The organism is Pseudomonas aylmerensis, assembly GCF_001702265.1.
GTDB lineage: Bacteria > Pseudomonadota > Gammaproteobacteria > Pseudomonadales > Pseudomonadaceae > Aquipseudomonas > Aquipseudomonas aylmerensis.
Window position 1 is genome coordinate 114,609 of the sequence record NZ_MAUE01000013.1, and the last position, 56,743, is coordinate 171,351.

52 protein-coding genes (2 of these 52 only partly in view) are annotated in these 56,743 nt (G+C 61.7%); 20 read left to right on the plus strand and 32 right to left on the minus strand.

Features of this window, described 5'->3' with window-relative positions; translation table 11 throughout:
• From pyrH to rpsB, 3 genes are all read right to left on the minus strand, one after another.
• Positions 1-83 carry the 5' portion of a UMP kinase gene (pyrH, locus tag BBG20_RS11260; RefSeq protein WP_003189161.1) on the minus strand. Its footprint begins 661 nt before the window's first position, so the window shows 83 of its 744 coding nt (coding positions 1-83); the start codon lies at positions 81-83; its stop codon lies beyond the left edge, outside the window.
• A 212-nt stretch (positions 84-295) separates the two neighbouring features.
• Positions 296-1,159, minus strand: coding sequence for a translation elongation factor Ts (tsf, locus tag BBG20_RS11265; RefSeq protein WP_025855127.1), 864 nt, complete (start codon positions 1,157-1,159; stop codon positions 296-298).
• Between the two features lie 201 nt (positions 1,160-1,360).
• On the minus strand, positions 1,361-2,098 hold the full coding sequence (rpsB, locus tag BBG20_RS11270) for a 30S ribosomal protein S2 (RefSeq protein ID WP_003189158.1): 738 nt from the start codon (positions 2,096-2,098) through the stop codon (positions 1,361-1,363).
• A gap of 387 nt (positions 2,099-2,485) precedes the next feature.
• Here rpsB and map point away from each other — a divergent pair, with 387 nt between their 5' ends.
• From map to BBG20_RS11290, 4 genes are all read left to right on the plus strand, one after another.
• Positions 2,486-3,268, plus strand: a complete 783-nt coding sequence (gene map, locus BBG20_RS11275) for a type I methionyl aminopeptidase (protein WP_065903086.1) — start codon at positions 2,486-2,488, stop codon at positions 3,266-3,268.
• 66 nt (positions 3,269-3,334) lie between these two features.
• On the plus strand, positions 3,335-6,037 hold the full coding sequence (locus BBG20_RS11280; protein ID WP_065903088.1) for a [protein-PII] uridylyltransferase: 2,703 nt from the start codon (positions 3,335-3,337) through the stop codon (positions 6,035-6,037).
• 143 nt (positions 6,038-6,180) lie between these two features.
• Complete coding sequence (gene dapC, locus BBG20_RS11285; protein WP_065903090.1) at positions 6,181-7,380, plus strand: succinyldiaminopimelate transaminase; 1,200 nt, start codon at positions 6,181-6,183, stop codon at positions 7,378-7,380.
• Positions 7,381-7,506: 126 nt separating this feature from the next.
• Positions 7,507-8,271, plus strand: a complete 765-nt coding sequence (locus tag BBG20_RS11290; RefSeq protein ID WP_141697271.1) for a M12 family metallopeptidase — start codon at positions 7,507-7,509, stop codon at positions 8,269-8,271.
• A 44-nt stretch (positions 8,272-8,315) separates the two neighbouring features.
• Here BBG20_RS11290 and BBG20_RS11295 read toward each other — a convergent pair whose 3' ends face one another.
• Entirely contained in the window at positions 8,316-9,959 is a 1,644-nt protein-coding gene (locus BBG20_RS11295; protein ID WP_065903095.1) for a Na+/H+ antiporter, read from the minus strand.
• 267 nt (positions 9,960-10,226) lie between these two features.
• On the opposite strand from BBG20_RS11295, the gene BBG20_RS11300 reads away from it, so the two are divergent.
• The 4 genes from BBG20_RS11300 to BBG20_RS11315 all read left to right on the plus strand — a co-directional run bounded on the left by BBG20_RS11300 (position 10,227) and on the right by BBG20_RS11315 (position 13,287).
• Entirely contained in the window at positions 10,227-10,535 is a 309-nt protein-coding gene (locus tag BBG20_RS11300; RefSeq protein WP_229999207.1) for an arsenate reductase, read from the plus strand.
• 32 nt (positions 10,536-10,567) lie between these two features.
• Entirely contained in the window at positions 10,568-11,602 is a 1,035-nt protein-coding gene (gene dapD, locus BBG20_RS11305) for a 2,3,4,5-tetrahydropyridine-2,6-dicarboxylate N-succinyltransferase (protein WP_065903100.1), read from the plus strand.
• 69 nt (positions 11,603-11,671) lie between these two features.
• Positions 11,672-12,877, plus strand: a complete 1,206-nt coding sequence (locus tag BBG20_RS11310) for an aminotransferase class V-fold PLP-dependent enzyme (protein WP_065903102.1) — start codon at positions 11,672-11,674, stop codon at positions 12,875-12,877.
• On the plus strand, positions 12,874-13,287 hold the full coding sequence (locus BBG20_RS11315; RefSeq protein WP_065903105.1) for a SufE family protein: 414 nt from the start codon (positions 12,874-12,876) through the stop codon (positions 13,285-13,287). Before BBG20_RS11310 ends, BBG20_RS11315 begins: the two co-directional genes overlap by 4 nt.
• Before the next feature lie 247 nt (positions 13,288-13,534).
• Here the strand turns inward: BBG20_RS11315 and tcdA are convergent, their stop codons facing one another.
• Positions 13,535-14,350 carry a tRNA cyclic N6-threonylcarbamoyladenosine(37) synthase TcdA gene (gene tcdA / locus BBG20_RS11320; RefSeq protein ID WP_083221362.1) on the minus strand — a complete coding sequence of 272 codons (816 nt, stop codon included), beginning with the start codon at positions 14,348-14,350 and terminating at the stop codon, positions 13,535-13,537.
• Positions 14,351-14,561: 211 nt separating this feature from the next.
• On the opposite strand from tcdA, the gene BBG20_RS11325 reads away from it, so the two are divergent.
• From BBG20_RS11325 to BBG20_RS11340, 4 genes are all read left to right on the plus strand, one after another.
• Entirely contained in the window at positions 14,562-17,153 is a 2,592-nt protein-coding gene (locus tag BBG20_RS11325; RefSeq protein ID WP_065903110.1) for a glycosyltransferase, read from the plus strand.
• 252 nt (positions 17,154-17,405) lie between these two features.
• Entirely contained in the window at positions 17,406-18,557 is a 1,152-nt protein-coding gene (gene dapE / locus BBG20_RS11330) for a succinyl-diaminopimelate desuccinylase (protein ID WP_065903112.1), read from the plus strand.
• Positions 18,557-19,366 carry a putative RNA methyltransferase gene (locus BBG20_RS11335; RefSeq protein ID WP_065903114.1) on the plus strand — a complete coding sequence of 270 codons (810 nt, stop codon included), beginning with the start codon at positions 18,557-18,559 and terminating at the stop codon, positions 19,364-19,366. Before dapE ends, BBG20_RS11335 begins: the two co-directional genes overlap by 1 nt.
• 48 nt (positions 19,367-19,414) lie before the next feature.
• Positions 19,415-19,792, plus strand: coding sequence for a hypothetical protein (locus tag BBG20_RS11340; RefSeq protein WP_065903116.1), 378 nt, complete (start codon positions 19,415-19,417; stop codon positions 19,790-19,792).
• 172 nt (positions 19,793-19,964) lie between these two features.
• On the opposite strand, the gene BBG20_RS11345 is transcribed toward BBG20_RS11340, so the two are convergent.
• A complete protein-coding gene (locus tag BBG20_RS11345) occupies positions 19,965-20,174 on the minus strand; it encodes a cold-shock protein (protein WP_065903118.1) in 210 nt (69 codons plus the stop codon).
• 181 nt (positions 20,175-20,355) lie between these two features.
• Here BBG20_RS11345 and plsB point away from each other — a divergent pair, with 181 nt between their 5' ends.
• The 3 genes from plsB to BBG20_RS11360 are packed head-to-tail and all read left to right on the plus strand — an operon-like array spanning position 20,356 to position 24,043.
• On the plus strand, positions 20,356-22,860 hold the full coding sequence (gene plsB, locus BBG20_RS11350; protein WP_065903120.1) for a glycerol-3-phosphate 1-O-acyltransferase PlsB: 2,505 nt from the start codon (positions 20,356-20,358) through the stop codon (positions 22,858-22,860).
• Between the two features lie 51 nt (positions 22,861-22,911).
• Entirely contained in the window at positions 22,912-23,313 is a 402-nt protein-coding gene (locus tag BBG20_RS11355) for a YbaY family lipoprotein (protein WP_065903124.1), read from the plus strand.
• Between the two features lie 40 nt (positions 23,314-23,353).
• Positions 23,354-24,043 carry a DUF4197 domain-containing protein gene (locus tag BBG20_RS11360; protein WP_065903339.1) on the plus strand — a complete coding sequence of 230 codons (690 nt, stop codon included), beginning with the start codon at positions 23,354-23,356 and terminating at the stop codon, positions 24,041-24,043.
• Positions 24,044-24,121: 78 nt separating this feature from the next.
• Here BBG20_RS11360 and BBG20_RS11365 read toward each other — a convergent pair whose 3' ends face one another.
• The 3 genes from BBG20_RS11365 to BBG20_RS11375 all read right to left on the minus strand — a co-directional run bounded on the left by BBG20_RS11365 (position 24,122) and on the right by BBG20_RS11375 (position 29,434).
• Complete coding sequence (locus BBG20_RS11365; RefSeq protein WP_065903126.1) at positions 24,122-24,715, minus strand: LysE family translocator; 594 nt, start codon at positions 24,713-24,715, stop codon at positions 24,122-24,124.
• Between the two features lie 546 nt (positions 24,716-25,261).
• Entirely contained in the window at positions 25,262-28,327 is a 3,066-nt protein-coding gene (locus tag BBG20_RS11370) for an efflux RND transporter permease subunit (protein WP_065903128.1), read from the minus strand.
• A gap of 6 nt (positions 28,328-28,333) precedes the next feature.
• Positions 28,334-29,434 carry an efflux RND transporter periplasmic adaptor subunit gene (locus BBG20_RS11375; protein WP_065903129.1) on the minus strand — a complete coding sequence of 367 codons (1,101 nt, stop codon included), beginning with the start codon at positions 29,432-29,434 and terminating at the stop codon, positions 28,334-28,336.
• Between the two features lie 93 nt (positions 29,435-29,527).
• Between BBG20_RS11375 and BBG20_RS11380 the strand changes: the two genes are divergently transcribed.
• The gene (locus BBG20_RS11380; protein WP_065903131.1) at positions 29,528-30,163 is read left to right on the plus strand and encodes a TetR/AcrR family transcriptional regulator; all 636 of its coding nucleotides are present in this window, start codon (positions 29,528-29,530) and stop codon (positions 30,161-30,163) included.
• 70 nt (positions 30,164-30,233) lie between these two features.
• Here the strand turns inward: BBG20_RS11380 and BBG20_RS11385 are convergent, their stop codons facing one another.
• Entirely contained in the window at positions 30,234-31,016 is a 783-nt protein-coding gene (locus tag BBG20_RS11385) for a class I SAM-dependent methyltransferase (protein ID WP_065903133.1), read from the minus strand.
• Between the two features lie 96 nt (positions 31,017-31,112).
• Here BBG20_RS11385 and BBG20_RS11390 point away from each other — a divergent pair, with 96 nt between their 5' ends.
• The gene (locus BBG20_RS11390; RefSeq protein ID WP_065903140.1) at positions 31,113-31,733 is read left to right on the plus strand and encodes an energy transducer TonB; all 621 of its coding nucleotides are present in this window, start codon (positions 31,113-31,115) and stop codon (positions 31,731-31,733) included.
• Between the two features lie 2 nt (positions 31,734-31,735).
• On the opposite strand, the gene BBG20_RS11395 is transcribed toward BBG20_RS11390, so the two are convergent.
• The 7 genes from BBG20_RS11395 to ppc form a co-directional block, all read right to left on the minus strand.
• Positions 31,736-32,410: an extensin-like domain-containing protein gene (locus BBG20_RS11395; RefSeq protein ID WP_404940337.1), complete on the minus strand. Its 675-nt coding sequence runs from the start codon at positions 32,408-32,410 to the stop codon at positions 31,736-31,738.
• A 27-nt stretch (positions 32,411-32,437) separates the two neighbouring features.
• Positions 32,438-33,265, minus strand: coding sequence for an isocitrate lyase/PEP mutase family protein (locus tag BBG20_RS11400; protein ID WP_065903145.1), 828 nt, complete (start codon positions 33,263-33,265; stop codon positions 32,438-32,440).
• 27 nt (positions 33,266-33,292) lie between these two features.
• The gene (locus tag BBG20_RS11405; protein WP_065903147.1) at positions 33,293-34,153 is read right to left on the minus strand and encodes a DUF72 domain-containing protein; all 861 of its coding nucleotides are present in this window, start codon (positions 34,151-34,153) and stop codon (positions 33,293-33,295) included.
• Positions 34,153-34,455, minus strand: a complete 303-nt coding sequence (locus tag BBG20_RS11410) for a hypothetical protein (RefSeq protein WP_065903149.1) — start codon at positions 34,453-34,455, stop codon at positions 34,153-34,155. Before BBG20_RS11410 ends, BBG20_RS11405 begins: the two co-directional genes overlap by 1 nt.
• A gap of 160 nt (positions 34,456-34,615) precedes the next feature.
• Positions 34,616-35,302, minus strand: a complete 687-nt coding sequence (gene tsaB / locus BBG20_RS11415) for a tRNA (adenosine(37)-N6)-threonylcarbamoyltransferase complex dimerization subunit type 1 TsaB (protein WP_065903151.1) — start codon at positions 35,300-35,302, stop codon at positions 34,616-34,618.
• 89 nt (positions 35,303-35,391) lie between these two features.
• A complete protein-coding gene (adk, locus tag BBG20_RS11420) occupies positions 35,392-36,039 on the minus strand; it encodes an adenylate kinase (protein ID WP_065903153.1) in 648 nt (215 codons plus the stop codon).
• Positions 36,040-36,318: 279 nt separating this feature from the next.
• Positions 36,319-38,964 (minus strand): phosphoenolpyruvate carboxylase, encoded by a 2,646-nt coding sequence (ppc, locus tag BBG20_RS11425; RefSeq protein WP_065903156.1) that lies wholly within the window; start codon positions 38,962-38,964, stop codon positions 36,319-36,321.
• A 185-nt stretch (positions 38,965-39,149) separates the two neighbouring features.
• Between ppc and BBG20_RS11430 the strand changes: the two genes are divergently transcribed.
• From BBG20_RS11430 to BBG20_RS11440, 3 genes are all read left to right on the plus strand, one after another.
• Positions 39,150-39,494, plus strand: coding sequence for a pilin assembly protein (locus BBG20_RS11430; protein ID WP_065903159.1), 345 nt, complete (start codon positions 39,150-39,152; stop codon positions 39,492-39,494).
• 289 nt (positions 39,495-39,783) lie between these two features.
• Positions 39,784-40,194, plus strand: coding sequence for a DUF4398 domain-containing protein (locus BBG20_RS11435; protein ID WP_177343934.1), 411 nt, complete (start codon positions 39,784-39,786; stop codon positions 40,192-40,194).
• A gap of 55 nt (positions 40,195-40,249) precedes the next feature.
• Positions 40,250-41,035 carry an OmpA family protein gene (locus BBG20_RS11440; RefSeq protein WP_065903166.1) on the plus strand — a complete coding sequence of 262 codons (786 nt, stop codon included), beginning with the start codon at positions 40,250-40,252 and terminating at the stop codon, positions 41,033-41,035.
• A 381-nt stretch (positions 41,036-41,416) separates the two neighbouring features.
• Here the strand turns inward: BBG20_RS11440 and BBG20_RS11445 are convergent, their stop codons facing one another.
• From BBG20_RS11445 to BBG20_RS11520, 15 genes are all read right to left on the minus strand, one after another.
• On the minus strand, positions 41,417-41,764 hold the full coding sequence (locus BBG20_RS11445; protein ID WP_065903169.1) for a hypothetical protein: 348 nt from the start codon (positions 41,762-41,764) through the stop codon (positions 41,417-41,419).
• A gap of 170 nt (positions 41,765-41,934) precedes the next feature.
• On the minus strand, positions 41,935-42,261 hold the full coding sequence (locus BBG20_RS11450; RefSeq protein WP_064054946.1) for a hypothetical protein: 327 nt from the start codon (positions 42,259-42,261) through the stop codon (positions 41,935-41,937).
• Positions 42,258-43,163: an alpha/beta hydrolase gene (locus BBG20_RS11455; RefSeq protein ID WP_065903172.1), complete on the minus strand. Its 906-nt coding sequence runs from the start codon at positions 43,161-43,163 to the stop codon at positions 42,258-42,260. Before BBG20_RS11455 ends, BBG20_RS11450 begins: the two co-directional genes overlap by 4 nt.
• 138 nt (positions 43,164-43,301) lie before the next feature.
• Complete coding sequence (locus tag BBG20_RS11460) at positions 43,302-44,579, minus strand: flavohemoglobin expression-modulating QEGLA motif protein (protein WP_065903174.1); 1,278 nt, start codon at positions 44,577-44,579, stop codon at positions 43,302-43,304.
• 20 nt (positions 44,580-44,599) lie between these two features.
• Complete coding sequence (locus tag BBG20_RS11465) at positions 44,600-45,148, minus strand: hypothetical protein (protein ID WP_065903176.1); 549 nt, start codon at positions 45,146-45,148, stop codon at positions 44,600-44,602.
• A 122-nt stretch (positions 45,149-45,270) separates the two neighbouring features.
• On the minus strand, positions 45,271-45,987 hold the full coding sequence (locus tag BBG20_RS11470; RefSeq protein ID WP_065903180.1) for a TetR/AcrR family transcriptional regulator: 717 nt from the start codon (positions 45,985-45,987) through the stop codon (positions 45,271-45,273).
• Positions 45,988-46,139: 152 nt separating this feature from the next.
• Entirely contained in the window at positions 46,140-47,639 is a 1,500-nt protein-coding gene (gene lysS / locus BBG20_RS11475) for a lysine--tRNA ligase (RefSeq protein WP_065903183.1), read from the minus strand.
• Positions 47,640-47,732: 93 nt separating this feature from the next.
• Positions 47,733-48,828, minus strand: a protein-coding gene (gene prfB / locus BBG20_RS11480; protein ID WP_098465888.1) for a peptide chain release factor 2 whose coding sequence is annotated in 2 segments (ribosomal slippage) — positions 47,733-48,755 and positions 48,757-48,828 — 1,095 coding nt in all. Because the reading frame shifts where the segments join, the coding sequence is not laid out codon by codon here.
• Positions 48,829-49,092: 264 nt separating this feature from the next.
• Positions 49,093-50,094: a response regulator gene (locus BBG20_RS11490; RefSeq protein ID WP_065903189.1), complete on the minus strand. Its 1,002-nt coding sequence runs from the start codon at positions 50,092-50,094 to the stop codon at positions 49,093-49,095.
• A gap of 51 nt (positions 50,095-50,145) precedes the next feature.
• On the minus strand, positions 50,146-51,156 hold the full coding sequence (gene cheB / locus BBG20_RS11495; RefSeq protein ID WP_065903191.1) for a chemotaxis response regulator protein-glutamate methylesterase: 1,011 nt from the start codon (positions 51,154-51,156) through the stop codon (positions 50,146-50,148).
• Positions 51,153-53,438, minus strand: coding sequence for a hybrid sensor histidine kinase/response regulator (locus BBG20_RS11500; RefSeq protein ID WP_065903197.1), 2,286 nt, complete (start codon positions 53,436-53,438; stop codon positions 51,153-51,155). Before BBG20_RS11500 ends, cheB begins: the two co-directional genes overlap by 4 nt.
• Entirely contained in the window at positions 53,435-54,136 is a 702-nt protein-coding gene (locus BBG20_RS11505; RefSeq protein WP_065903199.1) for a chemotaxis protein CheW, read from the minus strand. Before BBG20_RS11505 ends, BBG20_RS11500 begins: the two co-directional genes overlap by 4 nt.
• Positions 54,133-55,395: a CheR family methyltransferase gene (locus BBG20_RS11510; RefSeq protein ID WP_065903205.1), complete on the minus strand. Its 1,263-nt coding sequence runs from the start codon at positions 55,393-55,395 to the stop codon at positions 54,133-54,135. The genes BBG20_RS11505 and BBG20_RS11510 overlap by 4 nt, the downstream gene beginning before the upstream one ends.
• Positions 55,392-55,904 (minus strand): chemotaxis protein CheW, encoded by a 513-nt coding sequence (locus BBG20_RS11515; protein ID WP_065903208.1) that lies wholly within the window; start codon positions 55,902-55,904, stop codon positions 55,392-55,394. The genes BBG20_RS11510 and BBG20_RS11515 overlap by 4 nt, the downstream gene beginning before the upstream one ends.
• Positions 55,904-56,743, minus strand: partial view of a methyl-accepting chemotaxis protein gene (locus BBG20_RS11520; RefSeq protein WP_065903210.1) — the 3' portion only. Its footprint extends 783 nt past the window's final position; only the last 840 of its 1,623 coding nucleotides appear in the window; the start codon falls outside the window, past its right edge — the gene reads right to left on this strand; the stop codon is at positions 55,904-55,906. Before BBG20_RS11520 ends, BBG20_RS11515 begins: the two co-directional genes overlap by 1 nt.

A 56,743-nucleotide genomic window follows, 5' to 3' on the forward strand; every position in this document is an offset into this window, starting at 1 on the left:
TCCGAGCCCATCAGGGCCTCGCCGCTAAGCTTGAGTAGAATGCGTTTATAGCGAGCCTGATAACCACTGCCCTGCTGAGCCATTGCGAATCTCTCCTGCGGCGTATTTTTTAAAAAATTCTTGGCGAGCCGTTTACGGCTTGCGTTCACTCTAGCTGGACGCTGTCACAGCGCCATCGGAACACGGCTTTGTAAGCCAGTTCCGAGGGTAAGCCAAATAAAATCGGCCTGCCCATTTGAAAAGAGGCTGCGCGCGTGAGCGGGCAGCCTCTTTTGGGCGACAGTTGAAAACTGTCTTATTGCTTGGCGGCAGCCAGCTGGGCAGCAACTTCTTCAGCGAAGTTGTCGACCGGCTTCTCGATGCCTTCGCCTACTTTGAAGTAAGTGAAGGAAACGATTTCAGCACCGGCTTTCTTGGCCAGTTCGCCAACCTTGATTTCAGGGTTCTTGACGAACGCCTGCTCAACCAGGCTTGCTTCAGCCAGGAACTTGCTGATACGGCCCTTGACCATGTTCTCAACAATGTTTTCTGGCTTGCCTTTGATTTTTTCTTCGTTCAGCTGCAGGAACACAGCTTTTTCACGCTCGATCGCTTCGGCAGAAACTTCCGAAGGCAGCAGGAACTCAGGGTTGCTGGCAGCAACGTGCATAGCGATGTCTTTGGCCAGCTCAACGTCGCCGCCTTTCAGAACAACTGCTACACCGATTTTGTTGCCGTGCAGGTAACCACCGACAACATCACCTTCAACGCGAGCCAGGCGACGGATGTTGACGTTTTCGCCAACCTTGCCGACCAGTACCAGGCGAGCAGCTTCTTGAGCTTCGATCAGAGGCTCAACGGTCGTCAGCTTGTCAGCGAATGCTTTTTCAACGCTGGCAGCAACGAATGCCTTGAAGTCATCCTGCAGAGCCAGGAAGTCGGTCTGCGAGTTCACTTCCAGCAGGACTGCGGATTTACCGTCTTCCTTCAGGGCGATGGCGCCTTCAGCAGCAACGTTACCGGCCTTCTTGGCGGCCTTGATGGCGCCCGAAGCACGCATGTCGTCGATGGCTTTTTCGATGTCGCCGCCGGCCTTGGTCAAGGCCTTTTTGCAATCCATCATGCCTTCGCCGGTACGCTCACGCAGTTCTTTAACCAACGCTGCAGTAATCTCTGCCATTTCAAAATCCTCTTGGATAGGTTTTCAACCATTCCACCCGATCAAACGGGCGATCAATTCTTCCCGAATCTCCGTTGTAGGCCGCTGCACGTTACAGTCGCTAGGTTGCGCTGCCACAAGGGCGCCCACAAATGGTTTTCGAGGTGGCAAAAAGGGGGCCAAGCCCCCTTTTTGCTTACTGAGTCAACGCCAGGGCGTCAATTACTCAGCGGCTGCTACCGGAGCTTCTTCAACGAACTGCTCGGTACCGCCAGCAACGTGGTTGCGACCACGGATTACAGCATCAGCCATCGAACCCATGTACAGCTGGATAGCGCGGATTGCGTCATCGTTGCCTGGGATGATGTAGTCAACGCCTTCCGGGCTGCTGTTGGTATCGACTACGCCGATAACCGGGATGCCCAGCTTGTTGGCTTCGGTGATCGCGATGCGCTCGTGATCAACGTCGATAACGAACAGTGCGTCAGGCAGACCGCCCATGTCCTTGATACCACCCAGGGAACGATCGAGCTTTTCCAGATCACGGGAGCGCATCAGCGCTTCTTTCTTGGTCAGCTTGGCGAAAGTACCGTCTTCGGCTTGCACTTCAAGGTCACGCAGACGCTTGATGGAAGCACGGATGGTTTTGAAGTTGGTCAGCATGCCGCCCAACCAGCGGTGATCGACGTACGGCGAACCGCAACGTGCTGCTTCTTCAGCAACGATCTTGCCAGCGGAACGCTTGGTGCCGACGAACAGAATCTTGTTTTTGCCCTGGGCCAGGCGCTCTACGAAAGTCAGAGCTTCGTTGAACATTGGCAGGGTTTTTTCAAGGTTGATAATGTGGATCTTGTTACGCGCGCCGAAAATGTACTTACCCATTTTCGGGTTCCAGTAACGGGTCTGGTGACCGAAGTGCACACCGGCCTTCAGCATATCGCGCATGTTGACTTGGGACATGATAGTTCCTTAATAAGTCGGGTTTGGCCTCCACGTATCCCAATGACCAACCAGCGGCAGCAAGGCCTCCGGCACCCAGGTCATCGTGTCGACACGTGTGTGGATTTAAGCTTTGCGGGGTATCCCCGGAAAGCGGCGCATTTTATACCACACGAAGGGCGAAAACGAAACCCGCAATCACATTTGCCGTGCGCGGCATTGGCGTAACCCTTTGAATAGAGCGAATTTAGCCCCATCTGATAGAGAGAAGCGATCATCAGAGGGTCATGATTTGACGCCATCGTCTGTTAGAATCGCGTTTTTTGGGGCTTGTGCGAGTTCTGCAACCTTTTGTCGCACACCCGTAAACCGTATTGATTTCAGCGCGTCGCGCTAGAGAGAGCCTGTATGACCGTTAGTTTGAAATCCGCCGAAGACATCGCCGGCATGCGCATCGCCGGCAAACTGGCTGCCGACGTGCTGGAAATGATTGCCGAGCACGTCAAGCCAGGCGTCACCACCGAAACGCTCAACCAGATCTGCCACGACTATATAGTCGACGTGCAAAAGGCCATCCCTGCGCCGCTGAACTACAAGGGCTTCCCCAAGTCGATCTGCACCTCGGTCAACCACGTGGTCTGCCACGGGATCCCGGGTGACAAGCCACTGAAGGAAGGCGACACCCTGAACATCGACGTCACCGTGATCAAGGATGGCTACTTCGGCGACACCAGCCGCATGTTCCACGTCGGCACCGTGCCGGTCTGGGCCGAGCGCCTGTCCCAAGTCACCCAGGAATGCATGTACAAGGCCATCGAAATCGTCAAGCCTGGCTGCCGCCTGGGCGACATCGGTGAAGTGATCCAGAAGCATGCTGAAAAGAACGGCTTCTCGGTGGTGCGCGAATTCTGCGGGCACGGCATCGGCACAGTGTTCCACGAGGAGCCGCAGATCCTGCACTACGGCCGTGCCGGCACCGGCATGGAACTCAAGGCCGGCATGACCTTCACCATCGAGCCGATGATCAACCAGGGCAAGGCCGACACCAAGGTGCTGGGCGACGGCTGGACCGCCATCACCAAGGACCGCAAGCTCTCGGCCCAGTGGGAACACACCCTGCTAGTCACCGAGACCGGCTACGAGATCTTCACCCTGCGCGCCGACGACACGATCCCTCGCGTTTCGGCGTAAGGCAGCAGCCTTGGTTTTCCCCCATTGTGTTGTGACTGACTGTTAGATAGAAAGGAAAGCCGATCGATGCCCCAGGTGGATCCCGAACTCTTCGACCGTGGCCAGTTCCAGGCCGAACTGGCCCTGAAGGCGAGCCCTATCGCCGCTTTCAAGAAAGCTATCCGCCAGGCCCGCGAGGTGCTCGACGAGCGCTTTCGCAGCGGCCGGGACATCCGTCGGCTGATCGAGGACCGCGCCTGGTTCGTCGATAACATCCTGCAAAAGGCCTGGGAACAGTTCAGCTGGAGCGAAGACGCCGACATCGCCCTGGTGGCGGTCGGCGGCTACGGTCGCGGCGAGTTGCACCCCTACTCCGACATCGACCTGCTGATCCTGCTGGACAGCGCCGATCATGAGATCTTTCGCGATTCCATCGAGCGATTTCTGACGCTGCTGTGGGACATCGGCCTGGAAGTCGGCCAGAGCGTGCGTTCGGTGGACGAGTGCGCCGAAGAGGCCCGCGCCGACCTGACGGTGATCACCAACCTGATGGAAAGCCGCACCATCGCCGGCCCCGAGCGCCTGCGCCAGCGCATGCTCGAAGTCACCAGTACCGCAAACATGTGGCCGAGCAAGGACTTCTTCCTGGCCAAGCGTGCCGAGCAGAAGGCCCGCCACCACAAGTACAACGACACCGAATACAACCTGGAACCCAACGTCAAAGGCTCGCCGGGCGGGCTGCGGGATATCCAGACGATTTTGTGGGTTGCCCGTCGCCAGTACGGCACCCTGAACCTGCGCGCCCTCGCGGGCGAAGGGTTCCTGGTCGAGAGCGAAAACGCCCTGTTGGCTTCGTCCCAGGAGTTTCTCTGGAAAGTGCGCTACGCCCTGCACATGCTCGCCGGGCGCGCCGAAGACCGCCTGCTGTTCGACCACCAGCGCTCCATCGCGACCCTGCTGGGGTTCGAAGGCGAGGACGCCAAGACCAGCATCGAAAGCTTCATGCAGCAGTATTACCGGGTGGTCATGAGCATTGCCCAGCTCAGCGACCTGATCATCCAGCACTTCGAAGAAGTGATCCTGGCCCCTGAAGACGAAGCGCCGCCGCAGCCGATCAACTCGCGCTTCCAATTGCATGACGGCTATATCGAGGCGCGCAACGACAACGTGTTCCGCCGCACCCCGTTCGCCATGCTGGAAATCTTTGTGCTGATGGCCCAACAGCCGGAAATCAAAGGTGTGCGCGCCGACACCATTCGCCTGCTGCGAGAAAACCGTCACCTGATCGACGACGATTTTCGCCACGACATTCGCAACACCAGCCTGTTCATCGAGCTGTTCAAGTGCAAGATCGGCATCCACCGCAACCTGCGTCGGATGAACCGCTACGGCATTCTCGGGCGCTATCTGCCGGAATTCGGCTTTATCGTCGGGCAGATGCAGCACGACCTGTTCCACATCTATACGGTGGACGCCCACACCCTCAACCTGATCAAGCACCTGCGTAAATTGCAGTACACCCAGGTGTCAGAGAAATTCCCGCTGGCCAGTAAGCTAATGGCCAAGCTGCCCAAGCCGGAGCTGATCTACCTGGCCGGCCTGTACCACGACATCGGCAAAGGCCGGCACGGCGACCACTCGGAAATCGGTGCAGTGGATGCCGAGGCCTTCTGCCAGCGCCACCAGTTGCCGCTGTGGGACAGCCGCCTGATCGTCTGGCTGGTGCAGAACCACCTGGTGATGTCGACCACCGCCCAGCGCAAGGACTTGTCCGACCCGCAGGTGATCCATGATTTCGCGCAGATCGTCGGCGATGAAACCCGCCTCGATTACCTGTACGTGCTGACCGTCTCCGACATCAACGCCACCAACCCGACGCTGTGGAACTCCTGGCGCGCCAGCCTGTTGCGCCAGCTGTACACCGAGACCAAGCGCGCCCTGCGTCGCGGCCTGGAAAACCCGGTGGACCGCGAGGAGCAGATCCGCCGTACGCAAAGCGCAGCCCTGGATATCCTGGTGCGCGGCGGCAATGACCCGGACGACGTCGAACAGCTGTGGTCGCAGCTGGGAGACGATTATTTCCTGCGCCACACCGCCGGCGATGTTGCCTGGCACACTGACGCGATCCTGCAGCAGCCTGCCGATGGCGGCCCGCTGGTGCTGATCAAGGAAACCACCCAGCGCGAATTCGAAGGCGGCACGCAGATTTTCATCTACGCCCCCGACCAGCACGATTTCTTCGCCGTGACCGTGGCGGCGATGGACCAGCTCAACCTGAACATCCATGACGCCCGGGTCATCACCTCCAGCAGCCAGTTCACCCTCGACACCTATATCGTGCTCGACACCGACGGCGACTCGATCGGCGACAACCCGGTGCGCGTGAAAAAGATCCGCGAAGGCCTGACCGAAGCGCTGCGCAACCCGGATGACTACCCGACCATCATCCAGCGCCGCGTACCGCGCCAGCTCAAGCACTTTGCGTTCGCGCCCCAGGTCACCATTTCCAACGACGCCCAGCGCCCGGTGACGGTGCTGGAACTCAGCGCCCCGGACCGGCCAGGCCTGCTGGCGCGTATCGGCGGGATTTTCCTGGAGTTCGACCTGTCATTGCAGAACGCCAAGATTGCGACCCTCGGCGAGCGCGTGGAAGACGTGTTCTTTATTACCGATGCCGATAACCAGCCGCTGTCCGACCCTGAGCTGTGCCGCCGCTTGCAGGAGGCCATCGTCCAGCAGTTGAGCGTGACCCAGGAGCCCGGCGTCGAGCTGTCGCGCCTGACCATTTGATTATTTAACGTTGTAAACACGATCCCTGTGGGAGCTGGCTTGCCTGCGATACGGGCCGCTCGGTGTATCAGCTACACCGACGCGATGCCATCGCAGGCACGCCAGCTCCCACAGGGTCCGTGCCCACCGTGATTGAGGCCCTTATGAACAACGCCCTGAACCAGCTGCAGCCCTACCCGTTCGAGAAATTGCGCGCCCTGCTCGGCAGTGTCACGCCGAACCCGGACAAACGCCCGATCGCGCTGTCCATCGGCGAACCCAAACACACGTCGCCGGCATTCGTCGCCGAAGCGCTGAGCAACAACCTCGACCAAATGGCGGTCTACCCCACTACCCTGGGCATCCCGGCCCTGCGCGAGGCCATCGGCGCCTGGTGCGAACGCCGCTTCAATGTGCCCAAGGGCTGGCTCGATCCGGCGCGTAACATCCTGCCGGTCAATGGCACCCGTGAGGCCTTGTTCGCTTTCACCCAGACCGTGGTCAACCGCGGCGACGACGCGCTGGTCGTCAGCCCGAACCCGTTCTACCAGATCTACGAAGGCGCCGCGTTCCTGGCCGGGGCCAAGCCGCACTACCTGCCGTGCCTGGACGAGAATGGCTTCAACCCGGATTTCGATGCGGTCTCGCCCGATATCTGGAAACGCTGCCAGATCCTCTTCCTGTGCTCCCCAGGCAACCCGACCGGCGCCCTGATCCCGGTCGACACACTGAAAAAACTGATCGCCCTGGCCGACGAATACGACTTCGTGATCGCCGCCGACGAGTGCTACAGCGAGCTGTACTTCGACGAACAGACCCCGCCGCCAGGCCTGCTCAGTGCCTGCGTGGCGCTGGGTCGCAAGGACTTCAAGCGTTGCGTGGTGTTCCACAGCCTGTCCAAGCGCTCCAACCTGCCAGGCCTGCGCTCGGGCTTCGTGGCCGGCGATGCCGACATCCTCAAGGGTTTCCTGCTGTACCGCACTTACCACGGCTGCGCGATGCCCGTGCAAACCCAACTGGCGAGCATCGCCGCCTGGCAGGACGAAGCCCACGTGCAGGCCAACCGCGACCTGTATCGCGAGAAGTTCGACGCCGTGCTGGCAATCCTCAAGCCGGTGCTGGACGTACAGGCCCCGGACGGCGGGTTCTACCTGTGGCCGAATGTGAATGGCGACGATGCCGCCTTCTGCCGCGACCTGTTCGTGGAAGAACACGTGACCGTGGTGCCGGGTTCGTACCTGTCGCGGGAAGTCGACGGTTTCAACCCCGGCGCCGGGCGTGTGCGCCTGGCACTGGTCGCGCCATTGGCAGAGTGTGTGGAGGCGGCTGAGCGGATTCGCGACTTTATCCAGCGTCGCCGCTAACTCCTGGAGCCGCCCCTACACACTGGGGCGGCCTCTGCAGATGCAATCTGCAACCGATCACATGGGAACTGCGCTCCATAAAGAATCCACCAAGGCCTACCTGACATCAGCTAAGCGGTGGACCTCATGACACTCAACATACTCCCCTCGCCTGCTTACACACACTCCGCGCACGCGCCTCTCGCCGCCCCAGTCGAAAGTCCACCCCTCCCATTGACCCGGAACAAACGTGGTGTAGCAAGCCCGAATAAAACATGGCCTCAGCATTCAGTCCTGAACATCTCATTATTGAACATGACGCAAGAACAAAAGAACTTAACAAAACAGAACATTAATAAATGGGCGCCTCACACCAATCTTTATTTCAAGTTCATTGATACGCCCAACGGGGACATACGAATTACTGCCAACAATGACACCAGCGCAGCGTGGTCAAATGTTGGCACCGACGCAAGAAATACACCCCCCGTCGAACCCACCATGAGCATTGGCTTTGCGAATTCGCCAGTTGCTGTTGGAGTCAAGATTCAGCATGAGTTCGGCCACGCCCTGGGGTTGAGGCACGAACATAAGCATCCCGACCGAACGTTGGAGTTGAACAAAGAGAATATTTACAAAGACTACGAGTCGAGAAACAAGACCAGACGCCAAGCCAACCATGACATCGTTCATACATTCCAGCGTGAAGAAGTCAAAACCTCTGGCTATGACAGAAATTCCATCATGCACTACAGGTTTTCCGCCTCGACACTAAAAGATGGAAACCCCCTCGTCGGCAACACACAGCTGTCTGAAGGAGATAAGCATTTTATGCAGTCGCTTTATCCATTGAACAATTCACTGCTGGGCAAACTTCTTAACACGGCCATGAGGGTGATAATCAGGGCTTGAGTATCCTTGCGCTTCTTTATTCAAGCCCAGGTCCATCACAACGTTCATTTAACCTGACCCAGGTTCGCCTCGCTCATATCCAGATCCGCCAACACCTCGCGCAATACGTCATCACCAATCTGGTGATGACGGCTCAGGCTGTACAGCTCCAACCGCTGCGCACGCAGGGCCTTGAGGCGCAGTTTGCGTTCAAGCTGATCCATCTGCTGCGCCAGCGCCTGGGCTTCTGCCGAGTCGTTGAACACTTCGAGTTGATGACGATATTCCGACATCAGCCGCGCCTTCAGCTCGGTCGCCAGTGCGGCCTGGGCGGCGTCCGGGGTGCCGCTTTCGGCGGGTTCCTCTGTCTCCAGGGCATGAATTGCGGCCACCGCAGTCTTTTTCCAGGCCTCGCGTACCTCGTTGTGGCGCTTTTCATCCGGGCTTTTTTCGATGCCGCGCAACAGCAGCGGCAAGGCGATACAGGCGGCAATCAGCGACAGCAGGATCACGCCGGCCGCGATGAAGATCAGCAGGTCGCGCTCGGGAAAATCCTGGCCCGGCGCCAGCAACAATGGCACCGACATGACGCCGGCCAGGGTCACCGCACCGCGCACACCGCCGACGGTCAACAGCCAGCAGGAGCGTGCAGTGGGCACCAGGGTCAACTCACTTTTCCCACGCAGACGGCGGAGCAAGCCTGACAGGCGCCAGATGCTTTGCACCCAGATAAAGCGCAACACCACCAGCACCAGGAAAATCGCGATCACGTCCAGGCAGCGATACAACAAGGTCGGCCACAGCGTCGGCTCATGGCTGACCACAGCCTTGATGATGTCCGGCAATTGCAGGCCCAACAGCAGGAAGATCAAGCCATTGAAGGCAAACTCCAGCAGCGACCAGACGCTGCGGTTGAGCAGGCGCGTGCTGGTCTGGCGCGGCAGCAGGTCGAGCCAGCTTTGCATCATGCCCGCGGCGACCGCCGACAGGATGCCCGAGGCGCCAAGGCGTTCAGCCAACACATAGGCGGCAAACGGCAGCAGCAACATGAACACTACGTGGGTCGCCGGGTCGTCCCAGCCCCGCGCGATCATCCAGGCGCGCAGGCGGCCGACCAGCCAGCTCAGCGCCACCCCGACTGCCAGCCCCCCCACCGCGACCAACACAAAGGTCAGGCTGGCATCGGCCAACGAGAACACGCCGGTCAACGCCGCTGCCAGGGCAAACTTAAAGGTCACCAGGCCCGAGGCATCATTCATCAACGCCTCGCCCTGGAGCATATGCATCAGGGGGGTCGGCAAACGGTTCTGGGCAATCGCCGACACCGCCACGGCATCCGTCGGCGACAGCACGGCGGCCAGGGCGAAGGCCACCGGCAAAGGAATCGTCGGCAATAGCCAATGGATGAAGTAGCCGGCACCGACCACAGTGAACAGCACCAGCCCCACGGCCAGCGTCAGGATCGGCCCGCGCAGGCGCCACAACTCGCGCTTGGGCATGCGCCAGCCATCGGAGAACAGCAGCGGCGGCAGGAACAGAAACAGGAACAGCTCCGGGTCCAGCGCCACATGCAACCCCAGCGTAGGCCATGCCAGCAAGGCGCCGGCGGCAATCTGTACGAGGGGCAACGGCAAGGGAATGATGCGCCCGACCAGGCGCGAAACGCTGACCAGCATCAGCAGGATAAGAACGGTGTAGGCGGTTTGCATAACGCGGGTTTCCCGGACAATCGACTTGCAACGACACCTATCAGGCAACAACTGGCCGTTGAAGTGCCATATTACCGGGCTATGTTACTCGCCTATGCTGCGCGCTGGCCTTTGCACAAAAGTCGCACGGTGCTGACGAGAGGCACCCAAACCCGCTGGCCGTGGCATAATCCGTGACCTTTCAGTTTCATTTGTCCAAAGGGGGGCAATTCCTTGACCGTTTCAAGCAAAACGTTGCACCTTTTCGGCATCAAAGCCTGCGACACCATGAAAAAGGCGCGCACGTGGCTCGATGAGCACGGCGTCAGTTATGAGTTCCACGACTACAAAACGGCCGGTATCGACCGCGAACACTTGACCCAATGGTGCAACGAGCACGGTTGGCAGGTGGTTTTGAACCGTGCGGGCACCACCTTTCGCAAACTCGAAGACGAACGCAAAGCCGATCTCGATCAGTCGAAAGCTATTGAACTGATGCTCGCACAACCCTCGATGATCAAGCGCCCGGTGCTTGATCTCGGTGACAGAACCCTGATTGGCTTCAAGCCAGATAGTTATTCGGCGGCCCTCAAGTAGGCCAGCCCTTCCATTTTTGTAGAGGTAACAGCATGTCCAATTCCCTGTTCAGCCTGGGCTTCGGCGTCGGCACTCAGAACCGCCAAGGTGCTTGGCTGGAAGTGTTTTACGCACAACCCTTGCTCAACCCATCGGCTGAAATCGTTGCCGCCATCGCGCCAATCCTCGGCTACAGCGAAGGCAACCAGGCGATCACCTTCACCGTGACCCAAGCCCTGCAACTGGCTGACGCGCTGAAAAGCGTCGACACTGCCCAGGCCGCACTGCTGAGCCGCCTGGCAGAAAGCCACAACCCGCTGGTTGCCACCCTGCTGGCCGAAGACGCCGCACTGACCTCCACGCCTGAGGCCTACCTCAAGCTGCACCTGCTCTCGCATCGCCTGGTCAAGCCGCATGGCCTGAGCCTGGCCGGTGTGTTCCCGCAGCTGCCAAACGTAGCGTGGACCAGCCAGGGCGCCATCGACATCAACGAACTGGCCGAACGCCAACTGGAAGCGCGCCTGCGTGGCGAGCTGCTGGAAGTGTTCTCGGTGGACAAGTTCCCGAAAATGACCGACTACGTGGTACCAGCCGGCGTGCGTATCGCTGACGCCGCGCGTATCCGCCTGGGCGCCTACGTGGGCGAAGGCACCACGGTGATGCACGAAGGTTTCGTCAACTTCAACGCCGGCACCGAAGGCCCGGGCATGATCGAAGGCCGTGTTTCGGCGGGCGTGTTCGTCGGCAAGGGCTCGGACCTGGGCGGCGGTTGCTCCACCATGGGCACCCTGTCGGGCGGCGGCAACATTGTGATCAAGGTCGGCGAAGGCTGCCTGATCGGCGCCAACGCCGGTATCGGCATCCCGTTGGGTAACCGCAACACCGTGGAATCGGGCCTGTACGTCACCGCCGGGACCAAGGTCGCGCTGCTTGATGAGCAGAACCAACTGGTCAAGGTGGTCAAGGCTCGCGAGCTGGCCGGCCAGCCGGACCTGCTGTTCCGCCGCAACTCCGAGACCGGTGCCGTGGAGTGCAAAACCCACAAATCGGCCATCGAACTGAACGAAGCGCTGCACGCTCACAACTAAGCAGCCACTCGATGCCACTAGCGGGCCGCGCCTTCGGGTTGCGGCTCGCTTATACGAGTCTTGATCACCATGCTTGTGCCCTCCCCCTGGCGCGCCGATTTTCCGGCCATCGCCACCCTGCAACGGCAAGACCAGACCTACCTGGACAACGCCGCCACCACACAAAAGCCCCAAGCCCTGTTGGATGCCATCAGCCATTACTACGCCAATGGCGCAGCCAATGTGCACCGTGCCCAGCATTTGCCGGGTGCCCATGCGACCCAGGCCTTCGAGGACAGTCGCAGCAAGGTTGCGCAGTGGTTGAACGCAGGTGACAGCGGGCAAATCGTGTTTACCCATGGCGCTACCTCAGCGCTGAACCTCTTGGCGTATGGCCTCGAGCACTTATTCAATGCGGGCGATGAGCTGGTCATCAGCGCCCTGGAACATCACGCCAACCTGCTGCCCTGGCAGCAACTGGCCAAACGTCGCGCGCTCACGCTGGTGGTGTTGCCGCTGGGCGCTGACGGCGTGATCGACCTGCATGCCGCTGCCGAGTTGATCGGCCCACGTACACGCCTGCTGGCGGTGAGCCAGCTGTCCAACGTGCTCGGTACCTGGCAGCCGCTGGAGCCCTTGCTGGCCCTGGCCAAGGCCCATGGCGCGCTGACGGTGGTCGATGGCGCGCAAGGCATCGTCCACGGTCGCCACGATGTGCAGACCCTGGGCTGCGACTTTTATGTATTTTCCAGCCACAAACTCTACGGCCCGGACGGCGTCGGTGTGCTGTTTGGCCGCAATGAAGCCCTGCATCACCTGCGCCACTGGCAGTTCGGCGGCGAGATGGTGCAGCAGGCCGATTATCACAGCGCCAGCTTTCGTCCCGCGCCGCTGGGCTTCGAGGCCGGAACGCCGCCGATTGCCAGTGTGATCGGCATGGGTGCCAGCCTGGATTACCTGAGCTCACTGGACGAGCAGGCAGTGACCGCCCATGAAGCGGCACTGCATGACTACCTGCTGCGCGGGCTGCAGGCACGCAATGGCGTGCGTGTGCTGGGTGCGCCGCAGGTGGCGCTGGTGAGTTTCGTGGTCGAGGGCGTGCACAACGCCGACCTTGCGCACCTGCTGACTGAGCAAGGCATTGCCGTTCGCGCCGGCCATCATTGCGCGATGCCGCTGCTCAAGGCACTGCATTTGTCCGGGGCCATTCGTGTGTCCCTGGCGCTGTACAACGACTCCGATGACCTGGAACGCTTCTTTGAAGCGCTCGACCAGGCGCTGGACATGTTGCGATGAGCCTGCCGTTGGATGCGGTGGCCGCGCTGGAAGCCTTCCAGGCGATCGGCAGTTGGGAGCAGCGCGCGCGGATGCTGATGCAATGGGGCGACCGCCTGCCGCCATTGGCGGATGAGGACAAGGTCGACGCCAACCTGGTGCAGGGCTGTGAAAGCCTGGTGTGGTTGGTGGGACGTTTTGAGGACGACCACTGGCAGTTTGCTGCCAGCAGCGATGCGCGGATGATTCGGGGGTTGGTGGCGTTGCTGCTGGCACGGGTCAATGGCTTGTCGGCCAGTGAGTTGCAAGCCGTTGACCTGCCAGACTGGTTCGCTCAACTGGGGCTTTCCCGGCAGCTGTCGCCGTCGCGCAGCAATGGCCTGAATGCCGTCTTGCAACGCATGCGCGAGTTAAGCAGTACACAAAACTAAACGTGGGCTGGCTTGCCTGCGAAAGCAGTGTGTCAGGCACCTGATGCATCAACTGACACACTGCCTTCGCGGGCAAGCCAGCTCCCACAGGAATTGAGGTGTGGCTCAGGCAACCGGGCAGATGGAGATCAAATGTGGGAGCTGGCTTGCCGGCGATGCAGGCACCTCGGTCTATCAGTCAGACCGCGGTGAGGCTACCGCACGCAAGCCAGCCCCCACCTTATAAGCGCGTATTGAGCAGTGAGATTCACTCAGGCTTGACTCGCTCCGACGGCCTGCGCACGCCGGCCACGATCTTGTCCACGGCCTTGGTCGCCGCCACCATGCCAAACGTGGCCGTGACCATCATCACCGCGCCAAACCCACCCGCGCAGTCCAGCTTCACCCCGTCCCCGACAAAACTCTTCTGCAAACAGATGCTGCCGTCCGGCTTGGGATAGCGCAGCTGCTCGGTGGAAAACACGCACGGCACGCTGTAATGGCGGGTCACGGTGCGGGAAAAGCCGTAATCGCGGCGCAAGGTGGAACGCACTTTCGAGGCCAGCGGGTCGTTGAAGGTACGGTTCAGGTCACAGACCTGGATCAGCGTCGGGTCGATCTGCCCGCCCGCGCCGCCGGTGGTGATGATCTGGATCTTGCGGCGCTTGCACCAGGCGATCAGCGCGGCCTTGGCGTTGACGGCGTCGATGCAGTCGATCACGCAATCGATGGTCGGCGTGATGTATTCGGCCATGGTGTCGCGGGTCACGAAGTCGGCCACCGCGTGCACCGTGCAATCCGGGTTGATGCCGCGCAGGCGCTCGGCCATCACTTCGACCTTGGGCTTGCCCACGGTGATGTCCAGGGCGTGCAACTGGCGGTTGCTGTTGCTGACGCAAACATCGTCCAGGTCAAACAGCGAAATCTCGCCCACCCCGCAGCGGGCCATGGCTTCAGCCGCCCAGGAGCCCACGCCGCCAACGCCGACGATTGCCACATGGGCCGCTTTCAAGCGTTCCAGGCCTTCAATGCCATACAAGCGGGCGACGCCTGCAAACCGCGGATCTTCTGTACTCATGACCATTACCCCAAAAACCGGCGCGCATTATGGGCTACGCAGCGGCAAGTTTTAAGCTACAAGTTACAAGTAAAGAACTTAGGTGGTCTTTCGCTGACTAACGTCCGGCTTTTCTCTGTCTGCTATACGCTCAGGGAAGCGCCGGTGTAGGATGCGCGCCGTTCGGCGTAGGCCGACACCTCTTTTCGTTCCACACCCTTTGGAACCCGAAATAGCCATGTCATCGCGTAAATTTGGACTCAACCTGGTGGTGGTGCTGGCAATTGCCGCGCTGTTCACCGGCTTCTGGGCGCTGATCAACCGCCCGGTCACCACCCCTAACTGGCCCGAGCAGATCTCCGGTTTTTCCTACTCGCCGTTCCAGCAAGGCCAGTACCCGCAGAAAGACCAGTACCCGACCGACGACCAGATGCGCCAGGATCTGGCGATCATGAGCAAGCTGACGGACAACATCCGTACCTACTCGGTCGACGGTACGCTGGGGGATATCCCCAAGCTCGCCGAAGAGTTCGGCCTGCGCGTGACGCTGGGGATCTGGATCAGCCCGGACCTGGAGCGCAACGAGCGTGAAATCCAGCGCGCCATCGAGATCGCCAACAGCTCGCGCAGCGTTGTGCGGGTAGTCGTCGGTAACGAAGCGTTGTTCCGTGAAGAAATCACCCCCGAAGCGCTGATCGTGCTGCTGGACCGCGTGCGCGCTGCCGTGAAAGTGCCGGTGACCACCTCCGAGCAATGGCACATCTGGGAACATAACCCGCAACTGGCCAAGCACGTCGACTTGATCGCCGCGCACATCCTGCCGTACTGGGAACATATTCCGGTCGACCAGGCGGGCCAGTTCGTACTCGACCGTGCCAGGGACCTGAAGAAGACCTTCCCGAAAAAGCCGCTGCTGCTGTCGGAGGTTGGCTGGCCGAGCAACGGGCGCATGCGCGGTGGTGCTGACGCCTCGCCGGCGGACCAGGCAATTTACCTGCGCAAGCTGGTCAATACGCTGAACCGCCAGGGCTACAACTACTTCGTGATCGAGGCCTTCGACCAGCCGTGGAAAGCCAGCGACGAAGGTTCGGTGGGCGCCTACTGGGGCGTGTACAACGCCGCACGCCAGCAGAAATTCAACTTCGAAGGCCCGGTGGTCGCCATCCCGCAGTGGCGCGTGCTGGCCATCGGTTCGGTGGTGCTTGCGCTGCTGTCCCTGACCCTGCTGATGATCGACGGCTCGGCCTTGCGCCAGCGTGGCCGCACCTTCCTGACCTTTATCGCGTTCCTGTGCGGGTCGGTGCTGGTGTGGATCGGCTACGACTACAGCCAGCAATACAGCACCTGGTTCAGCCTGACGGTCGGATTCCTGTTGGCGCTCGGTGCGCTGGGCGTATTCATCGTGTTGCTGACCGAAGCCCACGAATTGGCCGAAGCGGTCTGGACTCACAAGCGCCGGCGTGAATTCCTGCCGGTTGAAGGGGATTCGGACTACCGCCCGAAAGTGTCGATCCACGTGCCGTGCTACAACGAGCCGCCAGAGATGGTCAAACAGACCCTCGACGCCCTGGCCGCCCTCGATTACCCGGACTACGAAGTCCTGATCATCGACAACAACACCAAGGACCCGGCGGTGTGGGAGCCGGTGCGTGACTACTGCGCAACCCTGGGCCCGCGCTTCAAGTTCTTCCACGTCGCGCCCCTGGCCGGTTTCAAGGGCGGCGCGCTGAACTACCTGATCCCGCACACCGCCAAGGATGCCGAAGTGATCGCGGTGATCGACTCGGACTACTGCGTGTCGCCGAACTGGCTCAAGCACATGGTGCCGCACTTCGCCGACCCGAAAATCGCGGTCGTGCAATCGCCGCAGGACTACCGCGACCAGAACGAAAGCACCTTCAAGAAGCTCTGCTACGCCGAATACAAAGGCTTCTTCCATATCGGCATGGTCACCCGCAACGACCGTGACGCGATCATCCAGCACGGCACCATGACCATGACCCGCCGCTCGGTGCTCGAAGAGCTCGGCTGGGCCGACTGGTGCATCTGTGAAGATGCCGAACTCGGTCTGCGGGTGTTCGAGAAAGGCCTGTCGGCGGCGTACTACCACGACAGCTACGGCAAGGGCCTGATGCCGGATACCTTTATCGACTTCAAGAAACAGCGTTTCCGCTGGGCCTACGGTGCGATTCAGATCATCAAGCGGCACACCGCCAGCCTGTTGCGCGGCAAGGACACCGAGCTGACCCGTGGCCAGCGCTATCACTTCCTCGCGGGCTGGTTGCCGTGGGTGGCGGATGGCATGAACATCTTCTTCACCGTCGGCGCGCTGTTGTGGTCGGCGGCGATGATCATCGTGCCAACCCGGGTCGACCCGCCGCTGCTGATTTTCGCGATCCCGCCGTTGGCGCTGTTCGTGTTCAAGGTCGGCAAGATCATCTTCCTCTACCGCCGTGCGGTGGGCGTGAACTTGAAAGATGCGTTCTGCGCGGCACTCGCCGGGCTGGCGTTGTCCCATACCATCGCCAAAGCGGTGCTGTACGGCTTCTTCACCACCAGCATTCCGTTCTTTCGTACACCGAAAAACGCGGATAACCACGGCTTCTGGGTAGCGATTTCCGAAGCCCGCGAAGAAATGTTCATCATGCTGCTGTTGTGGGGCGCGGCGCTGGGGATCTACCTGGTGCAGGGCCTGCCGAGCAATGACATGCGCTTCTGGGTGGTCATGCTGCTGGTGCAGTCGCTGCCCTATGTAGCGGCGTTGATCATGGCGTTCCTCTCGTCGCTGCCCAAACCGGCACCGACGGTTGAGCCGGCAACGGCGGAGTAAAAACTCGCGCAATGCACTAAACGGCGGCCTCTGGCCGCCGTTTTGCTATAAGATAACGGCCGTTTTGTGAGACTTGGCCTGGCCCAATTCCCTGTGGGAGCTGGCTTGCCTGCGATGCAGACGCCGCGGTCTGCCAGGCACACCGCAGCGATGCTATCGCCGGCAAGCCAGCTCCCACATTGGAAGGGTGCCATCCAGGCTCTGAATCCCACCTACGTCCTGCGCCCACGACACGCTTTCCGGAGTTTCCCCATGACGGCCCATGCCGAGCTTTCGCCGACCCTTCAACTTGCCATCGACTTGATCCGTCGCCCCTCGGTGACGCCGATCGACGCCGACTGCCAGAAGCTGATGATGCAGCGCCTGGGCGACGCCGGTTTTGCACTGGAGCCGATGCGCATCGAGGACGTGGACAACTTCTGGGCCACCCATGGCAAGCATGATGGCCCGGTGCTGTGCTTCGCCGGCCACACCGACGTGGTGCCGACCGGCCCGGTGCAAGCCTGGCAGAACGACCCGTTCGACGCGCTGATCGACGACAACGGCATGCTCTGCGGGCGTGGCGCGGCGGACATGAAAGGCAGCCTGGCCGCCATGCTGGTGGCCTCCGAGCGTTTTGTCACTGACTACCCGGACCACAAGGGCTCGGTCGCCTTCCTAATCACCAGCGATGAAGAAGGCCCGGCGCACCACGGCACCAAGGCCGTGATCGAGCGCCTGGCCGCGCGCAAGGAGCGCCTGGACTGGTGCATCGTCGGCGAACCGTCGAGCACTACGCTGGTGGGCGACGTGGTCAAGAATGGCCGTCGTGGCTCCCTCGGTGCCACCCTCACCGTGCGTGGCGTGCAGGGCCACGTGGCCTATCCGCACCTGGCGAAGAACCCGATCCACCTGGCGGCCCCGGCGCTGGCGGAACTCGCCGCCGAGCATTGGGACGATGGCAACGCCTTCTTCCCGCCGACCAGCTTCCAGATTTCCAACCTCAATTCCGGCACCGGCGCGACCAACGTGATCCCTGGCGACCTGACGGCGGTGTTCAACTTCCGTTTCTCCACCGAATCCACGGTAGAAGGCCTGCAGCAACGCGTCGCGGCCATTCTCGACAAGCATGACCTGGACTGGCACGTGGAATGGGCGCTGTCGGGCCTGCCGTTCCTGACCGAACCGGGCGCGTTGCTGGATGCCGTATCGGCCAGCATCAAGGCGATCACCGGTCGTGAAACCAAGGCCTCCACCAGTGGCGGCACGTCCGATGGGCGCTTCATTGCGACCCTCGGCACCCAGGTGGTCGAGTTGGGCCCGGTGAACGCGACGATCCACCAGGTCAACGAACGCATCCTGGCCAGCGATCTCGATGTGCTGACCGAAATCTACTACCAGACCCTGATCAAGTTGCTCGCCTGATGCTTGCCTGCCCCATTTGCAGCGCACCGCTCAACGCGGTGGACAACGGCGTGGCGTGCCCGGCCGGGCACCGTTTCGACCGTGCCCGCCAGGGTTACCTGAACCTGTTGCCGGTGCAGCACAAGAACAGCCGCGACCCGGGCGATAACCTCGCGATGGTCGAGGCGCGCCGCGACTTCCTCAACGCCGGGCACTACGCCCCGGTGGCCAAGCGCCTGGCCGAACTGGCTCGCGAACGTGCACCGCAGCGCTGGGTGGACATCGGCTGCGGCGAGGGTTACTACACCGCGCAAATCGCCGATGCCCTGCCCCATGCCGACGGCTATGCCCTGGATATCTCCAAGGAAGCGGTGAAGCGCGCCTGCAAGCGCAACCCGGCACTGACCTGGTTGATCGCCAGCATGGCCCGCGTGCCCTTGGCCGATGCCAGTTGCCAGTTTATCGCCAGCGTATTCAGCCCTCTGGACTGGCAGGAGGCCAAACGCCTGCTCAGCCCAGGCGGCGGCTTGATGAAGGTCGGCCCTACCGCCGGCCACCTGATGGAGTTGCGCGAGCGTTTGTACGACGAAGTACGCGAGTACACCGACGACAAGCACCTGGCCCTGGTGCCGGAAGGCATGAGCCTGGCGCACACTGAAACGCTGTCGTTCACCCTGAGCCTGGCCGAGCCCAAGGACCGCGCCAACCTGCTGGCCATGACGCCCCACGGCTGGCGTGCGAGTGCCGAGCGCCGTGCCGAGGTGATCGAAGCGGTCGAGCCGCTGCAGGTCACGGTGTCGATGCGCTACGATTATTTCGTGCTTCAATAACCGACTTTTCCGCGAATGGATTTTCGAATCCCGCAACGAGGAACATCCATGCGCCAACCTGATATCGAGATTTACCTGAAGGACGCTGACGTCGACCACAAGGCCATCGCCGCCTGGCTGAGCGCCGCCCTGGGCCCTTGCACCGACTGGGTCCAGAAGGGCCAGACCTACAAGTGCACGGCCGGCAGCGTGCCGGTTACCTGGCTGCCGAAAGCCGTGGGCAAATGGAACAGCCTGTACCTGGAAAGTGACCAGACCCCGTGGGAAGACGACATCGCCTGCGCCCGCGCCGCATTTGCCGCGCTGAACGTCGAAGTGCGTTGCGCACCGGGTACGTGGGTAGAAGAAGAAGGTGAGGAAAGTGCCGACACCTGGATTCGCATCAGCGCGGACGGTGAAGAGCAGATCACCTGGAAAACCGCATAAAGTCAGGCTAACAAGGCCTCAATGTGCAAACCCAATCAAATGTGGGAGCTGGCTTGCCTGCGATGGGCCCACCTCGGTCATTCAGCCAAACCGCGGCGATGCTATCGCGGGCAAGCCCGGCTCCCACATTCGACCGGGTTCCCACATTTAAAGGTGTGTTGTGCCTATCGGGTTACAGCCCCACCACATCCTCCGCCTGCAACCCCTTCTCGCCGGTCACCACGGCGTACTCCACCTGCTGGCCTTCAGTCAACGAACGGTGGCCTTCACCGCGAATGGCGCGGTAGTGCACAAACACGTCCTTGCCGTCTTCACGCTGGATAAAGCCGTAGCCTTTTGCATCGTTGAACCACTTCACATTGCCGGTTTCGCGCGTTGCCATCTGTTTTGCTCCCACATGCTTTTTTATTGTTGAGTCGCTCACTGGAACTGCCGAGTATATGACAGGCTCAAAAACGATCAACTCAAGTTTACATCGCTGCTTTTTTGCCGATTTTCGGCGAATACGGCACACTACTCGCCCGAGCGCCTGCTCGGTTTTTTCCACTTGAAGCAGCTCGCCTATGACCCGCTCCCCGTTCCGCCGTCTGGTGTTTGGCACCTTGCGCCGACTGTTGTACCTCTGGGTTCGCTCGGAGACGATCAACCAGTCGTCCCTTACCCTTAACCTGGACCGCAGCCGGCCGGTGTTCTACGTCCTGCAATCGCCCTCCCTCAGCGAACTGGCCGTGGTCGATGCCGAGTGCACCAAGGCCGGCCTGCCGCGCCCGGTGCTGCCGGTGTCGGTGGGGCCACTGATGGAGCCCGCCGCATTCTTCTACCTCACGCCGGAACCAGACTGGCTCGGCCGCCAGGACAAGCGCGGTGCGCCGCCGACCCTGACCCGCCTGGTCAACACCCTGACCGAGCACGCCGAAGAGAATGCACAAATCATTCCGGTCAGCGTGTTCTGGGGGCAGTCCCCCGAGAGCGAGTCCAGCCCATGGAAGCTGCTGTTCGCCGACAGCTGGGCGGTCACCGGGCGTCTGCGCCGGCTGTTGAGCATCCTGATCCTCGGTCGCAAGACCCGTGTGCAATTCTCTGCGCCTATCAACCTGCGTGAATTGATCGAGCACAATAAAGGGCACGAACGCACCGTGCGCATGGCCCAGCGCATCCTGCGTGTGCACTTTCGTAACCTGAAGACTGCGGTAATCGGCCCCGACCTGTCCCACCGCCGCAATCTGGTGAAGGGCCTGGTGAACATGCCGCTGGTACGCCAGGCCATTGCCGACGAGGCCGAGCGCGAAAAGATCAGCCCGGAAAAAGCCAAGGCCCAGGCCCTGCGCTACGGCAACGAGATCGCCTCGGACTACACCTACACCGCGATCCGCTTCCTCGAAGTGGTGCTGAGCTGGTTCTGGAACAAGATCTACGACGGCATCAAGGTCAATAACATCGAAGGTGTGCAAAAGGTTGCCCAGGGCTACGAGGTGATCTACGTGCCCTGCCACCGCAGCCATATCGACTACCTGCTGCTCTCGTACCTGCTGTTCAAGAACGGCCTGACGCCGCCGCATATCGCCGCCGGGATCAACCTCAACATGCCGGTGATCGGCAGCCTGCTGCGCCGTGGCGGTGCGTTTTTCATGCGCCGCACCTTCAAGGGCAACCCGCTGTACACCTCGGTGTTCAACGAATACCTGCACACCCTGTTCACCAAAGGCTTCCCGGTGGAGTACTTCGTCGAGGGCGGGCGCTCGCGCACCGGGCGCATGCTGCAGCCGAAGACCGGGATGCTGGCGATCACCCTGCGCAGCTTCCTGCGCTCTTCGCGCATGCCCATCGTGTTCGTGCCGGTGTACATCGGCTACGAGCGCGTGCTCGAAGGCCGCACCTACCTCGGCGAGCTGCGGGGCGCGAGCAAGAAGAAAGAGTCGATCTTCGATATTTTCAAAGTGGTCGGCGCACTCAAGCAGCGCTTCGGCCAGGTGGCGGTCAACTTTGGCGAGCCGATCAAGCTGGCGGAATTTCTCGACGCCGAACAACCGGATTGGCGTGCCCAGGAACTGGGCCCGACCTACAAGCCGGCCTGGCTCAACGAAACCACCAACCGCCTCGGCGAGCAGGTGGCCCGCCATCTTAACGAAGCGGCAGCCGTGAACCCGGTGAACCTGGTGGCCCTGGCGCTGCTGTCCACCACGCGCCTGGCCCTGGATGAACAGGCCATGGCCCGCCAGCTCGACCTGTACCTGGCGCTGCTGCGCCGCGTGCCGTATTCGCCGCATACCACCCTGCCCGAAGGCGATGGCCTGGCGCTGATCAAGCACGTCAAGGACATGGACCTGCTGTCGGAACAGAGCGACGCCCTCGGCAAGATTCTGTACCTGGACGAGCAGAACGCCGTCCTGATGACCTACTACCGCAACAACGTGCTGCACATCTTCGCCCTGCCGGCGCTGCTGGCGAGCTTCTTCCAGAGCAGTTCGCGGATGAGCCGCGAGCAGATCCTGCGCTACACCCACGCACTCTACCCGTACCTGCAATCGGAACTGTTTATCCGCTGGTCGCTGGAAGAACTGGACAGTGTGATCGACCAATGGCTGGAGGCGTTTGTCGAACAGGGCCTGCTGCGTTTCGAGAACAACGTGTACCTGCGCCCGGCGCCAAGTTCGCGGCACTTCGTGCTGCTGACACTGCTGTCCAAGAGCATCGCCCAGACCCTGCAACGCTTCTACATGGCGATTTCGCTGTTGCTCAACAGCGGCCAGAACAGCATCAGCGCCGAAGAACTGGAAGACCTGTGCACGATCATGGCCCAGCGCCTGTCGATCCTGCATGGCCTCAACGCCCCGGAATTCTTCGACAAGAGCCTTTTCCGACATTTCATCCAGACCTTGCTGGAGCAAGATGTGCTGCGCCGCGACGAGGCCGGCAAGTTGAGCTACCACGACCTGCTCGGTGAACTCGCCGAAGGGGCCGCCAAACGCGTGTTGCCGGCGGACATTCGCCTGTCGATCCGCCAGGTGGCCTTGCATCGTGTGGACGGTGCGGCTGAGGCGCCTGTCGAAACCGAAGAAAGCCGCTAGATTGAATAAGGCGTCGGTTAGATGCCGGCGCCGTTGAAAAGGAGCTGTACCATGAAAAAGATCATCCTCCTGGGCCTCACCGCCTTGCTCGGAGCCTGCCAATCCATGAGCCCGCCCCCCAAGGCCAACCTCGATGGCGAAGTGTTCTACCTGCAGCGCATTGCCCTGCCGCCCGCCGCCACCTTGAGCGTCAGCCTGCAGGACGTGTCCCTGGCGGACGCGCCCGCGGTGGTCCTGGCCGAGCAGAAAGGCCCGGTCAAAGGCCAGGTGCCGCTGCCGTTTCACCTCAGCTACGACCCGGCCCAGGTCAAGCCGGGCCACAGTTATGCGGTGAGTGCTCGCATCGAACTGGATGGCAAGCTACTGTTTATCACCACCGAACGGCACGCTGTGCAGCTCAACGGCCAGGATCCACAGCCGCTGCGCCTGCGGGTTGATGCGGTCGCTCAGTGAATTCATCGAACACTTGATTTACGCACATAAGGAAGCGCCCATGCTCCGTAATTCCCTTCGCCTCACTGCCCTGTGCGCCGGCCTGCTGTTCGGCGCCAACGCCATGGCCTTGAACCTTGGCAGCCTGTCCCAGGGCGACGCCACCGGCGGCCTCAAGGACGCACTGACCCAGGGCGCACAGATCGCCGTGAAACAACTGGGCGTGCCCGGCGGTTTCAGCAACAACCCTGAAGTGAAGATCGGTCTGCCAGGCAAGCTCGGCAAAGTCGCCGACAAGTTGAAAATGTTCGGCATGGGCGACCAGGTCACCCAGCTCGAAACCAGTATGAACAAGGCCGCCGAAACCGCCGTGACCCAGGCCCAGCCGATCCTGGTCAATGCCGTGAAAAACATGAGCGTGACCGACGCCAAGGGCATTCTCACCGGCGGCCAGGACTCGGCCACTCAGTACCTGAACAAAAGCAGCCGCGAAGAAATCCGCGCCAAGTTCCTGCCGATCGTCAAGGCCGCCACCGACAAGGTCGGCGTGGCCCAGCAGTACAACGCCCTGGCCGGCAAGGCCGCAGCCTTTGGCGCTGTGGATGCCAAGAGCGCCAACGTCGAGAACTACGTGACCGAGCAGGCACTGGACGGTTTGTTCAAGATGATTGCGCAGCAGGAAGAAACGATTCGCAAGAACCCGGCCGCTGCGGCGACCAGCCTGGCGAAGAAGGTGTTTGGCGCGTTGTAATTCCAGATCGCCCGTTGGGTGCCCCCTCACAACGCCAGGGTCGTTCATCACGATGCCTGGCGTTTTTATGTCACCGGCTCAATAAAACAGCGAGTCAGCCAGTCGCCCTATCATGAGCGTGGCAAAACAGCAGATGGCCACAGAGGTCGCACGATTGATCTTCAAGGGCGTCAGCCAGGTCTTGCGGATACCCTCGAATTGACCGCCGAGCATTATCCAGGCCGACCCCACGGGTATCACTACCAGCGCCAGCGTAGTCATGAAGAGCGCGTAGTCCGCCAGCGCGGTAAATGTGTGCGCTGGAGCGATGAAGGAAACGATCAACAGGCCCTTGGGATTCATCACTGTCAGCCAGAAGAAATAAAGCCCGGAGAATCGATCCTTGCCTGGGGTGATGGTTTCGCCCTTGCGTTGCCATAGCTGGTAGGAAACGTACAGCAAGTAACAGGCCGCGGCCATTTGCGTAGCCTTCAATGCCCAAGGCGAATACGCGGCCAGATAAACCAGTGCAACGCCCCACAGGGAGACTTGCAGCACGTAGGCCAAGCACTCGACGAAGGCCAGTTTCCACGACGTCCGAAAACCAAGCAGCATGCCCGCGCGCAGCAGCAGGGTGTTTGTCGGCCCGGGCACAGCCAGGAGCAGCACCAGCGCCGAAACGGTACCCAGCATGAAATTATCCTAAGTCGGTCATGATCGATGGTCTTTGCGCCGATGGCTGTTACGGCTGCCAACCTGGCGAACAAAGTGTTGGGGGCGTTGTATCACAGAGGCGGTTATTTATCGTGAAAAAAGCAAACGCCCCGTGGTGTTCGGGGCTCTTGCAATTGCAGAGTGCGAAAAGACGCACGCAGACAATCAAAGCATTCAGCGGCTGATGAGGGTGTTGGTATTGGTGTTCTGGATCGAGATACTGTTTGTGGGTTGCGCAGCCCAGTTAATCGATCGGTTTTCCATGTTCGATACTCTATCCTCCAGCCGGTTTTGCCTATGCTGATGTGAGTCACAACCGTGGCTCGTTTGCGGTAGCTGGCCACCCAACATTTGACCCACCATCATATACAAATTGCCAATCATCTGATTTCCGCCTCTATGAATGTCATGGAAACTTTATCTTCGCGATCAAACCGACCGAATAAAGTACCTGCCTGACAGGTAACCTTGTGTGGCACGCGTGAGAAAAAGGTTCCCAATCAGCGCGCCAAGTCAGTCTCAGGCCTACACGACATCCTTCCTCACCCGGAACCACGCCGCATACAGCGCCGGCAAGAACAGCAACGTCAACGCCGTCGCCACAATCAGCCCGCCCATGATCGCCACGGCCATCGGCCCGAAGAACACACTGCGTGACAGCGGGATCATCGCCAGCACCGCCGCCAGGGCCGTGAGCACAATCGGGCGGAAACGTCGCACGGTGGCTTCGATGATCGCCTGCCACGGCGCCAGCCCGGCCTTGATGTCCTGTTCGATCTGGTCCACCAGGATCACCGAGTTACGCATGATCATCCCCGACAACGCGATGGTGCCCAGCATGGCCACGAACCCGAAGGGCTGGCGGAATACCAGCAGGAACAGCGTCACACCGATCAATCCCAGAGGCGCTGTAAGAAACACCATCGCCGTGCGTGAGAAACTGCGCAGCTGCAGCATCAGCAAGGTCAGCACCACCACGATGAACAGCGGCACGCCAGCCTTCACCGAGTTCTGCCCGCGGGTAGAGTCTTCAACGGTACCGCCGACTTCCAGCAAGTAGCCATCCGGCAGTTCGGCGCGCACCTCTTCAAGGGTCGGCAGGATCTGCTGGACCAGCGTCGCCGGCTGTTCCTTGCCGTAGATATCAGCGCGCACGGTCACCGTCGGCAGACGGTTGCGGTGCCAGATGATGCCCTCCTCAAAGCCGTACTCAAGGGTCGCAATCTGCGACAGCGCCACGCTTTTGCCGTTGTCGGTCGGCACGGCCAGGCTCGGCAGCAGCGACAACTCGGTGCGCTCATGCACGGTGCCGCGCAAGAGGATTTCGATCAACTCGTTGTCTTCGCGGAACTGGCTGACGCTGGAACCGGTGAGTGAACTCTGGAGGAATTTCGACAGGTTGGCGGTGCTCACACCGAGGGCGCGGGCGCGGTCCTGGTCGATATTGAGGTAGACGATTTTGCTCGGCTCTTCCCAGTCCAGGTGCACATTGACCACGTGGGTATTTTCGCGCACCTTGGCCGCCACTTTGCGTGCGAGGGCGCGGACTTCTTCGATATGTTCACCGGTCACGCGAAACTGCACCGGGTAGCCCACAGGCGGGCCGTTTTCCAGGCGCGTGACACGGGAGCGCAGCTCGGGGAATTGTTCGTTGAGGGTTTCGATCAGCCAGGTGCGCAGGCTTTCGCGCTCCTCGATGGTCTTGGCCAGCACCACGAACTGCGCAAAGCTGGCCGCCGGCAGCTGCTGGTCCAACGGCAGATAGAAACGCGGCGAGCCGGTACCGACGTAGGCCACATAGTTATCGATGCCGGCATGTTCCTTGAGCAGGGCTTCCAGGCGCTTGACCTGATCGGCGGTGTTGCTCAGGGAGGTGCCTTCGGCCAGTTTCAAGTCGACCATCAGCTCCAGACGGCCCGAGGCCGGGAAGAACTGCTGCGGGACAAAACGGAACAGTGCCACCGAGCCGATAAACAGCAGCAGCGTCAGGACGATCACGGTTTTACGCCGGCGCACGCACCACTCCACCAAACGTCTTACGCGCTGATAGAACGGCGTGCCGTAGGGATCAGGACCATCGGCGCCGTGTTTGGCTGCGTGAATTTTCGCCAGGTCCGGCAGGAGCTTTTCCCCCAGATACGGCACGAACACCACCGCAGCGACCCACGAGGCCAGCAACGCAATGGTCACCACCTGGAAGATCGAGCGGGTGTATTCACCGGTACTCGACTGCGCGGTGGCGATGGGCAGAAAGCCCGCCGCCGTGATCAACGTGCCGGTGAGCATCGGGAACGCCGTGCTGGTCCAGGCGAAACTCGCGGCTTTAAGACGGTCGTAGCCCTGCTCCATCTTGATCGCCATCATCTCCACGGCGATGATCGCATCGTCCACCAGCAAACCCAGGGCCAATACCAGCGCACCGAGGGAGATCTTGTGCAGGCCGATGCCAAGGTAATACATGCTGGCAAAGGTCATCGCCAGCACCAACGGAATCGCCAGCGCCACGACCATGCCGGTGCGAATGCCGAGGGAGAAGAAACTCACCAGCAAAACAATCGCCAGGGCCTCAGCCAGGACCTGGACGAATTCGCCGACACTGGTTTTCACCGCTGCCGGTTGGTCCGACACCTTGCGCAGTTGCATGCCGGCAGGAAGGTTCTTCTGCAAGCGTGCGAATTCGCCTTCCAGCGCCTTGCCCAACACCAGGATGTCGCCACCATCACGCATGGCCACGGCCAGGCCAATGGCGTCTTCGCCCATGTAGCGCATGCGCGGTGCCGGTGGGTCGTTGAAGCCGCGGTGGATGTCGGCAACATCACCGATGCGGAAGGTGCGATCACCCACCCGAATCGGGAAAGCGCGGATCTCGTCCACCGTCTTGAAGTTGCCCGACACCCGCAGTTGCACACGCTCGCTCGGTGTTTCAAAGAACCCGGCGGTGGACACCGCATTCTGTTCCTGCAGCGCCTGCTGCACCGCCGCCAATGGCAGGCCGAGGGTGGCGAGCTTGAGGTTGGATAACTCGATCCAGATCTTTTCGTCCTGCAGGCCCAGCAGCTCGACCTTGCCCACATCCGGCACGCGCTGCAGCTGAATCTGGATGCGGTCGGCGTAGTCCTTGAGCACGGCGTAGTCAAAACCATCGCCGGTCAGCGCGTAGATGTTGCCAAAGGTGGTGCCGAATTCATCATTGAAAAACGGTCCCTGGATATCCGGCGGCAGGGTCTGGCGAATATCGCTGATTTTCTTGCGTACCTGGTACCACAACTCGGGAATCTGCGCCGAGTGCATGGAGTCGCGGGCCATGAAGGTGACCTGGGATTCGCCGGGACGCGAGAACGAGACAATGCGCTCGTAGTCGCCGGTCTCCATGAGTTTCTTCTCGATACGCTCGGTCACCTGGCGTGAAACTTCCTGGGCCGTGGCACCGGGCCAGTTGGTCTTGATCACCATGGCCTTGAAGGTAAACGGTGGGTCTTCGCTTTGTCCCAGCTTGGTGTAGGACAAAGTGCCGACCACCGCCAGCAAGATCATCAGGAACAGTACGATCTGGCGATTACGCAGCGCCCATTCGGAAAGATTGAAACCCATCGGGGACTACTCCTTGGCCGCCAGATTCACCACACGGTTGGAGCGATCCACCGGGCGCACTTGCTGGCCCTCGTGGAGCACATGCACACCGGCGGCTATCACCCAATCAGAAGGGCTCAAGCCTTCCAGCACCGGGACAGTCTTTTCACCGAAGGCGCCGATGCGCACGGGGGTGCGCTTGAGGGTATTGTCCGGCTGTACACGCCAGACGTAGGACTCACCGTTCTCCGCACTGAGGGCAGACAGCGGTACCGACAACGGAATTACGCCGTCGGCCTGTATGAAGACCCGGGCACTCTGACCCAACTCGGCCGGGACTTTGCCACCGGTGAAGGCGACGCGGGCAGCAAAGGTGCGCGACTTGGGATCGGCAGCCGGTGACAGCTCACGAATGCGCCCGGCGAAACGCTGGTCCGGCTGGCTCCACAGTTCGACCGACACCGGCTGGCCAATCTTGAAGCGGCCGAACCCTTGCTCCGGCAAGCTGATCAGCACTTCGCGCTCGCCATCGGTGGCCAGGGTGAACACCGTCTGCCCGGCGGACACCACCTGGCCGACTTCTACCGCACGCTTGGCGACCACACCATCCTGGGGCGCACGCAGCACGGCGTACCCGGCCTGGTTGCTGGACACGTCGAATTCGGCCTTGATTTGCTTGAGGCGCGCTTCACCGGATCGGTAGAGGTTTTCGGAATTATCGTACTGGGAGCGGCTGACCATCTGACGGTCCATCAGGGTCTTGTAGCGATCACGCTCGGCGCGCACCAGGCTCAGGTTGGCCTCGGCAGCGGCCACCTGGGCGCGGGTGGCCTCCAGTTGCAGGCGCACGTCCTGCGGGTCGAGTTCCGCCAGCGGCTGGTTGGCCTTGACGCGCTCGCCCTCCTCCACCAGCCGTTTGCTGACTTTGCCGCCGATGCGAAAGGCCAGGTCCGGCTCGTAGCGGGCACGCACTTCACCCGGGTAGCTGTCGGTCGCCTGCGCCGATGGCTGCGGCTGCACCACCATGGCTGGGCGGAGGGTGGTCTGGGCCGCTTCTTCATGGCCGCAGGCGGCCAACAGGAAGACCAAGCTGACAGGCAACGCAAGGGGCAGGAAAGTACTGCGCATGCTGAAGGACCTTTCGCAAATGGAGCCAGGAATAATTATACTGGCCGGTATGTTATTAATACCAAACTCACCAGTCCAGTATTAAAGGTGAAAATGTCCGACAATCCTGTCAACACCAATAGCCCCGGGCGTCCCAAGGACATGGCAAAACGCCAGGATATCCTCTCGGCAGCGAAGGCCCTGTTCTTGAGCAATGGCTACGCCAGCACCAGCATGGATGCCGTGGCGCTTGAAGCCGGCGTGTCGAAGCTGACCGTCTACAGCCACTTCACCGACAAGGAAACCTTGTTCACCGCTGCCGTGGTGGCCACGTGCGAGGAACAATTGCCAGTGATGTACTTCGAACTGCCCGAAGGGCTGCCGGTGGAGACGGTGTTGCTGAATATCGCGCGGGGGTTCCATCGGCTGATCAACAGCGAGGAATCGGTGAACCTGCATCGCCTGATGATGACCACCGGCAATCAGGACGTGAAACTCTCACAGATCTTCTTCGAGGCCGGGCCCATGCGCATGCTGCAAGGCATGGAGCGACTGCTGAGCAGGATCGACCAGAGCGGCGCCCTGGCCATCGACAAACCCTTCAGGGCAGCCGAACACTTCTTCTGCCTGCTCAAGGGCACGGCGAATTTCTGCTTGTTGTATGGCTGCGGCGGACACTTGAGCGAAGCAGACGCCGAAGCGCATGTGCAGGAGGTGGTGGGGTTGTTTATGCGCGCTTACCGGGCCTGAAGCGCTGTGTTGTCTTGACCGGTCCTATCGCTGGCCTGCCAGCGATAGGGCCCTCCAGGTCAATGAAGGCTTAAGGCTTGAGCGCCTTCTTGGGGTAGATGTCATACCGGCTGGACTTGCCATCCAGCGCATGGCTCGGCTTGGGCCCGTCGATGCACGGCGCCTTGCGTGGACGCTTGACCACCACGCGGTGGCTGGCCAGGGCCAGGGCGGCAGCGAGCAACGCCGGGGCGTCCGGATCATCGCCGACCAGTGGACGGAACAAGCGCATTTCCTTCTTCACCAGGGCGGTTTTCTCACGATGGGGAAACATCGGGTCGAGGTAGATCACCTGGGGCGGCTCGCCTTGCCAGTTGAGCATCACGTCGATGGAATTGCCCTTGAGCAAGGTCATGCGCGCCACGATTGGCGCCACGTCAAAATCCTGCGCAGCGCGCGCCAGGCCGTCTTCGAGCAAGGCGCCGATCAACGGCTGGCGCTCGATCAGGCTCATCTCGCAGCCGAGGCTGGCCAGCACGAACGCGTCCTTGCCCAGCCCGGCCGTGGCATCCAGCACGCGCGGACGCACGCCCTGGGCGATGCCCACCGCCTTGGCAATCATCTGGCCGCTGCCGCCGCCGTATAACCGGCGATGAGCAGCACCGCCTTCCACGAAGTCCACGCGCACTGGCCCCGGTGCGTCAGGGCCTAGCTGTTGCAGCTGCAGGCCCTGCTCGCCAACCTGCAGGGAAAAGTCCGCCTCGTCCAGCTGCAACGGCAAGCCAAGCAGCGCAGCCCACTGCGCGGCGCGGTCCTTGAAACCTTCGGCCAAGGCCTCGACCTGGATGCGGCTGGCCGCGGGTTGTTCGCTCATCAATCACTACGCTCAAAAATATTAAGGATCGGCAAAAGTCGGCCGATAAAAACAACAGTCAGGTATTTTGCCAGAGCTGAGCGTCGACCGAGAAAAATGTCAGACATTCTTCCCCTAACCATCGGTGTACTGCCGACCCATAACCACTACGGCCTGCGCAATACTCAAGCGCTGGCCGGGGTGAGTCATGTGTGGCAGGACTTCTTCGCCCGCGCGCTGGCCGAGCAGTTCGGTGAGACGCCGGACGCGCTCGCCGCCAAGGCGCCTGAGCCGCTGGACCCGGCGGTCGAGCCCAGCGAAGGTGCCGACCTGTTGTCGCAGATTCTGACCCAGCGTGAATGCGAGGTGAAAGACACCGAAATCGCCCCGCCTGAGCCGCTGTTCCTGCCGATTGCCGAATTTGAAACCGAGTTGCTGCCACCGCCGGCAACCCCGTTCCCACCGGAAGAAATCGTCGCCCAGCAACGCCAGCAGAATTTCGAGAGCGGCTGGGTCCGCCCGATCGTGCTGACCGCCGGCCAGCCACTGCCCGAACCGGGCCCGGCGCCTGAGCCACGGCCACTGCACTTGCCGATTGCCGAGTTCGAACTGGACCTGTTACCGCCGGCCGCCACGCCGTACCCCGAAGAGGAGTTGGTGGCGCAGCAAAAAGCCCTGGATTTCGATTACTACTGGGCTCGCCCACTGATCACCCACAACCTGCGCTTGGCCGCGTAAACCTAGCGACACACCCACCAGCGCCCCATGTCCAGATGGAAATGGTTACGGTGCGCGGCGTTGTAGTCCGGGCTCAACACCACATTGAAATCGTTGCAGGCGCCCTTGCGCACCTGACGCAAAAAGCGCGCAGCGTCGCCCTCTCCCGGCCAATCCTTGAGCACACTGATGCTGCGCCCGTCTGCCAGGCGAAAGCCGGCGATATCCACGGCATTCGCCGACGCATGCTGGCTGAGTCGCCCTTCGGCACGGTTATACATGTTGCGGCAAGCGAAGCTGCCCAAGTGATCGACCCGCGTCACCGCCTGGCCAAACACCGCCTGGGCCGCCGGTTGCAGGCTGTGGCGCTCGAACAGCGCAAACGCCACGGCCAACGGGCAACTGGCGAGAAAGCTGCTGCTCAAGCCCACGTCGGCACCCTGCACGCGCAGCACATTGCGCAGTGGGCACGCCGCATCGGCCGGTGTATCCGCTTGATGGCTGACGCGCAGGCCGGACGTTTTCAGTACCTGGTCGCACAGCGCGGGATCATCCTGCAACCGCCCGAGCTTGAACCGCGTCAGCAGGTTCGGGGCGGCACGCACATCCAACGGCGCCCAGGGGTTCCACTCCGCCGGTAAAGGCACCCAGCCGCGCCAGACACCCAGCACCGCTGCGCCGGCCAATAACAGCAGCATCCCCACCACGGTAAAAAAACGCACGGGTCAGTCCTTGAAGAATTGCGTCGCCTGGCTGTAGGGCATCGAGCGTTCAGTGAAGGTAAACGTGCCCGACGAATAGACTTCCTGCGCGGCCCGGTAGAACTCGCCATACGCCGCCAACGCCATGGCCGAGCCCACGCTGATGCGCTTGACGCCCATTTCGCTCAATTGCGCCACGCTCAGTTTCAACCCACCGGACATCAGCACATTCACAGGCTTGGGCGCGACGGCCTTGACCACCGCCAGCACGTCCTCGGCACTGCGCAGGCCGGGCGCATACAGCACATCGGCACCGGCTTCGGCGTAGGCCTGCAGCCGGCGGATGGTGTCAGGCAAATCCAGGCGACCATGCAGGAGGTTTTCCGCACGGGCGGTGAGCATGAACGGGAATGGCAGGCTGCGTGCAGCGGCGACTGCAGCCTCCACACGCTCTACGGACAGATCAAAGGGATAGATCGGGTCGACGGCAATGCCGGTGGCATCTTCGATGGAGCCACCGACGATCCCGCTGGCAGCGGCGCGCAGAATGGTCTGGGCGCAGCCGTCGGGTGTGTCGCTGAAGCCGTTTTCCAGGTCGGCCGCCACCGGCAGCGTGGTTGCCCGGGCAATCACACCGGCATTGGCGAGTGTGTCTTCCAGCGACAGTGCCCCTTCGGCATCCGGCCGCCCCAGGCTGAAGGCATACCCCGCGCTGGTGGTGGCCAGGGCTTCAAAGCCGAGGCTGGCGAGCATGATCGCCGAGCCAGCATCCCACGGATTGGGCATCACAAACGCGCGGTCACGCTCATGCAAGGCCTTGAAGGTTTCGGCGCGAAGGGTTTGGGCATCCATGACTGACTCCTGGCGGAAAAAGGAGCCCTAGAGTAACCCCAGTTGCTCCGCTGCGGGTTCTCGATGCAAGGTCGGCAACGCCGGCAGGCCGGGCAAGCGCGCCATCAGCTTGGCGTGAAAGCGCAGGGCCAATTGCGCGGCCAGGCGGTTGTCCGAGGTGTGCAGGAACACGTAGGGAGTGCGGCCTTCTTCAATCCAGCCGGCGATTTTTTCCACCCACGGGATCAGGAATGGGTCATTGGCCTCAAGCTCCGGATGACCAATAAAACGCACCTGGGGAAACTGGGTCAGTGCCGCAGGCCGTGTTGGCACCTTGGGCTTTTTCGATTGGGCATGCAGCACGGCGGCTGAGGTGGAGGTGCAACTGAATAATGCACGCGGGTCGAGACAGATGCGTTCGACCCCGCGGTCGCGCAGCAGACGGTTGAGCATGCGCTCGGCATCGCCCTTGGCGAAGAACTCCGGGTGCCGCACTTCGACCGCCAGCGGCCGCTCCAGCGCATCGATAAAACCCGCCAGCTCGCCCAGCCGTTGCGGCGAAAAGCTGGCCGAGAGTTGCAGCCACAGCGGCGAGACGCGCTCACCCAGCGGACTCATCAGCCCGACGAAGCTTTCCGCCGCCGGCAACTGCTCACGCAGGTCGCCGCCGTGGCTGATGTCACCGGGAAATTTAGCGGTGAAGCGAAAATCCTCCGGCATGATTTCAGCCCAGCGCTGCACAGTGGCGGCCGAGGGGCGGGCATAAAAGGTGGTATTGCCTTCAACAGCGTTGAAGACCTGGGAATATAGCGCGAGGTAGTCGCTGGAACGGGCATCGACGGGGTACAGGTACTCGCGCCAGGCGTTTTCGCTCCAGGACGGGCAACCGATGAAATAAGGCAGGCGCATCAGATGTGGATGTCGAGGCCCAGCACTTCCATATCCCATTCGACAAAACCGGCGGTGGTCAGGTAGCTGGCCAGGGCGGTGGCGACGCTTTTGCTCATGGAGCGAGGGAAGACCATGTCTTGCTGACGGGCCGGAAGGCCGCTGGTGCGGGCACCTGCAGGGCCTTGCTGGCTGGATGATGCTTCAGACTGAACTTCGATGAAGTCCGGCGAATCCTCGACGGACTCGTCTACCGTGACGTTCGCCTTACGTGGCTTGCGCTTGATGGGGTAGGACTGTGAGGAAAAGCCGTCTATACGCATCGATGCGAACTCGGTATCGGTGATGGCATTTTAGTGGCGCAATCCGTAGCGCGCAAATGCTCTGGTGATAACTAGAACACATAATTTGTAAAAGGTTTAAAAACGCCGGCAAATTCTGACGATTGGCGACTTTAGTCCCAAATTGCCAGCATTTTTGACGTCAAATTATCCCGCGCTCAGCCTTGGTTTGCGCGACCTTATCGCGCAGGTACACCGGGGCCGCCTGGTCGGCAGGAATCGCCCCGCCGCGCTCGAATGCAAAGCGTGCGAGCGTCAGCAGGTCTTCGGCATGGGGCAACAGTGTGGCGTCCTGGCCCACCAGCGGCACCGCGATACGCTCGCCATACCCCCAACCGGTGCCAGCACCGAACCAGTCGCCACTGGCGTCACTTGGCAATGCCGCTGATTCCGGCGACTGCACGGCCTCCACACCGACCAGGCGCATTTCGCCAGCAGTTTCGCGGTAACAGCCCCAATAGACTTCATCCATGCGCGCATCAATCGCCGCCGCCACCTGACGTGCGCCGTGCTCGCGCAAGGCACGCTGCGCCAGCACCGCCAGGTTGGAGACCGGCAACACCGGGCGCTCGAGCGCAAACGCCAGGCCCTGGACTACGCCGATGGCGATCCGCACGCCCGTAAATGCACCCGGGCCACGGCCGAAGGCGATGGCATCCACGGCAGCCAGGGTCGTGCCGGCGTCTTCGAGCAGTTGCTTGATCATCGGCAACAGCTTCTGCGCGTGCAGGCGTGGGATCACCTCGTAGTGGCTCGTTACTTTGCCATCGTGCAGCAAGGCAACGGAGCAAGCTTCAGTCGCGGTGTCCAGGGCCAGCAGGGTGCTCATCGGTGTAGGTGTCCAAGTCGAAAAAAAGTGCGCCAGTATAAACAACAACGGCCCGCAAGCGGGCCGTTACTGTGAAGCCGAGCGATTGATCAGCTCAGGGCTTGCAGCACCTTGGCGGTGATCGCTTCCACGGAGCCGACGCCAGGGATGTGGCTGTATTTCGGCTTGCCTTGGGCAGCAGACAGCTTCTGGTAGAAATCCACCAGCGGCTTGGTCTGGGAATGGTAGACCGACAGGCGATGACGCACGGTTTCTTCGGTGTCGTCCTTGCGCTGCACCAGGTCTTCACCGGTGATATCGTCCTTGCCTTCAACCTTTGGCGGGTTGTAGACGGTGTGGTACACGCGGCCCGAGGCCTCGTGAACGCGACGACCGGCGATACGCTGGACGATTTCTTCGTCTTCAACGGCGATTTCGACCACGGCATCCAGCTCGACACCAGCCGTCACCAGGGCTTCAGCCTGGGGAATGGTGCGTGGGAAACCGTCGAACAGGAAACCCTTGGCGCAATCTGGTTGCGCGATACGGTCCTGGACCAGGGCGATGATCAGGTCATCGGACACCAGGCCGCCGGCATCCATGATGCCCTTGGCTTTGACGCCCAGCTCGGTGCCTGCTTTTACCGCAGCGCGCAGCATGTCACCGGTGGAGATTTGTGGAATGCCGAATTTTTCAGTGATGAACTTTGCCTGAGTACCTTTACCGGCCCCGGGAGCTCCCAGCAGAATGACGCGCATCGATGTGCTCCTCAATTTTTTATAGAGATGACGCTCGGATTCGCCGCGTGGGGCCAATCTCGTAAAAATAGGATTCGGGCCGCACAAACGGCCAAAGGCTGATCAAGATACACAGCAGACCCTAAGCACACAAGCCGCCGAAAGTCGCAAGAACCCGCGCCATACATGCACCATAGGTGGGGTGTGCCTGAGTGCAACCCGGCTGTGCAAACGCCAACCGCCCATTTCCTGACGGTTGGCGTACTTCATCTGCAAGCCTTTGAGAACACGCGTAAAACCTCAACCGGTGTTGCGTAAACCGGCGGCGATACCGGCCACAGACACCAGCAGCGCCTGTTCCAGAGGGCTGTCCTGCGCCGCTTCCTGCTGGCGCGAGCGCGCCAGCAACTCAGCCTGCAGCAGGTGCAGGGGGTCAAGGTAGGTGTTGCGCAGGCGGATGAACTCCAGGGTGTCGGGGCTATGGGCCAACAGTTGCGACTGGCCGGTCAGGCCAAGCACCACCGTGCACGCCTGCGACAATAGGTCGCGTAAGTGCGCGCCCAATGGCAACAGGTCCGGCTGCACCAGGCGCTCGTCATACAGCCGCGCAATGTCGGCATCCGCCTTGGCCAGGACCATTTCGAGCATGTCGATGCGGGTCCGGAAGAACGGCCACTGCTCACGCATCTGCCCGAGCAGCTCGCCTTCGCCACGTTCCAGCGCCTTGCTCAACGCAGCTTCCCAGCCGAGCCATGCCGGCAGCATCAGGCGGGTCTGGGTCCAGCCGAAGATCCACGGGATGGCGCGCAGGCTTTCGATGCCACCGGCACGACGCTTGGCCGGACGACTGCCGAGGGGCAAGCGACCGAGCTCCTGCTCCGGTGTGGATTGGCGGAAATACTCGACGAATTGCGGATTTTCCCGCACCACCGCGCGGTAAGCGCTGACACCATCCGCCGCCAATTCGTCCATCAAATGGCGCCAGGCCGGTTCCGGCGGAGGCGGCGGCAACAGCGTCGCTTCCAACACCGCCGCCAGGTAAAGATTGAGGTTCTGCTCAGCAATGTCCGGCAGGCCGAATTTGAAACGGATCATTTCGCCTTGTTCAGTGGTACGGAAACGCCCCGCCACCGACCCCGGCGGCTGCGACAGGATCGCCGCGTGAGCCGGGCCGCCACCGCGCCCGACCGTGCCGCCACGGCCATGGAACAACAGCAGTTCCACCTGTTGCTCGCGGCAGATATCCACCAGGCGTTCCTGCGCCCGGTACTGCGCCCAGGCTGCGGCGGTGGTGCCGGCGTCCTTGGCCGAGTCCGAATAGCCGATCATCACTTCCTGCGGGCCCTGTAAACGGGCGCGGTAGCCCGGCAGTTGCAGCAGGCGTTCCATCACCGGCCCGGCGTTATCCAGGTCAGCCAGGGTTTCGAACAACGGCACCACGCGCATCGGCCGTTGCACGCCCGACTCTTTCAGCAACAGTTGCACCGCGAGTACGTCCGACGCGGCGCCGGCCATGGAGATGACGTAGGAACCCAGCGATGCTGCCGGCGCGGCGGCGATTTCCTTGCAGGTATTCAACACCTCGGCCGTGTCCGCCGACGGTTTGAAATACCCCGGCAGCAGCGGGCGGCGATTGCCCAGCTCCTTGGTCAGGAAACTGATGCGCGCCTCTTCGTCCCAGTCTTCATAACGACCGAGGCCGAGGTAATCGGTGATTTCCGTCATGGCCGCCGAATGCCGGCTGGAGTCCTGGCGCACGTCCAGGCGCACCAGGAACAGACCAAAAGTCACCGCGCGGCGCAGGCAGTCGAGCAGCGGACCATCGGCGATCACGCCCATGCCGCATTCGTGCAGCGACTCGTAGCACAGCTCCAGCGGGTCGAGCAGGTCGCGGTTGTTTTGCAACACTTCGGCCGGCGCCGGGGTGCTGGTCGTCAATGAGGCATGCGCCCAACTGCGCGTGGCGCGCAGGCGTTCTCGCAATTGCTTGAGCAGCGCACGGTACGGTTCGACGCTGTCACCGACCTTGGCCTGCAACGCCGCGCTGGCGTGCTGCATCGACAATTCGGACGCCAGATGATCGATATCGCGCAGGTACAGATCGGCCGCCATCCAGCGCGCCAGCAGCAGTACTTCGCGGGTGACCGGCGCGGTGACATTCGGGTTGCCGTCGCGGTCGCCCCCCATCCACGATGCAAACCGAATCGGCGCCGCCTCCAGGGGCAAATGCAGGCCGGTAGCGGCATGCAAGGCCTGGTCAGCCTTGCGCAGATAATTCGGGATGGCATGCCACAGAGAATGCTCGATCACCGCAAAGCCCCACTTGGCCTCGTCCACCGGCGTGGGACGAGTGCGGCGGATTTCTTCGGTGTGCCAGGCTTCGGCGATCAAGCGCTGCAGGCGCTGGCGGATCTGCTCGCGCTCGGCGGTGGTGAGGTCGCGGTGATCCTGCAATGCCAGCTGCGCGGCAATCGCATCGTATTTCTGGATCAGGGTGCGGCGCGCCACTTCGGTCGGGTGGGCGGTAAGGACCAGCTCGATCTCCAGGCGCCCCAACTGGCGGGCCAGGGACTCGTTGCTGTGGCCTTCGCTTTGCAGGCGCGCCAGCAACTCCGGCAGCACCCGGGATTCGAACGGTGCTGGTTGCGATTCATCACGCCGGTGAATCAGCTGGTACTGCTCGGCAATATTGGCCAGGTTGAGAAACTGGTTGAAGGCCCGCGCCACGGGCAGCAGTTCGTCTTCCTTCAACTGATTGAGGCTGGCGCTCAGTTCATCGCCCGCGGCTTTCTCCGCGGCCGCGCCACGCCGGTCGGCCTTGGCGCCCTTGCGGATCTGCTCGATCTTGTCGAGAAAATCATCGCCGTACTGCTCTCGAATGGTGTTGCCCAACAGCTCACCCAAGAGGTGAACATCCTCACGCAAGCGTGCATCGATATCACTCATCAGCCAATCTCCAGCCAGAAATCCGGGACGCGCAGGTTTTCCAGAGTGCCGCCAGCATCGGTTTATGACAAGGCTTTAAACCTTGTGACTTGCAGCTAGTCTCAACTGTGAGTCGCCTGCGTTCATCCACGCACGCGGCTGGACACTCATCACCGCCTGCCATCGCGGGCTTTATTGAGGTTGCCATGAAAATCCGAGAACTGGCCCAGCATTGGGAAGAGAACGCCAAGGGTCGCTTGACCAAGACCGAGTACGCCATCCATCTGGATGTGGAGTCCGCCGCAAGGCTGGCGGCCATCGCGGAAATGTACCCCAAGCGCCATACCGAAGAACTGCTCGGCGAGCTGATCGGCGCCGCCCTCGAAGAGCTGGAAGCCAGCTTTCCCTATATCAAGGGACAACAGGTGGTTGCCACCGATGAAGAGGGCGACCCGCTCTACGAAGACGTCGGCCCTACCCCACGTTTCCTGACGCTGTCGCGACGCTATCTGCACGATATGTCGAGCAGTTCGGACGAGCAGAAACACTGACCCCACCCCCTTCTCCCCCTTGTGATCCGGGCCCTTCACGGGCCCGACCTACCTCCGCGCGCGGCAAAAGTTCCAAGTTTTTCAGGCTGACCATTCAGTCAGTTATTTTTTTAGGCAAATCGCCATCTCTTCTGAACTTTTGAAAAAAGCCTCCGGTCACAGCCAGTAAGCCATCACTTGGAACGGCCGTTTGAAAGGGCTTTTCGTGCTTTACCGCCGGGCCCCACACCGCTGACCAGTGACATGGATTTTGATGTTTTTCAGGAGTTACCCAATGGAGTTGAAGACGATGAAGACCAGCACTGCCAAATCCTCGTTTAACCATCTGCGCGGGCTCAAGTTGGCCGCGCTGGCAATCGGCACCAGCTTCGTTTTGGCTGGCTGCGCCGGCAACCCGCCGACCGAGCAGTACGCAGTTACCCAATCGGCGGTGAACAGCGCTGTCAGCGCCGGCGGCACCGAGTACGCAGCCGTAGAAATGAAGTCGGCTCAGGACAAGCTCAAGCAAGCCGAGATTGCCATGCACGACAAGAACTACGACGAAGCCCGTCGCCTGGCTGAACAAGCCGAGTGGGACGCTCGCGTCGCTGAGCGTAAAGCCCAGGCCGCCAAAGCCGAACAGGCTGTGAAGGACTCCCAGAAAGCTGTTCAGGAGCTGCGTCAGGAAGGCATGCGCCCGGCTGTTATCAAGCAGCAATAAGCCGCCGCCCCTGATTGCAATGCACCCGATATCGAATTGAAAGGACGACACGACTATGCGTAAACAATTGATGATCCCTGCCCTGCTGGCGATGAGCGTTGCCTTGGCGGCGTGCTCCACCCCGCCGAACGCGAACCTGGAAAATGCACGGACCAACTTCTCGGCCCTGCAAGCCAACCCGAATGCCACCAAGGTAGCGGCGCTGGAAACCAAGGACGCCCAGGACTGGCTGGACAAGGCTGACAAGGCCTACCGCGACAAGGAAGACCAGAAGAAAGTCGACCAGCTGGCCTACCTGACCAACCAGCGCGTTGAAGTGGCGAAAGACACCATCGTGCTGCGCGAATCCGAAGCCAAGCTGAAAAACGCCGGCGACGAACGTGCTCGCGCCCTGCTGCAAGCCCGTGACGCGCAGATCAAGCAACTGCAGGACAGCCTGAATGCCAAGCAGACCGATCGCGGTACGCTGGTCACTTTCGGTGACGTGCTGTTTGCCACCAACAAGTCCGACCTGAAATCCAGCGGCCTGGTGAACATCACCAAGCTGGCGCAGTTCCTGCGCGACAACCCGGACCGCAAAGTGATCGTCGAAGGCTACACCGACAGCACCGGTTCCGACTCGTACAACCAGAGCCTGTCCGAGCGTCGTGCGGCTTCCGTGCAGCGTGCACTGGCTCAGCAAGGCGTGGACATCTCGCGCATCGTGACCCAGGGCTATGGCAAGGAATACCCGGTTGCCGATAACAGCAGCGTATCGGGCCGTGCCATGAACCGCCGCGTCGAAGTGACCATCTCCAACGACAACCAGCCAGTCAAACCACGTTCGTCCGTCGCGAACTGATGGCCTGATGCTGGATAAAAAAACCCACCTTACGGTGGGTTTTCTTATGGATTGCCAAACTGGATAGGACGGTGTGTGTCCTCGTCCGGCATCTTCATCTTCTGGTCCTGTTTCTGGTCCTGTGCAGTCCGCCGCTCAAGATCTACATGGCACCGGCTCATATTCAGCAGGTTGCGAAATGCCTGACTTTCAGGATTTGCCGGATGTACGGGAGGTACAGGATTTGCAATTATCGCCACTTTCTCGGCCCTGATCTGAGTAAGTTACACCGCTTTGTGTGGCGCCTTACGCGATATGGTTCCAAAAAATCTTGGCTCAGCATTATCGTTCGGTCGTTGACCAAATCCCGCCCATGGCGGGCGGGCTTTGCAGAGATGGCAATCAGCCGCCGACTTTGCTGGAACCCTGGTAGTCGGGCGACTGGATTTGGCCGCCGCCCTGTGAGCCACCTTGACTGTCTTGTGAGCCCTGGCCATTTTGTGCACCTTCACCGCCCTGAGCACCTTGAGCCTTTTCTGCAAGCAGTTTCTTCAGTAGCTTCTCCAGCTCTTCAATGCTACCCCCGCCCCCAGCTCCACCGCTTCCCTGGCTGCCCTGGGAACCTTGTGACTGTTGCTTGATTTTGTTTTGTACGTCCTGAATCTGCTGATCAAGGCTTTGCTGGGGACCTTGGCCACCACCAATGCCTGACAAGCCCGTTGAACCCGATACACCGTTGATACCTGACATAAATGCAAACTCCAGACTCATTAATTAAAAAAGGACTGATCAGTCGCTCCGATCAGTCCTTAGTCTGTGGCGGGTAAATAAAGATGGTTCCGGTCAGCAACGGGTCGCACATGCAGCAAGGGACTAATCGCCAGGTTCAATGGCGTTTTCCCACGGGGCGATGTGCCAGCTCACTGCTGCAGTTGCGGGGTTTCCTGGCCCAGGCAACGTACCGCCTGCTTCTTGTTATTGACCAGCACGCCACTCAAGCCTTTTTGCTCGGTGTCGAACATCACCAGCACGCCGTCGACGCACTGCGCCACCTGCGCGGCCGGGGTCAGCGAGATCTTGTAGTCTTCGCCGGGCACGGTCTTGAGCAGGGTGAAATCGCTGAGCAGCAGCGCATCTTCCGGCTTGGCGAAGTGCAGGTAGCCGTAGTACCACAGGCAGCCGACAGTACCGATGATGGTGCCGATGCCGGTGAGGATCAGCGGGATCATGTTGCGTTCTTCGCTCATTGCGGGCTCTCTGATGAATCAACTTTAGAATCGGGATAATTCGGGATTTCGCCCAGCCGACGCAGGCCGTTGAAGTGCTGCGGGTCATCCAGGTAACGCAGCATCACGGTTTGCCAGGTCTTGTCGGCAAAGGTCTGCACGTGGCCACCGCGCGTCAACTGCAACACCCGAGGTGGCGGCGCGGCCTGGTACAGGCGGATGCCGTTGGCCACCGGCACAATCGGGTCATCCAGGCTGTGGAACAGCAGCTTGGGCACACCGGTCAGTTGCGGCATGGCGCGGATCGCACTGTCGCCATCCGGCACCAGCCAGGACAACGGCACCTGAAACGGCCATGTTAACCAGGAGGTGCTCAGGGCGAATTGTCCTACGTCACGATAACTGGCGGGCACGCCGTCCAGCACCAGGGCCCTGAGCTGCGCCTGTCGTTCCGGGTGGGCCGCCAGGTAATGCACCGCCAGCGCGCCGCCGAGGCTTTGACCGAGGACGATCAGCGGCTGGCCCCGGGTCTCGGGGGCCTGGTCGAGCCAGCTGAAGGCAGCATCCATGTCCTGATAGACCGCCGGCAACGACGGCTTGCCCTGCGACAGCCCATAACCGCGATAGTCCAGCAGCAGCACCTGGTAGCCCTGCTCCGGCAACCACCAACTGCCACCCAGGTGCCAGGCCAGGTTGCCGCCGTTACCGTGCAGGTGCAGCACTGTGCCCTTGAGCGGCACGCCGGGCTTGGCCGGCAGCCACCAGGCATGCAGCTTGACCCCGTCGGCGGTGGTGACTGTGACGTCGCGGTAGTCCAGGTGGGCTTTTTCCGGCGTGAACGGCAGCCCGGGCTCGGGATAGAACAGCAGTGAGCTGCAGCCGTTCAATGTGAGTAGCAGGCATAGAATGCCGAGGATTCTCATCCGTTGAAGCCTCGTGAGTAGTTAAACAACACATCTGAATAACGCCGAAACCCTGTAGGAGCCGGCTTGCCGGCGATGCAGGCAACTCGGTCTCCTGCAGCCATCGCCGGCAAGCCGCCAACTACAGCTAGATCGGTGTTAAAGGATATTCGAGTAATCCGCCTCGATCCGGTCCAGGCTCAAGTGGTTGAGGAAGTTGGAGAAGCACATCCACGCCGCCAGCGCATTCATGTCGCGAAACTGCTCGGGCAGGTACTTGGGCGGCACCACCAGGCCCTCGTCCACCAGCTGGCGCAGGGTGCGCATGTCTTCCAGCGTGGTCTTGCCGCAGAACAGCAGCGGCACTTGTTCCAGCTTGCCCTTGCGCACGGCCAGCTGGATGTAGTTGTAGACCATGATAAAGCCTTTCAGGTAGGACAAGTCCTTGGTGAAAGGCAGACCGGTCGGCACCGAGCCACGGAATACGCGACTGGCGTTGCCGTAGCTTTCGGCCATCTCAAACCCCTGCTCACGGAAGAATTCGAACACCTGCAGGAAGTCGGCGCCCTCTTCCACCATGTGGATGGCGCGGGTGCGGTTGGTGAGCTTGCGCAGGCGGCTCGGGTAGGAGGCGAAGGTGATGATCTCCATCAATATCGCCAGGCCTTCCTGGGTCACGGTGGACGACGGCGGGCCCTTGGACAGAAAGGTGCAGATCGGCTGGTTCTGGCCATTGAGCGTGGTGCCGACGTGCACCAGGCCTTCATGCACTTCCAGCGCACGCACGTCGCGCTCGTTGAACATCGCGTCGGCGCGGATCTTGATGTAGTCGGCGCCCGCCGCTGCATCGGCGACGATACCGTCGGACTCGAACACGCGGATGGTCTCTTCGGCCTCGCCAAACACCCGGTTCAGGCGGGTTTGCAGCAGCGCCACGGCGTCCTTGGCGGTGAGGGTCTTGGCTTCGTCCTTGAGGTCGCCACGCCCGTCGATGTTGTTCAGGTAGTCGGAGAGCATCAGGCCCAGGTCCGCCAGGGTCGGGTCGCCGGCGTGAAAGGCATCGGAGGCGGCGCCGTACAGCTCCTGGGAGATCAGGCCAAAGTCCTCGGTGCCACGGGCCTCGAGCATGCGCACCACCATGCGGTACTCCTTGCACATGCGGCGCATGATCTGCCCCACCGGGCTGAACTGGCCGAGGCGGCGCGTGATGTCACGCTCGATGTTCTGGAACTCCAGCTTCACTGCGCTGGAATCGAACGACAGCGGCCGGTTGAGGTAATAGTCGCGGTCCACGGCGGGCAGTTCCTTGCCCTTGGCCTTGAGAAATCCCTGGCGAATGTTTTCGTCCCATTTCACCGCGTCGAGGACGCGAATCGGTGTTTGCGCCAGCACAATGCGATCAGACAAGGTGCGTATCGTCTGCTGGTAATCGTCCACCGCTACTTCCTCTTTAAACGTTATTTGCCCGCACGCTGGTAGCGCACGGCTTCAACGAACACATCGGCATTGGCCGGGTCATCCAGGTAGGCAAACACCTGGTCCATGGGGCTGTCCACCCGCACGCCGGCGCCTTCGACGGTCTCCACGGTGCTGCCATGCAAGGCGCGCTGGCCGATCGCCTGATGGATCTGCTCGAGGTCGAGGTTGTAGACCACCAATTCGTGTTTTTCATCGAACTCGAATCCCGCGAGGATGTAATTGCCACCCAGCTTGGCCGGCAACCGCGCCGACAGGTACCAGCGACTACCATGCCGCGACACCGTAAACAGGTACTCATCGCGCTGGCCAGGCTTGGCTGTAGGGTAGCTCACGGCTTTATAACGGTGCTCGCCGGCGTGGGTGATGTGCAGGTTGAGCGGCTCGCCCCAGGCATTCTTGCTCGTCCATTGGCCGAGCAGTTCCTCCGGCGCGGCTTCCCGGGCCGGCAGCGGGTCCTTGAAAGTCACCAGGCAACCGCTGAGCAACAGGAACGACAGAGCGATGACCGCGACACGCCAGGCTTTCATTGCATACTCCATAAAGTGTGGGAGCTGGCTCGCCTGCGATACAGGCCCGCGGTGCTTCAGATAAACCGCGGTGAGGCTATCGCAGCGGTGCGACGATTCGACAAGCCAGCGCCCACATGAGGCTAGACCGAGGCCAGGACCAAATGCATGTAGCGCTTGAGAATCTCAAGCATCTCGTCAGCGGTCAGAGGCTCTGCGCCGCCCAGCAGGCCCTGATATTCCATCCGACTGATTATCGCCGTCAACACTTTGGCATCCTGTTGCGGCTCGCGGGAGCCCAATACCTGGAAAAACTGCCCGGTGCCCTGCAACAGGATCTGCTGGTGGGAGCGCACCAGCTCCGCCAGGCGCGGGTTGAGCAAGGCTTCCTGGCGAAAGGCCTGCTCGGCCATCAGGTGTTCACGGCGATTGCTGAGTTGGCGCATGACGTAGTCGGCAGTCAGTCGCGCAATGTCATCGGCCAGCTGTGAGCGCGACGCCGGGCTGCCATCGCCATAGGCGACCATCTCGCGCAGCAGGCCTTCGTTGCGCACCCACAACTTGCCCATGAACGCAGCGCTGCGCTCCACGTATTGGGCGAAGGTATCGGTAAGCAGGTCATCGATATCCTTGAAGTAGTAGGTGGTTGCCGACAACGGCACCCCCGCCTCCGCCGCCACCGCCCGGTGGCGCACGGCCCGCACGCCGTCGCGCACCACAATGCGCATGGCCGCGTCGAGAATGTCTTGCCTGCGTTGCTCGCTGCCCCGACGGCTGGCCTTGCGGCCCTGGTACTGGACGCTTTCAGCCACGGCAGCGGCAATGCCGGCGGCGCCTTCTTGAGCGGTTACGCGGTTCACGACTGATCTTCCTTATTAGAGTGACGCGGGGCGTCACGGTGTGCATTCCCACGCAGGGCACGGGAACGATCCCCTGGCGCTGTTTGCTTGACGCTTGTTAATGCCGCATAAAAAAGCCGCCTTATAAAAGGCGGCTTCGGATTTCGCTACGCTTACGCTTGTGGCCGCATGTGCGGGAACAAGATCACGTCGCGGATCGACGGCGAGTTGGTCAACAACATCACCAGGCGGTCGATGCCGATGCCTTCGCCCGCGGTCGGCGGCATGCCATATTCCAGGGCGCGCACGAAGTCAGCGTCGTAGTGCATGGCTTCGTCATCGCCGGCGTCCTTGTCGGCCACCTGGGCCATGAAGCGCTCCGCCTGGTCTTCCGCGTCGTTAAGCTCGGAGTAGGCGTTGGCGATTTCGCGACCACCGATGAACAGCTCGAAACGGTCGGTGACGTTCGGGTTGTCGTCGTTGCGACGAGCCAGCGGCGACACTTCGAACGGGTACTGGGTAATGAAGTGCGGCTGTTCCAGCTTGTTCTCCACCAGTTCTTCGAAAATCATCACCTGCAGCTTGCCCAGGCCTTCGAAACCCAGCACCTTGGCGCCGGCTTTCTTGGCGATGGCACGGGCCTTGTCGATGTCGGTCAGGTCGTCAGCGGTCAGCTCCGGGTTGTACTTGAGGATCGAGTCGAACACCGACAGGCGCACGAACGGCTCGCCGAAGTGGAACACCTTGTCGCCATACGGCACGTCGGTGCTGCCCAGGACCAGCTGTGCCAGCTCGCGGAACAGTTCTTCGGTCAGGTCCATGTTGTCTTCGTAGTCGGCGTACGCCTGGTAGAACTCCAACATGGTGAATTCAGGGTTGTGACGCGTCGAAACACCTTCGTTACGGAAGTTGCGGTTGATCTCGAACACCTTTTCAAAGCCGCCAACCACCAGGCGCTTGAGGTACAGCTCCGGCGCGATACGCAGGAACATTTCCATGTCCAGCGCATTGTGGTGGGTTTCGAACGGCTTGGCTGCGGCACCACCCGGGATGGTTTGCAGCATCGGGGTTTCGACTTCGAGGAAGTCACGCTTCATCAGGAAGCTGCGGATGTGCGCAATGACTTGCGAACGCACGCGGAAGGTCTGGCGCACGTCTTCGTTGACGATCAGGTCGACGTAGCGCTGGCGGTAACGCTGTTCGGTGTCGGTCAGGCCGTGGTGCTTGTCCGGCAGCGGGCGCAGGGATTTGGTCAGCAGGCGCACGTTGGTCATTTCGACATACAGGTCGCCCTTGCCGGAACGCGCCAGGGTGCCTTCGGCGGCGATGATGTCGCCCATGTCCCAGGTCTTCACCGAGGCCAGGGTTTCTTCGGACAGGGTTTTACGGTTGACGTAGACCTGGATGCGACCGGTCATGTCCTGGATCACCATGAACGAGCCACGGTTGAGCATGATGCGACCTGCCACCTTGACCGGAATCGCAGCCTCAGCCAGCTCTTCCTTGGTCTTGTCCGCGTACTGTTTCTGCAAGGCATCGCAGTAGTTGTCGCGGCGGAAGTCGTTGGGGAAGGCATTGCCCTTGGCGCGCTCGGCAGCAAGCTTTTCCTTGCGCAGGGCGATCAGGGAGTTTTCTTCCTGTTGCAGGGCCTGGTCGAGTTGTTGGTCGCTCATGTCTTTAAATATTCCATCTGGTTCGTTGTCCCCGGCCTGCGGCCGGGGATCGCCGGCAAGCCGGCTCCTACAGGGATCGCGGTATGGAGCCTGTTACAGGCCTGATTTCAGGCTGGCTTCCAGGTATTCGTCGATATCGCCGTCGAGCACCTTGTCGCAGTCGCTGCGTTCGATGTTAGTGCGCAGATCCTTGATCCGCGAGGCATCGAGCACATACGAACGGATCTGGTGGCCCCAGCCGATATCCGACTTGGTGTCTTCCAGCGCCTGGGACGCGGCGTTGCGCTTCTGCATTTCCTGCTCGTACAACTTGGCCCGCAGCATTTTCATGGCGGTGTCCTTGTTCGCGTGCTGGGAACGTTCGTTCTGGCAGCTGACCACGGTGTTGGTCGGTACGTGGGTAATACGCACGGCCGAGTCGGTGGTGTTTACGTGCTGGCCACCGGCACCGGAGGAACGGTAGGTGTCGATCCGCAGGTCGGCCGGGTTGATCTCGATTTCGACCTTGTCGTCGATCTCTGGCGAGACGAACACCGCAGAGAACGAGGTGTGGCGACGGTTGCCGGAGTCGAACGGGCTCTTGCGCACCAGGCGGTGCACGCCGATCTCGGTCCGCAACCAGCCAAAGGCGTATTCACCCTTGATGTGCACGGTCGCGCCCTTGATGCCGGCGACTTCACCGGCCGACAGCTCCATGATGGTGGCGTCGAAACCGCGTTTGTCAGCCCAGCGCAGGTACATGCGCAACAGGATGTTGGCCCAGTCCTGGGCTTCGGTGCCACCGGAGCCGGCCTGGATGTCCAGGTAGGCGTTGTTCGGGTCCATTTCATGGCTGAACATGCGGCGGAATTCAAGCTTGGCGAGGTTTTCCTCGAGACGGGCCAGCTCGGCGACGACATCGCCCACTGCGCCTTCGTCGTTTTCTTCGACGGCCATGTCCAGCAGGTCACGGCAATCGGCCAGACCGGTGTTCAGCTCGTCAAGGGTATCGACGATCTGCGCCAGCGCAGCGCGCTCGCGGCCCAGTTCCTGGGCGTATTCAGGTTTGTTCCAGACACTCGGATCTTCAAGCTCGCGATTGACTTCGGTCAGACGCTCATGCTTTTGATCGTAGTCAAAGATACCCCCGAATAGTTTCGGAGCGCTCGGACAGGTCCTTGATGGTGTTAAGGATCGGGTTGATTTCCATGGCGGGCAGCACTCGTTGGCGAACTTTTGAAAGCCGACGAGTATAACGATAAACGGGGGGGAGCGGCAGCCCGCTGGGCGAAAAGGGCTCTTGCCCCACCACTCGGCACCTCGCCTGGGCTCGTTGTGCCCGAAAGCCGACCTGCGGGGTTGGATCAAAAGCGGATACGTGTAGGCGTTGGCCGAACGCAGGCTTGAATCCGTGGCTAACCCGGCAGGACGCCGGGTTAGCCGTTACCGCAGCAACGCATATGTACACAAAACCCTACTCGATCCCCACCTGATTACGCCCATTATGCTTGGCCGTATACAACCCCTTGTCCGCCGCCAGGATCAGTTGCCGGCAATCGGTCCCCTGCGCCGGCGTCAGGGTCGACAGGCCGATACTGATGGTCAGGCTCGAACCTTCAGTTGGGGCAATGTGCGGGATTTTCAGCGCGGCCACCGCCATGCGCAGTTTTTCGGCCACCAGTCGCGCACCACCCGGCGAGGTGTTGGGCAGCACCAGCGCAAACTCTTCACCGCCATAACGTGCCGGCAAGTCCGACGGCCGGCTGCTGGCTTCACGGATCGACGCGGCGACTTTGCGCAAGGCCTCATCGCCCTCGACGTGACCGAAGCTGTCGTTGTAGGTCTTGAAGAAATCCACGTCGATCATCAGCAACGACAACTGGGTCTGGTCGCGCATGGCACGGCGCCACTCCAGCTCCAGGTACTCGTCGAAGTGCCGGCGGTTGGACAGCCCGGTGAGGCCATCGGAGTTCATCAGCCGTTGCAGCACCAGGTTGGTGTCGAGCAATTGTTGCTGGCTGACCCGCAGCGCACGGTAGGCCGCATCCCGCTGCAACAGGGTCATGTAGGAACGCGAGTGGTAGCGAATGCGCGCCACCAACTCGATATTGTCCGGCAGCTTGACCAGGTAATCGTTGGCGCCGGCCGAGAACGCCGCGCTCTTGATCAGCGGGTCTTCCTTGGTGGAAAGCACGATGATCGGAATGTTCTGCGTGGCCGGGTGGTTGCGGTATTCGCGCACCAGGGTCAGGCCGTCGAGGCCGGGCATCACCAGGTCCTGCAGGATCACCGTCGGCTTGATGCGGATCGCCTGGGCAATGGCCTGGTGCGGGTCGGCGCAGAAGTGGAAGTCGATGTTTTCTTCATGGGCCAGGCCACGCCGCACGGCTTCGCCGATCATGGCCTGGTCGTCGACCAGCAACACCATGGCGGCATTTTCGTCGGTCTTGATGTCGTCGATCTGTAAATCATTCATCTGCAGTCACCTGAATTACTACCTGCAAGCCAGCACCGCGGGAGGTAGGGCTCATTTCGAAAATACCTCCAGCAATCGGGGCGCAATTCTGTCCAGTGGGCGAATTTCAACAGCAGCGTCAATCGCCGCCGCCGCTTTGGGCATGCCATACACCGCCGAGCTCTGCTGATCCTGGGCGATGGTCAGATATCCTTGTTCTCGCAGTAACTTGAGGCCGTGGGCCCCGTCGCGGCCCATGCCTGTCAGCAGTACGCCGACGGCATCGCCATTCCAGTGGCTGGCCACGCTTTCGAAAAATACGTCGATCGAAGGCCGATAGATCTCGTTAACCGGGTCTGCGGTATAGGCTAGCGTGCCGTTGCGCAATAAACGAATGTGGTGGTTGGTCCCGGCCAGCAGCACCACGCCGGGTTGCGGCGGCTCCCCCTCGCGGGCCAGGCGCACCGGCAGGCTGGAGGCGCTGCTCAGCCACTCGGCCATGCCGGCAGCGAAGACCTGGTCCACATGCTGCACCAGCACAATGGCGGCGGGAAAGTCGCGGGGCAAGCCCTTGAGCAGGATTTCCAGGGCAGCCGGGCCACCCGCCGACGAGCCGATGGCAACCAGGCTCTGGCGTTTGCCGGTGCTGCGCGCAGGTGTGGTTTCGGCGCGCACACGGCTGCCGCGCTGGCCAATCAACCAGCCGATATTGAGGATCTTGCGCAACAGCGGCGCCGCCGCATCCTTGGGGTTGCCGACGCCCAGGGGCGGCGTATCCACGACGTCCAGGGCGCCATGGCCCATGGCTTCGAACACCCGGCTGACGTTGGCCTGGCGGTCGACCGTGACGATCACGATGGCGCACGGGGTCTCGGCCATGATCTGCCGCGTCGCCTCGACACCGTCCATGACCGGCATGATCAGGTCCATCAGGATCAGGTCCGGGGTCAGTTCGGCGCAGCGCTGCACCGCTTCCAGGCCATTGCCGGCGACCCATACCACTTCGTGCGCGGGCTCGAAACTCAAGGCGCGGCGCAAGGCCTCCACCGCCAGGGGCATATCGTTGACGATCGCAATCCTCATGCCCGCGCGCCTCCAATCAGCTCCACCACGGCGTCCAACAAGGCATCGTCATGGAAACTGGCTTTGGCTAAATAATAGTCGGCGCCGGCGTCCAGTCCACGACGTCGGTCTTCTTCACGGTCCTTGTAGGACACCACCATCACCGGCAACGATTGCAGGCGACTGTCACGGCGCAAGAGTGTGACCAATTCAATACCGTCCATGCGAGGCATATCAATATCAGTGATCAACAGGTCAAAGTCTTCGGAGCGCAACGCGTTCCAACCGTCCATGCCATCGACCGCCACGGCCACTTCATAACCACGATTAAGTAACAATTTGCGTTGCAGCTCACGCACGGTGAGCGAATCGTCCACCACCAGCACGCGTTTGCGCGGTGCTTCGGTGGCCTGCTGGCTGCGCCGGGCAATGCGTTCCAGGCGGCCAGTGTTGAGTAGCTTGTCGACCGAGCGCAGCATGTCTTCGACGTCGACGATCAATACCACCGAGCCGTCGTCCAGCAAGGCGCCGGCGGAAATATCCTGGACCTTGCCCAGGCGGTCATCGAGCGGTAACACCACCAGGGTGCGCTCGCCGATGAAGCGTTCCACGGCGATTCCGTACACGGCATCACGTTCGCGGATCACCACCACTTTCAAGGTTTCGTCATTATTCTGCCCCGCCGGGCGCTGCAACAACTGGCTGGCGGCCACCAGGCCGACATGCCGGCCCTCGTGCCAGAAATGCTGGCGGCCTTCCAGTTGCACGATGTCGTCGGGCGCCAGGTCGCACATGCGCTCGATATGGGCCAGCGGGAACGCGTAGGCTTCTTCGCCGACTTCCACCACCAGGCTGCGCACCACCGACAGGGTCAGCGGCACCTCCAGATGGAAACGACTGCCCTGCCCCGCCGTCTGCTCCAGCACCACCGCACCGCGCAATTGGCGGACCATATGCTGCACTGCATCCAGGCCGACACCCCGCCCGGATACTTCGGTGACCTTGTCGCGCAGGCTGAACCCCGGCAGGAACAGGAACGTCAGCAGCTCCTCTTCGCTGAGGCGCTGGGCGGTTTCCAGCGGCGACAGGTGCCGGTCGACGATGGTGCCGCGCAGGCGCTCCAGGTCGACGCCGTTACCGTCATCGCTCAACTCCAGGACCAGCAGGCCGGCCTGGTGAGACGCGCGCAAGCGGATCAGGCCCTCGGCCGGCTTGCCCGCCAGCAGGCGCTGCTCGGGCATTTCGATGCCGTGGTCGACGGCATTGCGCAGCAAATGGGTGAGCGGCGCTTCGAGCTTCTCCAGCACGTCGCGGTCAACCTGGGTCTTTTCGCCCTCGATCTCCAGGCGCACCTGCTTGCCCAGGCTGCGGCCGAGGTCGCGAACCATGCGCACCTGCCCGGCCAATACGTCGGCAAACGGGCGCATGCGGCACGCCAGCGCGGTGTCGTAGAGCACCTGGGCGCGCTGCCCGGCCTGCCAGCCGAACTCGTCCAGCTCGGCATGTTTTTCTGCCAGCAGCGCCTGGGCTTCGCTCAATAGCCGACGGGTATCGGCCAGGGCTTCCTGGGCTTCGAGGTTCAAGTCCACGGTCTTGAGCTGGCCGTCCAGCGTATCCAGGGCCCGCGCGCTCTGGCTTTGAATGCGTTTGAGGCGCTGCAGGCTGGCGAGGTATGGCTTGAGCCGCTGGGTTTCGACCAGGGACTTGCTCGACAAGTCGAGCAGGCTGTTCAAGCGCTCGGCGGTCACGCGCAACACGCGCTCGCCGCCTTCGGTCATGCGTTTGTTCTGGCGCGCAGGCTCGCTGGTGACGGGTGGCGCGGGCTCGGGCTCCGGCGGCAGCTCCTCGACGACGGGCGCCGGGGCCGACTCAGGCGGCGGCGGGGCTGACGGGGCGACCTTGGCGCTCAGTTGCGACGGATCGAGCAGGCGTTCCATCAGCGCCACATACGCCTCGATATCCGCCGGCCCGACGTCATTGCCCGGCGTGGCGATGCGCATCAACAGGTCGGTGCCTTGCAGCAGCGCATCAATGTGTTCGGGTTGCAGGTACAGGCGACCTTCCTGGGCGCTGACCAGGCAATCCTCCATGACATGCGACACGCTGACCCCGGCGTCCACCCCGACAATCCGCGCCGCGCCCTTGAGCGAGTGCGCGGCGCGCATGCAGGCTTCGAGCTGGTCGGCCTGGGTCGGGTTGCGTTCCAGGGCCAGCAGGCCCGCGCTCAATACCTGGGTCTGCGCATCGGCTTCCAGGCTGAACAGCTCCAGCAGCGAGGCATCGCGCATCTGGTCGGGGGTCATGTGAGGCTCCGGGTCACGGCGGACAACAATTGCGCCTCGTCCAGCCAACGCAGGCTGCGGCCTTTCCACTGCAACACACCTTGGGTGAAGCGGCCACTGGCCTGGCTGCCGGGTGCTGACGCAGCCTTCAAGGTGCGCTCATCGATGGCATGGATGCCGTCGACTTCATCCACCGGCACCACCACCGGGCCATCTTGCGCGGCAATGATCAGCATCCGCGGCATGATCCGGCCACCGCTGGCGCCGCTGCCGGTGCTGTCCAGGCCCAGCAGTTCCACCAGCGACAGGCACGCCACCAGCGCGCCGCGTACGTTGGCCACGCCGAGCAAGGCACGGGAACGCTGGTGCGGCAGGGAGTGGATCGGTTGCAACGTGGCCACTTCCACCAGGCAACGGGTGGCGATGCCCAGCCACTCTTCGCCCAGGCGGAATATCAGCAGCGAGCGCGTGACCACCTCGGCGCCATGCTCGACCACTGCCTGTGGCCGACGGTCGTCCTGCTGCAAGGCATAGCGATCCAGCAGGCGTGTGGCGGCTGCCGAGTACACCGAGCAATTGCGGCAATGGATGTGGTCCGCCAGCAGCGGGCAGGATTTGTCACCATGGATGCCGATGCGGTTCCAGCAATCGTCGATGGCTTGCGTGTCAGCCAGGGTCAGGTCCAGGCCGGTGGTGTCGAGCGCGTCGGGGCTACTCATGGTTTGTGCTCACTGTCAGCTCGCTCGCTACGCGCGGCCCGCGCCTGCAGGCGGCGGGCTCCCGCGCTGTCGCCCTGGGACTCAAGCAAGGCGGCCAGGTGCATCAAGGCCTGCGAATGCTGGGGCTCCAGGTACAAGGCTTTTCGATAATAGCCCTGGGCTTCCAGGGCACTGCCGGCCACATCGCTGAGCAGCCCCAGCCAGTAAAACACCTGGGCGGCCGGCGGGTGGTGATTCAAATACTCTTCACAAGCAGCCCGCGCCTCCAGGCTCTTGCCTTCGTTGGCGAGGGTGGCGATGCGGCTGAGCAAGGCGGCGGCATCGGACGGCGCGGCCTTGATCGGTATGACCTGCGCAGTGGCGACAGTACTGAACGGGCGCGGCCTGACCGGAAGCGGCGCCGCGCTGCGCTGCGGGATGGGCGCAGGCAGCGGCACGAACACCGGCGCAGGCTGCTGCGGCTCAGCCTGCCGACTGAAGGCAAACGACTGCGCCGCACCGATCGAACGCATGCCATGGCGCCCCAGCAGGCTGCCCTCGGCGGGGCCGATAAACAGCACGCCGTCGACGTGGGTCAGGCCCTTGAGTACATCGAACACTTGTTTCTGGGTCGCCTGGTCGAAGTAGATCAGCAGGTTGCGGCAGAACACGAAGTCGTAGCTGGCCTCATTCGCCAGCAGCGCCGGGTCGAGCAGGTTGCCGACTTGCAGGCGCACTTGCTCACGCACCCGCTCGGCGATATGGAACCCGTCGCCGTGTTCCACGAAGTGGCGGTCGCGAAAGGCAATGTCGCCCCCGCGAAACGAGTTCTTGCCGTACACCCCGCGCCGGGCACGCTCCACCGACAGCGGGCTGACATCCATGCCTTGCACCTTGAACTGATGCGGTGCGAGGCCCGCGTCCAGCAGCGCCATGGCAATCGAATAGGGTTCTTCGCCAGTGGAACACGGCAGGCTGAGGATACGCAGGGCGCGCATCTGCTTGATCTCGACCAGGCGCGCCTTGGCCAGGCGGGCCAGGGTCACGAAGGATTCGGGGTAACGGAAAAACCAGGTTTCGGGGACGATCACCGCTTCGATCAGCGCCTGCTGCTCGTCATGGGAGCTTTGCAGGTGCTGCCAGTACTCGCCCGCCGTCTGCGCCTGCAAGGCCTGGCTGCGCTGGCGCACGGCACGCTCGATGATGGCTTCGCCCACGGAGGCGACATCGAGACCGATGCGCTCCTTGAGGAAGGCAAAGAAGCGCGGATCGTTGCTCATAGGCTCAGCTCGGCGGAGAACAGCAACGCACGCACCGGCTCGGTGAGCAATTCATTCACGCCGATCCACTGCATCAAGCCCGCGGCGTCTTCACGCACCAGCCCCAGGTACGGCGCCTCGCGGTTGTCCAGGCCATAGGGCTTGAACTCGCTGAGGTCACACCGCAGGGTGTCGGTGGCCTGTTCCAGGATCAGCCCCAGCCAACGGGCTGCAACCCAGGGTTCGGGCTGGTAGTTGACGAGCACCAGCCGCGTGCTGGTCCGCGCCTGGGCCGGCTGACCAAACGTCAGCGCACTGAGGTCGATGACCGGCACCAACGCACCGCGATGGGCAAAGATGCCCGCCACCCACAGCGGCGCATGGGCGATAGGTTTGAGAGGCAGGCGCGGCAGCACCTCGGCCACTTCGGTGGCCCTTAATGCAAAGCGCTCGTCGCCGATGTGAAACACCAGGAACAAAGCCTTTTTCGCTGCCGGGACGGCGCCGCGTTTAGCCGCGAGGTCGCTCATCAGACTTTGAAACGCGACACGCCGCTGCGCAGGCCCACCGCCACCTGGCTCAGCTCATCAATGGCAAAGCTGGCCTGGCGCAGGGATTCCACAGTCTGGCTGCTGGCATCGCCCAGTTGCACCAAGGCGTGATTGATCTGCTCGGCACCGGTGGCCTGGGCCTGCATGCCTTCGTTGACCATCAATACCCGCGGCGCCAGCGCCTGCACCTGGTGGATGATCTGCGACAGCTGCTCGCCCACTTGCTGCACTTCGAACATGCCCCGGCGCACTTCCTCGGAAAACTTGTCCATGCCCATCACCCCCGCCGATACCGCCGACTGGATCTCGCGCACCATCTGCTCGATGTCATAGGTGGCCACGGCCGTCTGGTCCGCCAGGCGGCGCACTTCGGTGGCCACCACGGCAAAACCGCGCCCGTACTCGCCAGCTTTCTCCGCCTCGATGGCGGCGTTGAGCGACAGCAGGTTGGTCTGGTCGGCAACCTTGACGATGGTGACCACCACCTGGTTGATGTTGCCGGCCTTCTCATTGAGGATCGCCAGCTTGGCGTTGACCAGGTCGGCGGCGCCCATTACCGAATGCATGGTTTCTTCCATGCGCGCCAGGCCCTGCTGGCCGGAGCCTGCGGCCACCGAGGCCTGGTCGGCGGCGGTGGAGACTTCAGTCATGGTGCGCACCAGGTCCTTGGACGTCGCGGCGATTTCCCGGGAAGTCGCGCCGATCTCGGTGGTGGTGGCCGCGGTTTCAGTCGCGGTCGCCTGCTGTTGCTTGGACGTTGCGGCAATCTCGGTCACCGAGGTGGTGACCTGCACCGACGAGCGCTGGGCCTGGGACAC

What these genes read in the sequence shown, in the direction of transcription:
- BBG20_RS11450 (WP_064054946.1), bottom strand. Translation starts at nt 42,261, where the DNA reads ATGAGCGAAGAACGCAACATGATCCCGCTGATCCTCACCGGCATCGGC.
- BBG20_RS11445 (WP_065903169.1), bottom strand. Translation starts at nt 41,764, where the DNA reads ATGTCAGGTATCAACGGTGTATCGGGTTCAACGGGCTTGTCAGGCATT.
- ppc (WP_065903156.1), bottom strand. Translation starts at nt 38,964, where the DNA reads ATGAGTGATATCGATGCACGCTTGCGTGAGGATGTTCACCTCTTGGGT.
- dapD (WP_065903100.1), top strand. Translation starts at nt 10,568, where the DNA reads ATGTCCAATTCCCTGTTCAGCCTGGGCTTCGGCGTCGGCACTCAGAAC.
- BBG20_RS11360 (WP_065903339.1), top strand. Translation starts at nt 23,354, where the DNA reads ATGCTCCGTAATTCCCTTCGCCTCACTGCCCTGTGCGCCGGCCTGCTG.
- BBG20_RS11505 (WP_065903199.1), bottom strand. Translation starts at nt 54,136, where the DNA reads ATGAGTAGCCCCGACGCGCTCGACACCACCGGCCTGGACCTGACCCTG.
- BBG20_RS11465 (WP_065903176.1), bottom strand. Translation starts at nt 45,148, where the DNA reads ATGAAAGCCTGGCGTGTCGCGGTCATCGCTCTGTCGTTCCTGTTGCTC.
- map (WP_065903086.1), top strand. Translation starts at nt 2,486, where the DNA reads ATGACCGTTAGTTTGAAATCCGCCGAAGACATCGCCGGCATGCGCATC.
- BBG20_RS11395 (WP_404940337.1), bottom strand. Translation starts at nt 32,410, where the DNA reads ATGCTGCTGTTATTGGCCGGCGCAGCGGTGCTGGGTGTCTGGCGCGGC.
- plsB (WP_065903120.1), top strand. Translation starts at nt 20,356, where the DNA reads ATGACCCGCTCCCCGTTCCGCCGTCTGGTGTTTGGCACCTTGCGCCGA.
- BBG20_RS11300 (WP_229999207.1), top strand. Translation starts at nt 10,227, where the DNA reads ATGAAAAAGGCGCGCACGTGGCTCGATGAGCACGGCGTCAGTTATGAG.
- BBG20_RS11380 (WP_065903131.1), top strand. Translation starts at nt 29,528, where the DNA reads ATGTCCGACAATCCTGTCAACACCAATAGCCCCGGGCGTCCCAAGGAC.
- BBG20_RS11400 (WP_065903145.1), bottom strand. Translation starts at nt 33,265, where the DNA reads ATGGATGCCCAAACCCTTCGCGCCGAAACCTTCAAGGCCTTGCATGAG.
- BBG20_RS11370 (WP_065903128.1), bottom strand. Translation starts at nt 28,327, where the DNA reads ATGGGTTTCAATCTTTCCGAATGGGCGCTGCGTAATCGCCAGATCGTA.
- tcdA (WP_083221362.1), bottom strand. Translation starts at nt 14,350, where the DNA reads ATGGTCATGAGTACAGAAGATCCGCGGTTTGCAGGCGTCGCCCGCTTG.
- BBG20_RS11490 (WP_065903189.1), bottom strand. Translation starts at nt 50,094, where the DNA reads ATGAATGATTTACAGATCGACGACATCAAGACCGACGAAAATGCCGCC.
- tsaB (WP_065903151.1), bottom strand. Translation starts at nt 35,302, where the DNA reads ATGAGCACCCTGCTGGCCCTGGACACCGCGACTGAAGCTTGCTCCGTT.
- rpsB (WP_003189158.1), bottom strand. Translation starts at nt 2,098, where the DNA reads ATGTCCCAAGTCAACATGCGCGATATGCTGAAGGCCGGTGTGCACTTC.
- BBG20_RS11510 (WP_065903205.1), bottom strand. Translation starts at nt 55,395, where the DNA reads ATGAGCAACGATCCGCGCTTCTTTGCCTTCCTCAAGGAGCGCATCGGT.
- BBG20_RS11405 (WP_065903147.1), bottom strand. Translation starts at nt 34,153, where the DNA reads ATGCGCCTGCCTTATTTCATCGGTTGCCCGTCCTGGAGCGAAAACGCC.
- BBG20_RS11500 (WP_065903197.1), bottom strand. Translation starts at nt 53,438, where the DNA reads ATGACCCCCGACCAGATGCGCGATGCCTCGCTGCTGGAGCTGTTCAGC.
- BBG20_RS11325 (WP_065903110.1), top strand. Translation starts at nt 14,562, where the DNA reads ATGTCATCGCGTAAATTTGGACTCAACCTGGTGGTGGTGCTGGCAATT.
- BBG20_RS11280 (WP_065903088.1), top strand. Translation starts at nt 3,335, where the DNA reads ATGCCCCAGGTGGATCCCGAACTCTTCGACCGTGGCCAGTTCCAGGCC.
- tsf (WP_025855127.1), bottom strand. Translation starts at nt 1,159, where the DNA reads ATGGCAGAGATTACTGCAGCGTTGGTTAAAGAACTGCGTGAGCGTACC.
- BBG20_RS11430 (WP_065903159.1), top strand. Translation starts at nt 39,150, where the DNA reads ATGAAAATCCGAGAACTGGCCCAGCATTGGGAAGAGAACGCCAAGGGT.
- BBG20_RS11515 (WP_065903208.1), bottom strand. Translation starts at nt 55,904, where the DNA reads ATGAGCGACCTCGCGGCTAAACGCGGCGCCGTCCCGGCAGCGAAAAAG.
- BBG20_RS11290 (WP_141697271.1), top strand. Translation starts at nt 7,507, where the DNA reads ATGACACTCAACATACTCCCCTCGCCTGCTTACACACACTCCGCGCAC.
- BBG20_RS11455 (WP_065903172.1), bottom strand. Translation starts at nt 43,163, where the DNA reads ATGAGAATCCTCGGCATTCTATGCCTGCTACTCACATTGAACGGCTGC.
- BBG20_RS11310 (WP_065903102.1), top strand. Translation starts at nt 11,672, where the DNA reads ATGCTTGTGCCCTCCCCCTGGCGCGCCGATTTTCCGGCCATCGCCACC.
- BBG20_RS11315 (WP_065903105.1), top strand. Translation starts at nt 12,874, where the DNA reads ATGAGCCTGCCGTTGGATGCGGTGGCCGCGCTGGAAGCCTTCCAGGCG.
- BBG20_RS11340 (WP_065903116.1), top strand. Translation starts at nt 19,415, where the DNA reads ATGCGCCAACCTGATATCGAGATTTACCTGAAGGACGCTGACGTCGAC.
- dapC (WP_065903090.1), top strand. Translation starts at nt 6,181, where the DNA reads ATGAACAACGCCCTGAACCAGCTGCAGCCCTACCCGTTCGAGAAATTG.
- BBG20_RS11410 (WP_065903149.1), bottom strand. Translation starts at nt 34,455, where the DNA reads ATGCGTATAGACGGCTTTTCCTCACAGTCCTACCCCATCAAGCGCAAG.
- lysS (WP_065903183.1), bottom strand. Translation starts at nt 47,639, where the DNA reads ATGAGCGACCAACAACTCGACCAGGCCCTGCAACAGGAAGAAAACTCC.
- dapE (WP_065903112.1), top strand. Translation starts at nt 17,406, where the DNA reads ATGACGGCCCATGCCGAGCTTTCGCCGACCCTTCAACTTGCCATCGAC.
- BBG20_RS11385 (WP_065903133.1), bottom strand. Translation starts at nt 31,016, where the DNA reads ATGAGCGAACAACCCGCGGCCAGCCGCATCCAGGTCGAGGCCTTGGCC.
- BBG20_RS11375 (WP_065903129.1), bottom strand. Translation starts at nt 29,434, where the DNA reads ATGCGCAGTACTTTCCTGCCCCTTGCGTTGCCTGTCAGCTTGGTCTTC.
- BBG20_RS11355 (WP_065903124.1), top strand. Translation starts at nt 22,912, where the DNA reads ATGAAAAAGATCATCCTCCTGGGCCTCACCGCCTTGCTCGGAGCCTGC.
- BBG20_RS11390 (WP_065903140.1), top strand. Translation starts at nt 31,113, where the DNA reads ATGTCAGACATTCTTCCCCTAACCATCGGTGTACTGCCGACCCATAAC.
- BBG20_RS11335 (WP_065903114.1), top strand. Translation starts at nt 18,557, where the DNA reads ATGCTTGCCTGCCCCATTTGCAGCGCACCGCTCAACGCGGTGGACAAC.
- BBG20_RS11365 (WP_065903126.1), bottom strand. Translation starts at nt 24,715, where the DNA reads ATGCTGGGTACCGTTTCGGCGCTGGTGCTGCTCCTGGCTGTGCCCGGG.
- BBG20_RS11440 (WP_065903166.1), top strand. Translation starts at nt 40,250, where the DNA reads ATGCGTAAACAATTGATGATCCCTGCCCTGCTGGCGATGAGCGTTGCC.
- BBG20_RS11345 (WP_065903118.1), bottom strand. Translation starts at nt 20,174, where the DNA reads ATGGCAACGCGCGAAACCGGCAATGTGAAGTGGTTCAACGATGCAAAA.
- adk (WP_065903153.1), bottom strand. Translation starts at nt 36,039, where the DNA reads ATGCGCGTCATTCTGCTGGGAGCTCCCGGGGCCGGTAAAGGTACTCAG.
- cheB (WP_065903191.1), bottom strand. Translation starts at nt 51,156, where the DNA reads ATGAGGATTGCGATCGTCAACGATATGCCCCTGGCGGTGGAGGCCTTG.
- BBG20_RS11435 (WP_177343934.1), top strand. Translation starts at nt 39,784, where the DNA reads ATGAAGACCAGCACTGCCAAATCCTCGTTTAACCATCTGCGCGGGCTC.
- BBG20_RS11295 (WP_065903095.1), bottom strand. Translation starts at nt 9,959, where the DNA reads ATGCAAACCGCCTACACCGTTCTTATCCTGCTGATGCTGGTCAGCGTT.